The sequence below is a fragment of the Pseudomonas sp. Tn43 genome (assembly GCF_014192635.1).
Taxonomy (GTDB): Bacteria; Pseudomonadota; Gammaproteobacteria; order Pseudomonadales; family Pseudomonadaceae; genus Aquipseudomonas.
Genome location: NZ_JACHYG010000004.1, coordinates 569556 through 616096, shown reverse-complemented (window position 1 = coordinate 616096; position 46541 = coordinate 569556). Strand labels below are relative to the sequence as shown.

General features: G+C 59.2%; 37 protein-coding genes and 1 pseudogene (1 of these 38 only partly in view). 23 read left to right on the top strand and 15 right to left on the bottom strand.

Annotation, left to right across the window (positions count from 1 at the left end; translation table 11 throughout):
* Positions 1-261 precede the first annotated feature (261 nt).
* Positions 262-1209 carry a GlxA family transcriptional regulator gene (locus tag FHW68_RS14520; protein ID WP_183680971.1) on the bottom strand — a complete coding sequence of 316 codons (948 nt, stop codon included), beginning with the start codon at positions 1207-1209 and terminating at the stop codon, positions 262-264.
* A 224-nt stretch (positions 1210-1433) separates the two neighbouring features.
* Between FHW68_RS14520 and FHW68_RS14515 the strand changes: the two genes are divergently transcribed.
* The 6 genes from FHW68_RS14515 (at position 1434) to FHW68_RS14490 (ending at position 7003) form a co-directional block, all read left to right on the top strand.
* Entirely contained in the window at positions 1434-2378 is a 945-nt protein-coding gene (locus FHW68_RS14515) for a choline ABC transporter substrate-binding protein (RefSeq protein WP_183680969.1), read from the top strand.
* Between the two features lie 100 nt (positions 2379-2478).
* Complete coding sequence (locus tag FHW68_RS14510; protein WP_183680967.1) at positions 2479-3366, top strand: 3-keto-5-aminohexanoate cleavage protein; 888 nt, start codon at positions 2479-2481, stop codon at positions 3364-3366.
* A 209-nt stretch (positions 3367-3575) separates the two neighbouring features.
* Positions 3576-4541: an L-carnitine dehydrogenase gene (locus tag FHW68_RS14505; protein WP_183680965.1), complete on the top strand. Its 966-nt coding sequence runs from the start codon at positions 3576-3578 to the stop codon at positions 4539-4541.
* A gap of 161 nt (positions 4542-4702) precedes the next feature.
* Positions 4703-5191, top strand: a complete 489-nt coding sequence (locus FHW68_RS14500; protein ID WP_183680963.1) for a thioesterase family protein — start codon at positions 4703-4705, stop codon at positions 5189-5191.
* An 11-nt stretch (positions 5192-5202) separates the two neighbouring features.
* The gene (locus FHW68_RS14495) at positions 5203-6366 is read left to right on the top strand and encodes a gamma-butyrobetaine dioxygenase (protein WP_183680961.1); all 1164 of its coding nucleotides are present in this window, start codon (positions 5203-5205) and stop codon (positions 6364-6366) included.
* 373 nt (positions 6367-6739) lie between these two features.
* On the top strand, positions 6740-7003 hold the full coding sequence (locus FHW68_RS14490) for a hypothetical protein (protein ID WP_095633693.1): 264 nt from the start codon (positions 6740-6742) through the stop codon (positions 7001-7003).
* Between the two features lie 129 nt (positions 7004-7132).
* On the opposite strand, the gene FHW68_RS14485 is transcribed toward FHW68_RS14490, so the two are convergent.
* Together FHW68_RS14485 and FHW68_RS14480 are read right to left on the bottom strand one after the other, a co-directional pair.
* Complete coding sequence (locus tag FHW68_RS14485; protein ID WP_095633694.1) at positions 7133-8236, bottom strand: GlxA family transcriptional regulator; 1104 nt, start codon at positions 8234-8236, stop codon at positions 7133-7135.
* 568 nt (positions 8237-8804) lie between these two features.
* A complete protein-coding gene (locus FHW68_RS14480; RefSeq protein WP_183680959.1) occupies positions 8805-10181 on the bottom strand; it encodes an L-serine ammonia-lyase in 1377 nt (458 codons plus the stop codon).
* A gap of 437 nt (positions 10182-10618) precedes the next feature.
* Between FHW68_RS14480 and FHW68_RS14475 the strand changes: the two genes are divergently transcribed.
* From FHW68_RS14475 to choV, 3 genes are all read left to right on the top strand, one after another.
* Positions 10619-11569: a choline ABC transporter substrate-binding protein gene (locus tag FHW68_RS14475; RefSeq protein WP_095633696.1), complete on the top strand. Its 951-nt coding sequence runs from the start codon at positions 10619-10621 to the stop codon at positions 11567-11569.
* A 77-nt stretch (positions 11570-11646) separates the two neighbouring features.
* Positions 11647-12492 carry a choline ABC transporter permease subunit gene (choW, locus tag FHW68_RS14470; RefSeq protein WP_095633697.1) on the top strand — a complete coding sequence of 282 codons (846 nt, stop codon included), beginning with the start codon at positions 11647-11649 and terminating at the stop codon, positions 12490-12492.
* Positions 12489-13667: a choline ABC transporter ATP-binding protein gene (gene choV, locus FHW68_RS14465; RefSeq protein WP_095633698.1), complete on the top strand. Its 1179-nt coding sequence runs from the start codon at positions 12489-12491 to the stop codon at positions 13665-13667. Before choW ends, choV begins: the two co-directional genes overlap by 4 nt.
* Positions 13668-13919: 252 nt before the next feature.
* Here choV and FHW68_RS14460 read toward each other — a convergent pair whose 3' ends face one another.
* Positions 13920-15869 (bottom strand): BCCT family transporter, encoded by a 1950-nt coding sequence (locus FHW68_RS14460; protein ID WP_256582881.1) that lies wholly within the window; start codon positions 15867-15869, stop codon positions 13920-13922.
* A 380-nt stretch (positions 15870-16249) separates the two neighbouring features.
* Here FHW68_RS14460 and betI point away from each other — a divergent pair, with 380 nt between their 5' ends.
* From betI to yccS, 9 genes are all read left to right on the top strand, one after another.
* A complete protein-coding gene (betI, locus tag FHW68_RS14455) occupies positions 16250-16843 on the top strand; it encodes a transcriptional regulator BetI (RefSeq protein ID WP_095633700.1) in 594 nt (197 codons plus the stop codon).
* Positions 16844-16949: 106 nt separating this feature from the next.
* Positions 16950-18422: a betaine-aldehyde dehydrogenase gene (gene betB, locus FHW68_RS14450; protein ID WP_095633701.1), complete on the top strand. Its 1473-nt coding sequence runs from the start codon at positions 16950-16952 to the stop codon at positions 18420-18422.
* A gap of 145 nt (positions 18423-18567) precedes the next feature.
* A complete protein-coding gene (gene betA, locus FHW68_RS14445) occupies positions 18568-20271 on the top strand; it encodes a choline dehydrogenase (protein WP_095633702.1) in 1704 nt (567 codons plus the stop codon).
* A 280-nt stretch (positions 20272-20551) separates the two neighbouring features.
* Positions 20552-21994, top strand: coding sequence for a TldD/PmbA family protein (locus tag FHW68_RS14440; protein WP_183680957.1), 1443 nt, complete (start codon positions 20552-20554; stop codon positions 21992-21994).
* Positions 21994-23343 (top strand): TldD/PmbA family protein, encoded by a 1350-nt coding sequence (locus FHW68_RS14435; protein ID WP_095633704.1) that lies wholly within the window; start codon positions 21994-21996, stop codon positions 23341-23343. The genes FHW68_RS14440 and FHW68_RS14435 overlap by 1 nt, the downstream gene beginning before the upstream one ends.
* 57 nt (positions 23344-23400) lie before the next feature.
* Positions 23401-24828 (top strand): multidrug transporter subunit MdtD, encoded by a 1428-nt coding sequence (gene mdtD / locus FHW68_RS14430; RefSeq protein ID WP_183680955.1) that lies wholly within the window; start codon positions 23401-23403, stop codon positions 24826-24828.
* A 232-nt stretch (positions 24829-25060) separates the two neighbouring features.
* The gene (dbpA, locus tag FHW68_RS14425) at positions 25061-26398 is read left to right on the top strand and encodes an ATP-dependent RNA helicase DbpA (protein ID WP_256582882.1); all 1338 of its coding nucleotides are present in this window, start codon (positions 25061-25063) and stop codon (positions 26396-26398) included.
* A 131-nt stretch (positions 26399-26529) separates the two neighbouring features.
* Positions 26530-27708, top strand: a complete 1179-nt coding sequence (locus tag FHW68_RS14420; protein WP_183680953.1) for an NAD(P)/FAD-dependent oxidoreductase — start codon at positions 26530-26532, stop codon at positions 27706-27708.
* Positions 27709-27927: 219 nt separating this feature from the next.
* Positions 27928-30111, top strand: a complete 2184-nt coding sequence (gene yccS, locus FHW68_RS14415; RefSeq protein ID WP_183680951.1) for a YccS family putative transporter — start codon at positions 27928-27930, stop codon at positions 30109-30111.
* Positions 30112-30259: 148 nt separating this feature from the next.
* Here yccS and FHW68_RS14410 read toward each other — a convergent pair whose 3' ends face one another.
* Entirely contained in the window at positions 30260-30997 is a 738-nt protein-coding gene (locus FHW68_RS14410; RefSeq protein WP_183680949.1) for an ABC transporter substrate-binding protein, read from the bottom strand.
* A gap of 255 nt (positions 30998-31252) precedes the next feature.
* On the opposite strand from FHW68_RS14410, the gene FHW68_RS14405 reads away from it, so the two are divergent.
* A complete protein-coding gene (locus tag FHW68_RS14405; protein WP_183680947.1) occupies positions 31253-31705 on the top strand; it encodes a GNAT family N-acetyltransferase in 453 nt (150 codons plus the stop codon).
* A gap of 109 nt (positions 31706-31814) precedes the next feature.
* Here FHW68_RS14405 and FHW68_RS14400 read toward each other — a convergent pair whose 3' ends face one another.
* Genes FHW68_RS14400 through FHW68_RS14390 form a run of 3 tightly spaced genes read right to left on the bottom strand, consistent with a single transcriptional unit; the run spans position 31815 to position 34811 of the window.
* Positions 31815-32111: a helix-turn-helix domain-containing protein gene (locus FHW68_RS14400; protein WP_007894945.1), complete on the bottom strand. Its 297-nt coding sequence runs from the start codon at positions 32109-32111 to the stop codon at positions 31815-31817.
* Positions 32112-32150: 39 nt separating this feature from the next.
* Positions 32151-32642, bottom strand: coding sequence for a M48 family metallopeptidase (locus tag FHW68_RS14395; protein ID WP_095633710.1), 492 nt, complete (start codon positions 32640-32642; stop codon positions 32151-32153).
* A 45-nt stretch (positions 32643-32687) separates the two neighbouring features.
* On the bottom strand, positions 32688-34811 hold the full coding sequence (locus tag FHW68_RS14390) for a bifunctional diguanylate cyclase/phosphodiesterase (protein WP_183680945.1): 2124 nt from the start codon (positions 34809-34811) through the stop codon (positions 32688-32690).
* A gap of 316 nt (positions 34812-35127) precedes the next feature.
* Here FHW68_RS14390 and FHW68_RS14385 point away from each other — a divergent pair, with 316 nt between their 5' ends.
* Both FHW68_RS14385 and FHW68_RS14380 read left to right on the top strand, forming a co-directional pair.
* A complete protein-coding gene (locus tag FHW68_RS14385) occupies positions 35128-35796 on the top strand; it encodes a polysaccharide lyase family 7 protein (RefSeq protein ID WP_183680943.1) in 669 nt (222 codons plus the stop codon).
* A gap of 597 nt (positions 35797-36393) precedes the next feature.
* The gene (locus FHW68_RS14380) at positions 36394-36999 is read left to right on the top strand and encodes a hypothetical protein (protein ID WP_183680940.1); all 606 of its coding nucleotides are present in this window, start codon (positions 36394-36396) and stop codon (positions 36997-36999) included.
* Between the two features lie 160 nt (positions 37000-37159).
* On the opposite strand, the pseudogene FHW68_RS14375 reads toward FHW68_RS14380, so the two are convergent.
* The 7 genes and pseudogenes from FHW68_RS14375 to tkt all read right to left on the bottom strand — a co-directional run.
* Positions 37160-38226, bottom strand: a pseudogene (locus FHW68_RS14375) (IS3 family transposase); the annotation flags it as partial.
* A 544-nt stretch (positions 38227-38770) separates the two neighbouring features.
* On the bottom strand, positions 38771-39835 hold the full coding sequence (gene fba, locus FHW68_RS14370; protein WP_052965043.1) for a class II fructose-bisphosphate aldolase: 1065 nt from the start codon (positions 39833-39835) through the stop codon (positions 38771-38773).
* Between the two features lie 297 nt (positions 39836-40132).
* Positions 40133-40465 (bottom strand): MliC family protein, encoded by a 333-nt coding sequence (locus tag FHW68_RS14365; protein WP_183680938.1) that lies wholly within the window; start codon positions 40463-40465, stop codon positions 40133-40135.
* A gap of 56 nt (positions 40466-40521) precedes the next feature.
* Positions 40522-40743 carry a hypothetical protein gene (locus FHW68_RS14360; protein ID WP_095633715.1) on the bottom strand — a complete coding sequence of 74 codons (222 nt, stop codon included), beginning with the start codon at positions 40741-40743 and terminating at the stop codon, positions 40522-40524.
* A 34-nt stretch (positions 40744-40777) separates the two neighbouring features.
* Positions 40778-41941 carry a phosphoglycerate kinase gene (locus tag FHW68_RS14355; protein ID WP_095633716.1) on the bottom strand — a complete coding sequence of 388 codons (1164 nt, stop codon included), beginning with the start codon at positions 41939-41941 and terminating at the stop codon, positions 40778-40780.
* A gap of 25 nt (positions 41942-41966) precedes the next feature.
* Positions 41967-43028 (bottom strand): erythrose-4-phosphate dehydrogenase, encoded by a 1062-nt coding sequence (gene epd / locus FHW68_RS14350; protein WP_183680936.1) that lies wholly within the window; start codon positions 43026-43028, stop codon positions 41967-41969.
* A gap of 152 nt (positions 43029-43180) precedes the next feature.
* Entirely contained in the window at positions 43181-45178 is a 1998-nt protein-coding gene (gene tkt / locus FHW68_RS14345) for a transketolase (RefSeq protein ID WP_095633718.1), read from the bottom strand.
* A gap of 266 nt (positions 45179-45444) precedes the next feature.
* On the opposite strand from tkt, the gene FHW68_RS14340 reads away from it, so the two are divergent.
* Positions 45445-46440, top strand: a complete 996-nt coding sequence (locus tag FHW68_RS14340) for a metalloregulator ArsR/SmtB family transcription factor (protein WP_183680934.1) — start codon at positions 45445-45447, stop codon at positions 46438-46440.
* Between the two features lie 18 nt (positions 46441-46458).
* Positions 46459-46541 carry the 5' end (the start) of a methionine adenosyltransferase gene (gene metK, locus FHW68_RS14335; RefSeq protein ID WP_183680931.1) on the top strand. The gene runs 1108 nt beyond the window's last position, so only the first 83 of its 1191 coding nucleotides appear in the window; it begins with the start codon at positions 46459-46461; its stop codon lies off the right edge, out of view.

The following is a 46541-nucleotide window of genomic DNA, read 5'->3' as shown; positions in this document are numbered from 1 at the left end:
CACAAACCCCACTTAGACGCCGGATAGATGAAAGCAAGCCAAACACGCATCAAAAACAGTATTGCAGAAAAGGGGGTAACCATAGATGTAGGAGCGAGGCTTGTGTGGCGAGGGGGCTTGCCCCCGTTCGGCTGCGAAGCAGTCGTAAAACATTGCCTGGGGTGCGGCTGACACATCGCAGCTGCAGGTTTTTGGGCCGCTTCGCGACCCAACGGGGGCAAGCCCCCTCGCCACACAGCCTCGCGCCTACAGTGGGCGGTTTCAGGCCTTCTGGCTTTGCCGCCTATCTTCCCGCGGGCACCGCTCAAACTTCGCCCGATAGCTTCGGGTGAAATACGACGGTGATTCAAACCCGCACGCGATACTCACTTCCAGCACGCTCATATCGGTCTGGCGCAGCAATTGCCGGGCTTTCTCAAGCCGCAAGCGCAGGTAGAAATTGCTCGGCGTGTCGTTCAGGTGCAGGCGAAACAGGCGTTCCAGCTGGCGCCGGGTCACTTTGATCGATTCGGCCAACTCCAGCGTACTCAGCGGCGGTTCGCTGTGCTGCTCCATCTCTCCGATCACGTGAACAAGTTTCTTGTTGCTGATGCCATAACGCGTGGCGACTTCCATGCGCTGGTGGTCTTTGCGCGGGCGAATGCGCCCGAGCACGAATTGTTCGCTGACCTGGATCGCCAGCTCCGGGCCGTGGGCCTGACCGATGAGGTCGAGCATCAGGTCGATGGAAGCCGTGCCGCCGGCAGAAGTGATGCGCCGACGGTCGATCTCGAACAATTCCTGGGTAACGCTCAGCTGTGGATAAGACTCCTTGAAGGCGTCGATGGCTTCCCAGTGCAGGGTCAGGCGATGGCCGTCGAGCAGGCCGGCTTCAGCGAGGATGAAGCTGCCGGTGTCGATGGCGCCGAGGGTCACGCCTTCGTTGTCCAAGCGGCGCAACCAATGCTCCAGTGCCGGGCTGGTGAACTTCAGCGGCTCGAAACCGGCGACTACCAGCAAGGTAGCGCCTTTCTTCAGGGGTTCCAGCGCCGCATCGGCGTTGACCGACATGCCGTTACTGGCCAAAACCGCCCCACCATCCGCGCTCAATACATGCCAGCGGTACAGCTCGCCGCGAAAGCGATTGGCGACCCGCAGCGGCTCGATGGCCGAGATAAAACCGATCGCCGAAAAACCCGGCATCAACAAGAGGTAGAAATCCTGGGGCATGGAGCGCACTCGCTTAGCAGGTAAAAAGAGGCCAGGTAACGAGAGGGCGGCTAGCGTGTGGACGTTGATACGCCACTTGCAAGCGGCATTCAAGGGCTCAGGTCGCCGCAGTGCAAGAGCTGGTCGCCGCAGTGCGTTTTCACGGGCCTTGAGCTGCGTAACTTGGCACCACCGGCGCACAAAGATGACCGGACCCACAATAACGACCTGCCGAGGAACCCGACATGAAACGACTGATCAGCAGCTGTGTTCTTGCACTCAGCGGTACCGCTTTCTTGAGCGCCAGTGTCATGGCGGCCGAACCCGCATCGTGCCAGAACGTGCGCATGGGCGTAGTGAACTGGACCGACGTGATCGCCACCAGCGCCATGACCCAGGTCTTGCTCGACGGTCTCGGCTACAACACCAAACAGACCAGCGCCTCCCAGCAAATCATCTTCGCCGGGATTCGCGACCAGCGCCTGGACTTGTTCCTGGGCTACTGGAACCCGCTGATGACGCAGACCATCACCCCGTTCGTCGATGCCAGGCAGGTCAAAGTGCTCGAAGCACCCAACCTCAAGGATGCCCGCGCCACCCTCGCCGTCCCGACCTACCTCGCCGATAAAGGCCTGAAAACCTTCGCCGACATCGCCAGATTCGAAAAAGAACTGGGCGGCAAGATTTATGGCATCGAGCCTGGCTCGGGCGCCAATACGCAGATCAAGGCGATGATCGCCAAGAACCAGTTTGGCTTGGGCAAGTTCCAGCTGGTCGAGTCCAGCGAAGCCGGCATGCTGGCAGCGGTGGATCGCGCCGTGCGGCGCAAGGAAGCCGTGGTGTTTTTCGGCTGGGCGCCACACCCGATGAACGTCAACGTGCAGATGACCTACCTCACCGGCAGCGAAGACGCTCTCGGCCCGAACGAAGGCATGGCCACCGTGTGGACGGTCACCGCGCCCGATTACTTGCAGCAATGCCCGAATGTCGGGCGCCTGCTGAGCAACCTGACGTTCACCGCCGAAGACGAGAGCCGGATGATGCAGCCGTTGCTCGATCACAAGGACGCTTTCGAATCGGCGAAGCAATGGCTCAAGGATCACCCGCAAGACAAGCAACGCTGGCTCGAAGGCGTGACCACCTTCGACGGCAAACCGGCGGCTGATAACCTCAAACTGACCAGTCAATAAACCCGAAATGAACCACCTATTCGCAGCCCGATGCGGGCTGCGAACGGAATCGTCACGCCCAGAGCCACACCCATAATCACGCCTGTAAGGAACCTGCCCCATGAACCACGACGTCATCATCACCTGCGCACTCACCGGTGCTGGCGACACGACCGCCAGAAGCCCACATGTGCCGGTCACCCCGAAACAGATCGCCGCAGCCGCCGTGGAGGCCGCCAAGGCTGGCGCCACCGTGGTCCACTGCCATGTTCGCGACCCGCAAACCGGCAAGTTCAGCCGTGACGTGGCGCTGTACCGCGAACTGATGGAGCGTATCCGCGAGGCCGACGTCGACATCATCGTCAACCTCACCGCCGGCATGGGCGGCGACCTGGAAATCGGTGCGGGCGAGCACCCGATGGAGTTCGGCCCGAACACCGACCTGGTCGGCCCGCTGACCCGTCTGGCCCACGTCGAAGAATTGCTGCCGGAAATCTGCACCCTGGATTGCGGGACCCTGAATTTCGGCGATGGCGACACCATTTACGTGTCCACCCCGGCGCAACTGCGTGCGGGCGCCAAACGCATTCAAGCGCTGGGTGTGAAGGCCGAGCTGGAAATCTTCGACACCGGTCACTTGTGGTTTGCCAAGCAAATGATCAAGGAAGGTTTGCTCGACAACCCGCTGTTCCAGCTGTGCCTGGGCATCCCGTGGGGCGCGCCGGCGGACACCACCACCATGAAAGCCATGGTCGACAACTTGCCGGCCGATGCGGTCTGGGCCGGGTTCGGCATCGGACGCATGCAAATGCCCATGGCGGCGCAAGCGGTGTTGCTGGGAGGCAACGTGCGGGTGGGCCTGGAAGACAACCTGTGGCTGGACAAGGGTGTTTTGGCGACCAACGGCCAACTGGTCGAACGCGCCGGCGAAATCCTCAGCCGCCTCGGCGCCCGCGTTCTGACCCCGGCTGAAGGCCGCAAGAAAATGGGCCTGACCCAGCGCGGTTAACCCACACACAAAACCTGTAGGAGCGAGGCTTGTGTGGCGAGGGGGCTTGCCCCCGTTGGGTCGCGAAGCGGCCCCAAAACCTGTAGCCGCGGAGTGTCAGCCACACCGCATGCAATGTTTTACGACTGCTACGCAGCCGAACGGGGGCAAGCCCCCTCGCCACACAAGCCCGCTCCTGCAAAGATCACCGAACTCTTTAGGACGTCGCCATGAGCTTTATCACTGATATCAAAACCTTCGCCGCCCTGGGCAGCGGTGTCATCGGCAGCGGCTGGGTGTCTCGCGCCCTCGCCCACGGCCTCGACGTGGTGGCCTGGGACCCGGCGCCCGGTGCCGAAGCGGCCCTGCGCAAACGCGTCGCCAATGCCTGGGGCGCACTGGAGAAACAAGGCCTGGCACCCGGCGCGTCACAGGATCGTCTGCGCTTTGTCGACACCATCGAAGAATGCGTTCGTGACGCGGATTTCATCCAGGAAAGCGCTCCGGAGCGACTGGAGCTGAAACTGGAACTGCACAGCAAAATCAGCGCGGCGGCCAAGCCCAATGCCTTGATCGGTTCCAGTACATCGGGGCTGTTGCCGAGCGAATTCTACGAGAGCTCGACCCACCCGGAACGCTGCGTGGTCGGGCACCCGTTCAACCCGGTTTACCTGCTGCCATTGGTGGAAGTGGTCGGTGGCAAGAATACCGCGCCGCAAGCGGTTCAGGCGGCAATGAAAGTCTATGAATCCTTAGGGATGCGCCCCTTGCATGTGCGCAAGGAAGTACCTGGTTTTATCGCCGACCGCTTGCTCGAAGCGCTATGGCGGGAGGCGTTGCATCTGGTCAACGACGGCGTGGCGACCACGGGTGAAATCGACGATGCGATTCGTTTTGGCGCGGGCCTGCGCTGGTCGTTCATGGGCACCTTCCTGACTTATACCCTGGCGGGTGGCGATGCGGGCATGCGGCACTTCATGGCGCAATTCGGGCCAGCGTTGCAGTTGCCCTGGACCTATCTGCCGGCACCGGAACTGACCGACCAATTGATCGATGACGTGGTGGATGGCACCCGCGAGCAGTTGGGCCAACACAGCATCTCGGCGCTGGAGCGCTATCGTGATGATTGCTTGCTGGCGGTGCTGGAGGCGGTGAAGACCACCAAGGCCAAACATGGCATGACGTTCAGCGAGTAACCCAAGTCAGGGGCCAGCAGGTCTGGCCCCATCGCGGGCAAGCCCGCTCCCACAGGGATTTACCGGGTGGCATAAATTGCATTTACACTTCAAATCACTGTGGGAGCGGGCTTGCCCGCGATAGCGGCAGCACAGTCAACACATATTCTGGATCACTCACTATGCCCACCCTCACCACCTACCAAACCAGAATCATCCCCGACTGGGTCGACTACAACGGCCATCTGCGCGATGCCTTCTACCTGCTGATTTTCAGCTACGCCACCGACGCGCTGATGGATCGACTGGGCATGGACAGCAACAGTCGCGAGGCCAGCGGCAATTCGCTGTTCACCCTCGAACTGCACCTCAATTATCTGCACGAAGTGAAGCTCGACGCCGACGTCGAAGTGCACACCCAGATCATTGGCCATGACAGCAAGCGCCTGCATCTGTATCACAGCCTGCATCTGGCAGGCACTGACAAGGAGCTGGCGGGTAACGAACAAATGCTGCTGCACGTCGACCTCGCCGGACCTCGATCCGCCCCGTTCAGCGAAGAAACCTTGAGCAAGTTGCAAGCCATTGTCGCCGAGCAAACCGACTTGCCCGCCCCCGCCTTCATTGGCCGAGTGATCGCTTTGAGAACGCCCCCTACGCCCGAAAAATAAAGGAGCTCGTCATGAACACCGCCGCCGCTGTTGCCGATTTCCGCACCTACCCGTTAATCAGCGCGTTGACCGCCGTGCACACCCTGGCGGACCGCATTCACGTGCAGTGGGCGGACGGTCGGGTCAGCCCTTTTCATCATCAATGGCTACGGGACAACTGCCCATGCCCGCAGTGCGTTTACACGGTGACCCGCGAGCAAGTGCTGGAAATCGTTGATGTCGCGGAAGATCTGATCGCCAACAGTGCACAGATCGATGCCGAGGGTTGTCTGTGTGTCGCTTGGCAGGACGGCCACCTCAGCCGCTTCGACCCGGGCTGGCTGCGAGCCCACGCCTATGACGATGAATCCCGCGCCGAACGCCGGGCCGCCAAACCGAAAAGCAAGTTGTGGGACAGCCACCTGAAGCTTGCAGTGTTTGACTATCAGGCGTTGATGGATGACGACGACGCTTTGCTGCAATGGCTATTGGCGGTGCGCGACATCGGCCTGACCCAGGTTCGCGGCGTACCCACGCAGCCAGGCTCGCTGAAGCTGATTGCCCAACGGATTTCGTTCATCCGCCAGAGCAATTTCGGCGTGCTGTTCAACGTGCAGTCCAGGGCCGATGCCGACAGCAATGCCTACACCGCCTTCAACCTGCCTCTGCACAGCGACCTGCCCACACGAGAGCTGCAACCGGGACTGCAATTTCTGCATTGCCTGGTCAATGACGCCGACGGTGGCGAGAGCATTTTCGTCGACGGTTTTGCCATCGCCCAAGCCTTGCGCCAGGAAGATCCCGAGGCATTTCGGGCCTTGTGTGAAATCCCCGTGGAGTTCCGCAACAAGGACCGCCACAGCGACTACCGCTGCCTGGCGCCGATCATCGCCCTGGACGCTTTCGGGCAGGTGTCGGAAATCCGCATGGCGAACTTTCTGCGCGGGCCGTTCGATGCTTGCGTCGAGCAAATGCCCGGGTTCTATCGCGCGTACCGACGCTTCATGGCGATGACCCGCGAGGCGCGCTTCCGGGTGATGACGCGGCTCAACCCCGGCGAGCTGTGGTGCTTCGACAACCGCCGCACCCTGCACGCCCGCAACGCTTTCGACCCCGCGACCGGCGCCCGGCATTTCCAGGGGTGTTATGTCGACCGGGATGAGTTGTTGTCGCGAATTCTGGTGTTGCAACGCTAGACCGCGTCATCGTTCATCGCGGGCAAGCCTGCTCCCACAGGCATCACGCAAAACTCTATAGGAGCGAGGCTTGCCCGCGAAAGCGTCAGCCCAATCAACACTTTTCATCACTGATTCACAGGCAAAAAAAACCCCGATCAAGCCGTGACAGGATCGGGGCAGAGGTGGGTACTGTTGAGGAGCTGTTGCGCGAGGGTGACCAAACCTTCGTGAAGCCAGCTGAATCCAGTGTGCCCACTCTCCTTGTTTGCAAGTTAGCCGAAAACGACATGTTCATAGCCAATGCGGCCATTGCGACAAATCGTCCTTGCCGCCACCCCCAGCCCCTACCAGAATCGAGCCACGACACCGTTCCCAGAAGAAGGATTGCGTCATGATGCACGCCGATTTGATTGACCAGGAAGACCTGTTGGGCCAGCTGAAATCGTTGGGCTTTCAAGTGCCGAATGGCTCTACAGCCGAGCAGGCTTGCGAGTGTGCGGTACGTGGCTTGAACGATGAGCGGGCGATGACGCTACGCACGATGGTGAAGCAGATGTACACCAGCAGCGCGACCATCCTGCCGGCCGTGCGCCAGGCGATCGACAAACAATTGCTGCCGGCGTTGGCGGCGTACCAGCAAAGCCGTAGCGCCTGATTTCTGGGGTGTTAACACTTTGTGGCGAGGGGGCTTGCCCCCGTTGGGTCGCGAAGCGGCCCTGAAATCTTTGCGACTGCTACGCAGCCGAACGGGGGCAAGCCCCCTCGCCACAATAGCCCGCGCGGTCTACAGCCTTACGCTCGCAAACGTCGACTCATTGCGCGCCTGACTCAATGCCGACAGCGGCCCGGACAATGGCGACAGCACCAACGCTTGCGGCAGCGGCATCATCGCCACTTGTTGCGTGGTGTTGGACCCCACACGCTCGTCGCGCGGCGGAATGCCGAAGTATTCGCGGTAGCACTTGGAGAAGTGCGGCGTAGACACGAAACCGCACACAGACGCCACTTCGATGATCGACATCGGCGTTTGCTTGAGCAACTGCCGGGCACGGATCAGGCGCAGTTTCAGGTAGTAACGCGACGGCGAACAGTGCAGATATTTCTGGAACAACCGCTCCAGCTGACGACGCGACACGGCGACGTACACCGCCAGTTCGTCGAGGTCGATCGGCTCTTCAAGGTTGGCTTCCATCAATGCCACGATTTCCTGCAGCTTCGGCTGGTTGGTGCCGAGCATGTGCTTGAGCGGCACGCGCTGGTGATCCTGCTCGTTGCGGATGCGTTCGTAGACGAACATTTCCGAGATCGCGGCCGACAGTTCACGACCGTGATCGCGGCTGATCAAGTGCAGCATCATGTCCAGCGGCGCAGTGCCGCCGGAGCTGGTGAAACGGTTACGGTCGAGGGTGAACAACCGGGTGCTCATGGCCACTCGAGGGAAAGCTTCCTGCATCGACGCCAGGCATTCCCAGTGCACGCTGCAATCGAAACCGTCCAGCAGACCGGCGCACGCCAGAGCCCAGCTGCCGGTGCAGACTGCGCCCAGACGACGGGACTGACGCGCCTGGCTTTGCAGCCACGACACATGCTCGCGGGTTACGGTGCGCTGAATGCCGATACCGCCGCATACGATGACGGTGTCCATGGGAGGCGCTTTGTGCATGGAGGCGTCGGGGGTGATCTGCAGACCGTCACTGGCCCAGACCTGACCGCCATCGACGGTGAGTGTGCTCCAGCGATACAGCTCGCGGCCGGACAATTGGTTGGCCATGCGCAGAGGTTCTACTGCGGAGGCCAGAGAAATAAGCGTGAAATTGTCCAGCAGCAAAAAGCCGATGGATTGAGGCGCACGGTTCTGGGGTTGAGCCCCGGAGTTGAACGTCGTCATCGCGGTATCTCCTCACACAAAGCGGGTGATGGCCTCAGGCGGAGGCTCTTTTTATTGCCATCGTTCTCGCGTGGGAGACGGGCTTTGTAATGACAGAGCAATTGCCATGCCTAAAATTGAATACGTGTTCAATAACTCCTGAAAACGACGTCGCGATGCGTCTAGATATGGCGCGCAGAGATAAGAGGTCATAAGTGCCATTAGAGGCCGCAAACCCGCTACCCCGTTGCCTGTGAGCAAATCGGTAGCACTTGTGGGAACAGGGCTGCGAGGCTCCAGGGGAGAGTGTCACCGCAAGCACGGCGACGGACGGTCAGGCGTGAATTGGATCCCTGGCGGGGGCAGACAGGCTTACCTGTTTGCGACGCGCCAAAACGTGGCGCGTTTTGGTGCGAGTGTTCACTTGGTGCGCAGTTTTGACTGTTTTGATGGGAATGAGATCGCGGTGGCGAGGGGGCTTGTCGGAACGCCGCATCGCCCCGTTCGGCTGCGCAGCAGTCGTAAAGATTTCAGGGGGCGCTGCGCGACCCAACGGGGGCAAGCCCCCTCGCCACAGGCCAACCCGGTCTCAACACTCAACGGCGCTAACCGCTAACCCACCGCGCGATGTCTCTTTATATTTGTCGTGCATGTCGGCACCGGTATCACGCATGGTGCGGATCACCCGGTCCAGCGAGATAAAGTGCTGACCGTCGCCGCGTAGCGCCATCTGAGCCGCGTTGATCGCTTTCACCGCGGCAATCGCATTGCGCTCGATGCACGGCACTTGCACCAGCCCACCCACGGGATCGCAGGTCAGGCCGAGGTTGTGTTCCAGGCCGATTTCCGCCGCGTTGCACAATTGCTCCGGTGTGGCCCCGAGAATTTCCGCCAACCCGGCCGCCGCCATCGCGCAAGCCGAACCGACTTCACCCTGGCAACCGACCTCGGCACCGGAAATCGAGGCGTTCTTCTTGCACAGAATCCCCACCGCCGCGGCACTGAGGAAGTAATCGACCACGTTGGCGTCTGTCACTGCCTCGCTGAACTTCATGAAGTAGTGCAACACCGCCGGAATGATCCCAGCCGCGCCGTTGGTCGGCGCCGTCACCATGCGCCCGCCAGCAGCGTTTTCTTCGTTGACCGCCAGGGCGAACAAGTTCACCCACTCCATGGCGCTCAGGGTCGAGCCGATCACGTTGGGCTTGTTCAGTTCTTGCAGGCTGCGGTGCAATTTGGCTGCGCGACGACGCACATTCAGGCCACCGGGCAAGATGCCTTCGTGCTTGAGGCCTTGCTCCACGCAATCTTGCATCGCGCGCCAGAGTTTCATCAGGCCGGCGCGAATTTCCTCTTCGCTGCGCCAGACTTTCTCGTTGGCCATCATCAACTCTGCAACGCGCAGGTTGTGCTGCTTGCAGAGACTGAGCAGCTCGACGGCACTGGAGAAATCGTAAGGCAGCACGGTGCGGTCCAGATCCACCACGCCGCTGGAAGCCTGTGCCTCATCGACGACAAAACCGCCACCGATGGAATAGTAGGTGTCGCGATGCAGTTCACCGTGATCGCCTTCGGCAACCAGGGTCATGGCGTTGGGATGGAACGGCAGGTTCTCGTCGATCAGGCGCATGTCCCGGGCCCAGATGAACGGGACCGACAAGCGACCGTCGAGCAATAACGTGTCGGTTTCACGCAGGGTCTCGATGCGGATGCCGATTTGCGACGGATCGATCGCGTCCGGCCACTCGCCCATCAGGCCCATGATCACTGCGTTGTCGCTGCCGTGACCGATACCGGTGGCCGAAAGCGAACCATAAAGCTGAACCTCAACGCGCCGTATCTGCTCCAAAAGTCCCTGTTCACGCAAACCTTGCACGAACAGCGCCGCGGCGCGCATAGGCCCCACGGTGTGCGAACTGGAAGGGCCGATGCCGATTTTGAACAAGTCGAAAACGCTGATAGCCATTACTGCTGAACTCCTGGATGTGCCTGCTCCAGGCGCAAAAGCGCCCAGTGGCGGAGCTGCTACGCTCAAGCTGCAATCCGCCGAGATGGCCGCATCATCAGGCTTTTGTCATGTCGCTCAACGTCTCACACCGACGCACTCATGCCCGCTAGCGCCGCAAGCCGCTTACGCAATGTTTTCGCCGTTTTTTTGCGGATCAGCGGGGCTGAACCGGCTGAAAAAAGCTGTAAACGACGTTACCGACACTGGATGCGACCATCCCTGTACTGGTTACGACGCACCCTGTAGGCGTCAGATTTTCACTGGTACATGATCGTATCGACTCGATTGCAAGGCGCCGTGGTAGAGATGTCTCCAAAACGCCATCCAACCGCAACAGATAAGTGCGGTGGTCCAGTCGGAACACTGCCAAAAAAAACACCAAGGAGTCGCCCCTTATGAAAGGTTCCCCGTCGTTGTTGTTGGCCGCCATGCTGAGTATGCCGTTCCTGGCTCAAGCCGCAGAACCGGCCCAATGCAACACCGTAAACTTCTCCGATGTCGGCTGGACGGACATTACCGTCACTACCGCCACCACCAGCGTCGTTCTCGACGCCTTGGGCTACAAGACCAAGACCACGATGATTTCCGTGCCGGTGACCTACAAGTCGCTGGCCGACGGCAAGAACATGGACGTGTTCCTCGGTAACTGGATGCCGACCATGGAAAACGACATCAAGGCCTACCGCGATGCCGGCACCGTCGAGACGGTGCGCGCTAATCTGGAAAACGCAAAATACACACTCGCCGTCCCCGAAGAGTTGTATAACAAAGGTCTGAAAGATTTCGCCGACATCGCCAAGTTCAAGAAAGAACTCGACGGCAAGATCTATGGCATCGAACCGGGTAACGACGGCAACCGCCTGATCCAGAGCATGATCGACAAGAACGCCTTCGGCCTCAAGGACGCCGGCTTCAAGGTGGTCGAGTCCAGCGAGGCAGGCATGCTCTCGCAAGTCGATCGCGCCGAGCGCCGCAACACCGCCGTGGTGTTCCTGGGCTGGGAACCGCACCCGATGAACACTCGATTCAAGATGAAGTACCTGACCGGCGGCGACGAATACTTCGGCCCGAATTTCGGCCAGGCGACCATCTACACCAACACCCGCAAGGGTTACACGCAGGAATGCAGCAACGTGGGTCAGTTGCTGAAGAACCTGGTGTTCACCCTCGACATGGAAAGCACACTGATGGGCAATGTCCTGGACGACAAAATGAAGCCTGACGCGGCCGCCAAGGCCTGGCTGAAAAAGAATCCACAGGTGCTCGATACCTGGCTCGCTGGCGTGACCACCATTGACGGTAAACCAGGCCTGGAGGCCGTGAAAGCCAAGCTCGCGCAGCCTTGATTTAGGGAGCATCGCTTACGCCGGACGGCTTCGGCTGTCCGGGCTGTTTATTTCCTTGCATGCGGACGTTCACTACCATGCTGATTGATCAGAAAATACCTTTAGGCCAGTACATCGCGGGCTTCGTTGAATGGTTGACGCAACACGGCGCCAACACCTTCGACGCAATCGCCGTGTCTCTGGAAACGATGATCCACGGCGTGACTTTTGCGCTGACCTGGTTCAACCCGCTGGCATTGATCGGCCTCATCGCGCTACTGGCGCACTTCATTCAACGCAAATGGGGCCTGACCGCTTTCGTCGTCGCCTCTTTTCTGCTGATCCTCAATCTGGGGTATTGGCAGGAAACCATGGAAACCCTCGCCCAGGTGTTGTTCGCGACCATGGTGTGCGTGCTGATCGGCGTGCCGTTGGGCATCGTCGCCGCGCACAAACCGATGTTCTATACAATGATGCGGCCGGTGCTCGATCTGATGCAGACCGTGCCGACTTTCGTGTACCTCATTCCTACCCTGACCCTCTTCGGTCTGGGTGTGGTCCCGGGTCTGATTTCGACGGTGGTGTTCGCGATTGCCGCGCCCATCCGCCTGACCTACCTGGGCATCCGCGATGTGCCGCAAGAACTGATGGACGCCGGCAAGGCCTTTGGCTGCTCGCGCCGTCAGCTGCTCTCGCGAATCGAACTGCCCCACGCCATGCCAAGCATCGCGGCCGGTATCACCCAGTGCATCATGCTGTCGTTGTCGATGGTGGTGATTGCGGCACTGGTGGGCGCCGACGGCCTGGGCAAACCCGTGGTCAACGCACTGAACACTGCTGATATCGCACTGGGCTTCGAAGCAGGCCTGGCGATCGTACTGCTGGCGATCATGCTCGACCGTATCTGCAAACAACCCGAAGCCAAAGTAGGGGGTGACGCATGAGCATTATTCGCTTTGAAGACGTGGACGTGATCTTCTCCAAAGACCCGCGCGCCGCGCTCAAGCTCCTCGACGAGGGCATGACGCGCAATGAGATCCTGAAAAAGACCGGGCAAATCGTCGGTGTCGAAAAGGCCAGCCTGGACATCGAAAAAGGCGAAATCTGCGTGCTGATGGGCCTGTCTGGCTCAGGTAAATCCAGCCTGTTGCGCTGCATCAACGGCCTCAACACCGTCAGCCGTGGCAAATTGTTCGTCGAGCATGAAGGCAAGCAGATCGACATTGCCTCCTGCACGCCGGCGGAACTGAAAATGATGCGCACCAAACGCATCGCGATGGTGTTCCAGAAGTTCGCCCTGATGCCTTGGCTGACGGTGCGCGAGAACATCAGCTTCGGCCTGGAAATGCAGGGTCGCCCCGAGAAAGAACGTCGCAAACTGGTGGACGAGAAGCTTGAGCTGGTGGGCCTGACCCAGTGGCGCAACAAAAAACCCGATGAGCTTTCCGGCGGTATGCAACAGCGTGTCGGCCTGGCCCGAGCGCTGGCGATGGACGCCGACATTCTGCTGATGGACGAACCGTTCTCGGCCCTCGACCCGCTGATTCGCCAAGGCCTGCAAGACGAACTGCTGGAACTGCAACGCAAACTGAGCAAGACCATCGTTTTCGTGAGCCACGACCTCGATGAAGCCCTGAAGCTGGGCAGCCGTATCGCCATCATGAAAGACGGCCGGATCATCCAGTACAGCAAGCCGGAAGAAATCGTCCTCAACCCTGCGGACGATTACGTGCGTACCTTCGTCGCCCACACCAATCCGTTGAACGTATTGTGCGGTCGCAGCCTGATGCGCACCCTGGACAACTGCAAACGCATCAACGGTTCGGTGTGCCTGGATCCGGGCGGCGATTCGTGGCTGGACCTGGCCGAAGGCAACACCATCAAAGGCGCACGCCAGAACGGTTCGAGCCTGGACCTGCAGAACTGGATACCGGGGCAAGCGGTTGAAGGTCTGGGGCGTCGCCCAACGTTGGTGGATTCCAGCATCGGTATGCGCGATGCGCTGCAGATTCGTTACCAGACTGGTAACAAGCTGGTGCTGCACGACAACAACAAGGTTGTCGGGATTCTCGGCGACAGCGAGCTGTACCACGCGCTGCTCGGCAAGAACCTGGGGTAAAAAGCAACAGACACAAAAACGCCGCGAGAGATCGCGGCGTTTTTGTTTGTGCAGATATTTGGTTGTAAACGCCCCCCCTGTGGCGAGGGGGCTTGCCCCCGTTGGGTCGCGCAGCGGCCCCAAAACCAGACACCGAGGTATTCAGAAAGATCGCGCTGGCCGGGTTTACGACTGCTTCGCAGCCGAACGGGGGCAAGCCCCCTCGCCACAATGGAGCTGCGGCGCATTCACTGCACCGCATCTCCTCAAACCTCAGCTATAAACCCGGCCAAGCAGTTGCCGATGGCTTTCAAACTGATCGAGCACATCACGGGTGATCTGATCCTGAGTGAAGCCCATCAGGTCGTAATCCTGGCTGCCGTTGTGCAGGTACACCTCGGCGCGGTAGTAACGTGCGCGCGGTTCATCGGCGCTTTCAGCAGACACCGTGTCACTCGCTGCCGCCAGGTAACCGTCCAGGCTCACTTCGTAGACAAAAGGGTTACCCTCTTCCATCTCGATCCGCACGCCCATGCAGCGCTTGGCCTTGCCCAGCAACGTCTGCACATCCAGGCCCTGAGCACGCAATTGCACAGCCGCGTCTTCCAGCGCCGGGCTGACGCGCTTGTCCATGAAACGCTGAACGATCGACTGGTTCGGTTGCAGGTCCAGCTGGGTCAGACGCTCGCTGAAACCACGACGACCACGCGCCGCCAGTTGCGCTTGCTCCTGTTCGATTTGCACGTCCTGGCGCATGGCCTTGTGCAAGCCGAACATGAAGAACACCAGCACTACGGAGAACGGCAGACCGGCCAGCACCACCATGGTTTGCATGGCTTCGAAGTTACCGGCGAACAACAGACCGATGGTCACCAGGGTAATCACCGCCGACCAGAAAATCCGTAGCCAGTGCGGCGCGTCTTCATCAACGTTACCGCCCTTGCAGGAAAGGTTGGCCATCATCACCGCGCCGGAATCCGCCGGGGTCAGGAACAGCACGAAGCCGACAAAAATCGACACGCCGATCACGATCTTCGACGCCGGGTAATGCTCAAGTAACTGGTAGATCGCCATTGACGGCTGTTCCAGTGCCGTCTTCCCAAGCTCCACCGCCCCATGGTTCATCACCAGGTCCAGGGCCGAGTTACCGAAGATCGACAGCCATGCCAGGGTGAAACCCAGCGGAATCAGCAACACGCCGGCCACCAGTTCACGCACCGTGCGACCACGGGAAATACGCGCGATGAACATGCCTACGAACGGTGCCCAGGAAATCCACCAGGCCCAGTAGAACAGAGTCCACAGGCCCAACCAGCGGTCGGACTTCTCACTGTCGCCTTCATACACATAGAGGTCGAACGTCTTGAGCACCACACCGTTCAGGTAGTCGCCGATGTTCTGCACGAAGCCGTTGAGCAGGTGCAAGGTCGGGCCGAACAGCAGCACGAAAATCAGCAGACCGCTGAACAGCACGATGTTCAGGTTGGACAGGCGGCGAATACCGTTTTCCACGCCAGACACCGCGGCGATGGTCGCCACGGTGCTCATCACGATAATCACGATCAGCAGGTTGGTGTTGCTGTGTTCCATGCCGAACAGGTTTTCCAGCCCCGACGACACTTGCAGCGAACCAATCCCCAGGTTCGTCACCAGCCCCAGCAGGGTCACGAACATGCCGAAACCGTCCACCGCATGACCGGCCGCACCTTTGACCCAACGCTCGCCGACCAGCGGATACAGCGCCGACCGCAACGCCAGCGGCTGGTTATGACGGTAAGCGAAGTACGCCACGGCCAGGCCGACCAGTGCGTAGATTGCCCAGCCATGCAGGCCCCAATGCAGGAACGTCAATTGCACCGCCTGACGAGCCGCGAGATTGCTGCCGGCCACGCCTTCCGGCGGATTGAAGTAGTGGTCCAGCGGCTCGGATGCACCGAAGTACAACAACGAGATGCCGATACCCGACGAGAACAACATCCCCGCCCAGGCGCCGTAGCTGAAATCCGGGGTATCGTCCTTGCTGCCCAGTTTGAGTTTGCCGTAGGACGAAAACGCCAGGCCCACCACAAAAACCAGATAAGCGGCGATCACCACCATGTAGTACCAGCCGAAGCTGCGGGACAACCAGGCCTGGGCAATGCCGAGCATTCTGCCGGCCTCTTGCGGGGCGATGATCAGAATGGCGGTCAACAGCAGAATCAACACGGTAGAGGTGTAAAACACCCAACCGTTGACCGTCACCTTCTCGGGTGGGGTCTTTATTAGAGAGGCAGAACTCATGGCACAGATGCTCCAGGCAGTGCGAGAGAAGGACACAAGGCAACGCGTTACCCGACCAATCGGTTAGTTGGCAGCCGACCGGCGGGTGATATAAAGACACCCCGAAAAAAGCCCGAAACCCTTGGAACGCCTGCGCGTGTGGGTTTCGAGCATTTTGGGATGTCGTTTTTCCGCCAACTACACGTAGGAAAAACCTGTAGGTAGCGACGATTTGTCGCAGATCTTATTCTTTGTTGATTGAACGTTCAATCAAAACAAAATAGACTGGCCCACAACCCGGTAGCCGTTTTTCGTCTACGGGAAGGCCTAAGGAGATGTGCAAGATGCCCAAGGTCGGTATGCAACCCATCCGCCGCCAGCAATTGATCGAAGCCACGTTACAGGCGGTCGATCAGGTCGGCATGGGGGACGCCAGCATTGCGCTGATCGCCCGTTTGGCCGGTGTCTCGAATGGCATCATCAGTCACTACTTTCAGGACAAAAACGGCCTGATCGCCGCCACGGCGCAGTATCTGATGAGCGTCCTCAGCGAGAACGTCACCGCGCGCCGTCAGGCGCTGGAGGACAACAGCCCACGGGCGCACCTCCAAGTGATCATCGAAGGCAACTTCGACGCCAGCCAGGTCAGTGGGCCGGCAATGAAAACCTGGCTGGCCTTCTGGGCCACCAGCATGCACCACCCGTCATTGCACAGGTTGCAGCGGATCAACGATCACCGTCTGTATTCAAACCTGTGCTGCCAGTTCCGCCGTGTATTGCCGCTCGATGATGCGCGCAGTGCAGCTCGAGGTCTGGCAGCTCTCATCGACGGTTTGTGGTTGCGCGGCGCGTTGTCGGGAGATGCTTTCGACACCGGGCAGGCGCACCAGATCGCTTACGAATACATGGATTTCCAACTGGCCAAACAGGTGAGTTAGAGCACACAGAACCGCTCAGCACCTGAACCGCTACCGACCGCGACGCCACTGCTACACGGCTCGCCCGGTGGCCAACGCCAACCACTTATGCACTTGCGAGGACTTTATGGCCCGTTTCGAACTGCAAAAACTCTACATCGATGGCGGCTACAGTGACGCCAGCAGCGACGCCACCTTCGAAGCCATTAACCCGGCTAACGGTGAAGTCCTCGCAACCGTACAGCGTGCAACCCAGTCAGACGTTGAGCGCGCTGTGGTCAGCGCCGAAAAGGGTCAGAAAATCTGGGCTGCAATGACCGCCATGGAGCGTTCGCGCATCCTGCGTCGTGCCGTCGACATCCTGCGCGAGCGCAACGATGAACTGGCCGCCCTGGAAACCCTGGACACCGGCAAGGCGTACTCCGAAACCCGTTACGTCGACATCGTCACCGGCGCTGACGTGCTGGAGTACTACGCAGGCCTGGTGCCAGCCATCGAAGGCGAGCAGATTCCGCTGCGCACCACCTCTTTCGTCTACACCCGTCGCGAGCCACTGGGCGTCGTGGCCGGTATCGGCGCATGGAACTACCCGATCCAGATCGCTTTGTGGAAATCCGCACCGGCCCTGGCGGCGGGTAACGCGATGATCTTCAAGCCGAGCGAAGTCACTTCCCTGACTACCCTGAAACTGGCCGAGATCTATACCGAAGCTGGCCTGCCAGCCGGTGTGTTCAACGTTCTGACCGGCAGCGGTCGTGAAGTCGGCACCTGGCTGACCGAACACCCACGCATCGAAAAAATCTCCTTCACCGGCGGCACCGACACCGGCAAGAAGGTCATGGCCAGCGCTTCCGCTTCGTCGCTCAAAGACGTGACCATGGAACTGGGTGGCAAATCCCCGCTGATCATCTTCGACGACGCCGACCTCGATCGCGCCGCCGACACCGCGATGATGGCCAACTTCTACAGCTCCGGTCAGGTCTGCACCAACGGCACTCGCGTGTTCGTGCCGAGCCACCTGAAAGCCGCGTTCGAAGCCAAGATCGTTGAGCGCGTTGCGCGCATTCGAGTCGGCAACCCGGAAGACGAGAGCACCAACTTCGGTCCGCTGGTCAGCTTCGCCCACATGGAAAGCGTGCTGGGCTACATCGCCAAAGGTAAGGAAGAAGGCGCCCGCGTGTTGTGCGGCGGCAGCCGTCTGACCGACGGCGAATTCGCCAAAGGCGCGTTCGTGGCTCCGACCGTGTTCACCGATTGCACCGACGAGATGACCATCGTTCGCGAAGAAATCTTCGGCCCGGTGATGAGCATCCTGACCTACGAAACCGAAGAAGAAGTGATCCGTCGCGCCAACGACACCGAGTTCGGCCTGGCCGCTGGCGTCGTCACCAAAGACTTGAACCGCGCTCACCGTGTGATCCATCAACTGGAAGCCGGTATCTGCTGGATCAACGCCTGGGGCGAGTCCGACGCCAAGATGCCGGTCGGCGGCTACAAGCAGTCGGGCGTGGGCCGTGAGAACGGGATCAGCTCTCTCAATAACTTCACGCGCATCAAGTCCGTGCAAGTCGAACTGGGTGAGTACGTTTCGGTATTTTGATTAGCTGATCCAGCTACAAGCGGCAAGCTTCAAGCTGCAAGTAAAAGCAGTTTGCGTTTGCCGCACCACCCGATTTCAGAGACACCGCTCGCTGCTTTTCCTTGCAGCTTGAAGCTTGTGGCTTGCAGCTCCCCCAGGAGAACACATGACTACAGAATACGACTACATCATCATAGGGGCCGGTTCCGCAGGTAACACACTTGCCACCCGTCTGACTGAAGACGAAGGCGTCACCGTCCTGCTGCTCGAAGCGGGCGGCCCGGATTACCGTCTGGATTTCCGCACGCAAATGCCGGCCGCCCTGGCGTTCCCGCTGCAAGGTCGTCGCTACAACTGGGCCTATGAAACCGATCCAGAGCCACACATGGACGGTCGCCGGATGGAATGCGGTCGCGGCAAGGGCTTGGGCGGTTCTTCGCTGATCAACGGCATGTGCTACATCCGCGGCAACGCGATGGACTACGACAACTGGTCGAAGCTGCCCGGCCTGGAAGACTGGACCTACCTCGACTGCCTGCCGTATTTCCGCAAGGCGGAAACCCGCGACATCGGCCCGAACGACTACCACGGTGGTGACGGTCCGGTTAGCGTGACCACGCCAAAAGCCGGCAACAATCCGCTGTTCGCCGCGATGGTTGAAGCAGGCGTGCAAGCCGGTTATCCGCGCACCGAAGACTTGAACGGCTACCAGCAAGAAGGTTTCGGCCCGATGGATCGCACCGTGACGCCGAACGGCCGTCGCTCTAGTACCGCGCGCGGTTACCTGGACATCGCCAAGAAGCGTTCGACCCTGACCATCGTCACCCACGCCCTGACCGACAAGATTCTGTTCGAAGGCAAGCGTGCGGTCGGCGTGCGTTACCTGATCGGCGCCGCTGAAGAGCGCATTGAAGCCCGCGCGCGCAAGGAAGTGCTGCTGTGCTCCGGCGCCATCGCTTCGCCGCAGATCCTGCAACGCTCCGGCGTCGGCCCGGCCGAACTGCTGAAGAAACTCGACATCCCGGTGGTCCATGACCTGCCAGGCGTCGGTGAAAACCTGCAGGATCACCTTGAGCTGTACCTGCAATATGCCTGCACCCAACCGGTCTCGCTGTACCCCTCGCTGCTGCTGCACAACCAGCCGGCCATCGGTGCCGAGTGGCTGTTCAACGGCACTGGCATCGGCGCCAGCAACCAGTTCGAAGCCGGCGGCTTCATCCGCACCCGTCCGGAATTCGAGTGGCCGAACATTCAGTACCACTTCCTGCCGGTGGCGATTAACTACAACGGCAGCAACGGTGTGAAAGAGCACGGTTTCCAGGCGCACATGGGCTCCATGCGTTCGCCAAGCCGTGGTCGCATCCAGGCCAAGTCCAAGGATCCGCGCGAGTACCCGAGCATCCTGTTCAACTACATGGCCACCGAGCAGGACTGGCAGGAATTTCGCGATGGCATCCGCCTGACCCGCGAGATCATGCAGCAACCAGCGCTGGACGCCTTCCGTGGCCGCGAAATCAGCCCGGGCATCGAGGTGCAAACCGACGAGCAGCTGGACAAGTTCATTCGCGAACACGCCGAAACCGCGTTCCACCCGTCCTGCTCCTGCAAGATGGGCACCGACGAGATGGCCGTGGTCGATGGCGAAGGTCGTGTGCATGGCATGCAGGCCCTGCGCGTGGTCGATGCCTCGATCATGCCGATCATCACCACCGGCAACCTGAACGCGCCAACGATCATGATGGCCGAGAAAATCGCCGACAAGATCCGCGGTCGCAAGCCATTGCCGCGCAGCAAGGCTGCTTACTACGTGGCCGGTGATGCACCGGTGCGTGGCAAACCGTTGCGGGATGTGAGCCCTACCGCGCAGTAATCGCTGCACCGTGGTGCAGCCATCGCGAGCAGGCTCGCTCCCACAAGTTTTCGGGTTGGATTGCAAATGTGTGATCTACCTGGATCCCTGTGGGAGCGGGCTTGCCCGCGATGGGGCCCGACCAGTCAACACCTCTCGACCTGACACATCCTTGCAATCCCTCCCCACACCGCAACGCCCTTGATCCTACCCCCCACCCAGGCCTAATCTAGCGCCACGCAAACGTTTCATCCCCTCGCAATACCGATGCATCGCAACTCCATGCCAAGGAGGTCCCCGAATGTTCGATTTCCACCCCCAGCTCAAGCAGCGTTTTGCTGCCTTGCGCACGGGCGCTGAATTCTTTTCGCTACGTTATGTGCGCGAGTCCGGCCAGTACCTGTCGGTGCGCAAGAACGTCGCCGAACCGCCAAGCCTGAGCCGTGATGAAGGCGCGATGCTGACCGTTCGGGTCAACGGCATCGAAGCCTATGCCGCGACCAACGACCTGAGCCAATCCGGCCTGCAAGCCGCGCTGGATAAAGCCGAGCAACAAGCCCGTCGACTCAAGCCTCATGCCCTGCTCGACCTGCGCGAGCAAGCCGTCTCCAGCGACCGCGCCGACTATTTCTCGCCCAACTTCGACCAGCCCTTTCCGTCCCTGAGCGATTGCTACCAACTGCTCGGCGCCGAATCTGCCGCTGTGCCCAAAGACGAGCGACTGGTCAACTGGCAGGCGAGCATCGGCATCACCAACGTCGAGCAAATCTACCTCAACAGCGCCGGTGCCGAGTTGCGTCAGGCCCAGCGTTTCGTCTACCCCAGCCTGGACGTCACCGCCTACGACGGCAGCGACAGCCAGACCCGTAGCCTGGGCCGCGAGAACTTCGGCCAGCAGGGCGGCTTTGATGTGATCAGCCGTTGCGGCCTGATCGGTGCCGGCCCGAAAGTCGCCGATCAGGCGCTGCAATTGCTGCTGGCGCCGAACACCCCGCAAGGCCCGCGCGATTTGTTGCTGATGCCCGATCAAATGATGCTGCAGATCCACGAGTCCATCGGTCACCCGCTGGAACTGGACCGCATCCTGGGCGATGAGCGCAACTATGCCGGCACCAGTTTCGTCAAGGCAGAAGACTTCGGCAGCCTGCAATACGGCTCCGAACTGCTCAACGTGACGTTCGACCCGGACATCCCCGAGCAACTCGCCAGCTACGGCCATGACGACGACGGCAGCGCCGCCAGCAAGCAATTTCTGATCAAGGAAGGTTTGCTGCTGCGGCCATTGGGCGGTGCGTTGTCGCAATTTCGTGCCGGCATGGATGGCGTTGCCAACAGTCGTGCGTGTGGCTGGAACCGTCCGCCGATCGACCGCATGGCCAACCTCAACATCGAGCCCGGCGATCAACCGTTGGAACAGCTGATCGGCAACATCGAGCATGGCATTTTGATGAGCACCAACCGTTCATGGTCCATTGATGATGCGCGCAACAAATTCCAGTTCGGCTGCGAATGGGGCCAGTTGATCGAAAACGGCGAGCTCAAGGGTGTGGTGAAGAACCCGAACTACCGGGCGATTTCCGCCCAATTCTGGAAAAGCCTCAGCGCCGTCGGCGATGCCGACACCGTCAAAGTGTTGGGCACGCCGAATTGCGGCAAGGGCGAACCGAACCAGGTGATCCGCGTCGGCCATGCGTCACCGGCCTGTGTGTTCAGCCATGTTGATGTGTTTGGGGGAGATGCCTGATGAGTACATCCACGCGCCCTGTAAATAGCCAGGCCGAGTCATTCAAGGAGCTGGTCAACTGGCTGCGCGATGCGCTGCGCACGCCGGAGCAATTCACCCTCAGCTACGCCGCCGAGTCCTCGGCTTTCGTGCGCTTCAACCACGCCAAGGTCCGTCAGGCCGGGCAGGTACAACAGGCGAGTGTCGGGTTCAAACTGATTAACGATGGTCGTCATGCCGACTTGAATATCACGTTGTCGGGAAACCACGAAGTCGATCTTCAGCGTCTGGCCGAAGGCCTGCAACAGTTGCGCGAAACCCTGCCACTGTTGCCTCAGGATCCGTACCTGCTGCTTAACCAGAACGTTTGGCAGAGCAACAACGTGCAAGAGCATCCGCTGCCGGACACCGAGCAAGTGGTCGCTGAAATCAACCAGGCTGCCGAGGGGCTGGATCTGGTGGGCTTTTATGCCGCCGGGCCGATCAGTCGCGGTTTCGCCAGCTCTTCGGGCGCGTTCGGCTGGCATCAGGCCAACAGCTTCAACTTCGATTTCAGCCTGTTCCATGAAAACGGTCAGGCGGTGAAAGCCAGTTATGCCGGGCACGACTGGAACAGTGAAGGCTTTGCCAGACGCTTCCAGCAGGCCCGCGAGCAATTGGCGTTTCTGGGGCGTCCGTTGCGCACGCTGCCGCCCGGCGAATACCGCGCCTACCTGGCGCCGGCAGCGCTGGAAGAAATCATGGGCATGTTGAGCTGGGGCGGGTTTTCGGCACAGGCGATTGCCAGCAAGCAGAGCCCGTTGCAGAAGTTCTACGCCAACGAAGCCTGTTTCAGCCCTGACATAGGGTTGAGCGAGCAAGTCAGCGGTTCATTGAGCCCGGCGTTTTCCGACGAAGGTTATCCCCGCGATGATCTGGGATTGATCGCCAAAGGCATGGCCAATGCCCGACTGATCAGTTCCCGCAGCGCCGCCGAATACGACCTGATTGCCAACGGCGCCAGCAGCCATGAATACCCGACGGCGCTGGTCATGCAAGCCGGCAATCTTGCGCAGGCGGACATCCTCAAGCGCCTCGGCACCGGGCTTTACATCAGCAACCTGTGGTACCTCAACTACTCGGACCAACCGGCGGCGCGCCTGACCGGCATGACCCGGTTTGCGACCTTCTGGGTCGAGAACGGCGAGATTCAGGCGCCGGTGAGCACCATGCGGTTTGACGACAGCGTCTACAGCCTGCTCGGTTCGCAGCTGGAAGCGTTGACCAAGGAGCGTGAATTGCTGCTTTCGGCCAGCACCTACAGTCAGCGGGCGACTGCCTCGGCGTTATTGCCCGGTGCGCTCGTCAGCCGACTGACGTTGACGCTGTAACACAGATCGTTCCCACGCTCTGCGTGGGAACGATCATCTCCGCCCACAAGAGGTCCCATGCCCAACCGCCCACCTCTCGATGCCGTCACCGCCCGCTGGGTACCCTGGGTTGTGGCCATTGCCTTCTTCATGCAGTCCCTCGACGGGACGATCCTCAACACCGCCCTCCCCGCGATGGCCGGGGACCTGGCCGAAGACCCGCTGCGCATGCAGGGCGTCATCATCGCCTACATGCTTACCGTCGCCTTACTGATCCCCGCCTCCGGCTGGATCGCCGATCGCTTCGGCACCCGGAAAATCTTCTTCGGCGCGATTCTCCTGTTCAGCTTCGGCTCATTGCTCTGCGCCTTGTCCAATACGTTGAGCCTGCTCATCGGCGCCCGGGTGATTCAGGGCCTCGGTGGTGCGTTGATGCTGCCGGTCGGTCGATTGGTGGTGCTGCGCGCGTATCCGCGCTCGGAGCTGGTGCGGATCATGGGGTTCATCACCATTCCCGGCCTGCTCGGCCCGCTGATCGGCCCGACCATGGGCGGCTGGATGGTGCAATACCTGACCTGGCACTGGATCTTCCTGATCAACCTGCCGGTAGGCGTCGTCGGTTGCTACGCGGTGTGGAAATACATTCCTGACCTGCGCGGCAACGAACGCACACGCTTCGACAGCCTGGGCTTTTTGCTGTTCGGCGCGGCGATGGTGCTGATTACCATCGCCATGGAAGGCCTCGGCGAACTGCACCTGCCGCACTTGCGGGTCATGTTGCTGCTGTTTGGCGGCATGGCCTGTCTGGCGGCGTATTGGCTGCGGGCCGGGCACATCGACAATCCGCTGTTTGCGCCCTCGCTGTTCAAGACCCGGACCTTCGCCGTGGGCATCCTGGGCAACCTGTTCGCTCGGCTGGGTAGCGGCGCACTGCCGTTTCTGGTGCCGTTGCTGCTGCAAGTGGCGCTGGGTTATTCGCCGTCACAAGCCGGGATGAGCATGCTGCCCCTGGCAGCGGCGGCGATGGTCGCCAAGTCGGTGGCGCGGCCGCTGATCGAACGCTTCGGCTATCGCAGTGTGCTGACTGGCAACACACTGGCGTTGGGGATCATGCTGGCCAGCATGGGCCTGGTCACTGCGCAGACGCCGTATTGGTTGCTGCTGGCTCAGTTGGCGGTGCTGGGGGCGATCAACTCCTTGCAGTTCACCGCGATGAACACCGTCACCCTGATCGACCTCGACGACGCCAGCGCCAGCAGCGGCAACAGTTTGCTGTCGGTGGTCGCGCAATTGTCCCTGAGCCTCGGTGTGGCGTGCGCCGGCGCCCTGCTCGGTGGCTTCACGGCAGAGATCGGCAATGACGGCGTGGACACGGTTCTGGGCGCGTTCCAGCTGACATTTGTGACGGTCGGAATCATGGCGATGCTGGCCGCAACGATCTTCTCGCAGCTTTCACCCAAGGATGGCCGACGAAGGGTCAGCCGCGAGCACGATATAGAACACTGATCCGTAGCAGCTGCCGAGGCACGAGGCTGCGTTGCGTGTCCGCAGGACCGCCGTCGGGGGGCCGCTTCGCAGCCCGACGCAGCCTCGTGCCTCGGCAGCTGCTACGACTTCTCGTCCGGAAACTTCGGGCGAATGGCCATGAGACTGGTACACTGCGCGACATTTTGTTTTGCAGGCCAGTCCCGTGACCACCATCGCCACCGCTTTTAATACTTTGCCGCTGTCCGACGCCATGCTGGCTAACCTCGACTCCCTCGGTTATGCCCAGATGACGCCGATCCAGGCGCAAAGCTTGCCGGTGATCCTCAAGGGGATGGACCTGATCGCCCAGGCCAAGACTGGCAGCGGCAAGACTGCCGCCTTCGGTATCGGCCTGCTGAACCCGATCAATCCGCGCTTCTTCGGTTGCCAGGCGCTGGTCATTTGCCCGACTCGCGAACTGGCTGACCAGGTCGCCAAGGAAATCCGGCGTCTGGCCCGTGCCGAAGACAACATCAAGGTCCTGACCCTGTGTGGCGGCGTGTCCTTCGGCCCGCAGATCGGCTCGTTGGAGCACGGTGCGCACATCATCGTCGGCACCCCGGGGCGTATCCAGCAGCATCTGCGCAAGGGTTCGCTGGTGCTCCATGGCCTGAACACGCTGATCCTCGACGAAGCCGACCGCATGCTCGACATGGGTTTCTACGATTCCATCGAAGAAATCATTGCCCAGACCCCGGAACGCCGCCAGACCCTGCTGTTCTCCGCCACATACCCGGTGGGCATCAAGCAACTGGCGTCGAAATTCATGCGCACCCCTCAGATCGTGAAGGCCGAGGCGTTCCACGACGATACGCAGATCGAGCAGCGCTTCTACGAGATCTCCCCGGAAGAGCGTATGGACGCGGTGGTCAAGGTCCTCGCGCATTTCCGTCCGGCGTCCTGCGTGGCCTTCTGCTTCACCAAGCAGCAGGTTCAGGAAACCGTTGATCACTTGACCTCCAAAGGCATCTCCGCCGTCGGTCTGCAGGGTGATCTGGAACAGCGTGACCGCGATCAGGTATTGGCCATGTTTGCCAACCGCAGCACGTCGGTTCTGGTTGCCACCGACGTCGCCGCGCGCGGTCTGGACATCGATATGCTGGACATGGTGATCAACGTCGAACTGGCCCGTGACTCGGAAATCCACATTCACCGTGTCGGCCGTACCGGCCGTGCGGGCGAGAAAGGCATCGCGATCAGCCTGGTCGCCCCCTCCGAAGCGCACCGCGCCCAGGCCATCGAGCAACTGCAGAAATCGCCGTTGAACTGGGATCAACTGAGCAACCTCAAATCCCAGGGTGGCGCGCCGCTGCTGCCGGTGATGAGCACGCTGTGCATTGGCGCAGGCCGCAAAGACAAAGTACGTCCGGGCGATATTCTCGGCGCACTGACGGGCGATGCCGGCATCCCGGGTGCCCAGGTCGGCAAGATTGCGATTTTCGACTTCCAGGCTTATGTAGCCGTAGAGCGCGGGATCGCCAAGCAAGCCTTGCAGCGCCTGAACGACGGCAAAATCAAAGGCCGCTCGTTGCGCGTGCGTATTCTCTAACCTGATCGTTCCCACGCTCTGCGCGGGAATGCATCCCGTGACGCTCCGCGTCACACAACGGCGGACGCAGAGCGTCCATGGCGGCGTTCCCACGCAGAGCGTGGGAACGATCATTGTGTGAGGACACCGTTTTGCGCTCTACCGAAGTCGTGATCATTGGCGCTGGCGCCGCAGGGTTGATGTGTGCGCTGACCGCCGCCGGGCGCGGGCGCCAGGTGATGTTGCTCGATCATGCGAACAAGGCCGGCAAGAAAATCCTCATGTCGGGCGGTGGCCGCTGCAATTTCACCAATATGTACACCGAACCGGGCAATTTTCTCTCGCAGAACGAGCACTTCTGCAAATCTGCCCTGGCGCGCTACACCCAGTGGGATTTCATCGGCATGGTCGCCAAACATGGCGTGCCGTATCACGAGAAGAAGCTCGGCCAGTTGTTCTGCGATAACAAATCCAGCGACATCCTCGAAATGCTGCTCGCCGAGTGCGATCAGGTCGGCGTCAGCCTGCACCTGGACACCTCGATTCAGACCATCGAGAAGCTGGAAAGCGGTTATCTGCTGGATACCACGCTGGGCCAGATCACCTGTGAATCCCTGGTGATCGCCACGGGCGGCTTGTCGATTCCGACCCTGGGCGCCACCGGTTTCGGTTATCAAGTGGCCAAACAGTTCGGTCACGACTTGCTGCCGACCCGCGCCGGCCTCGTGCCATTCACCATCACCGATCAGCTCAAGGAGCTTTGCACCGAGCTGTCCGGTACGTCGGTGGATTGCCTGGTGAGCTGCAACGACCAGAGTTTTCGCGAAAACATTCTGTTCACCCACCGCGGTCTCAGCGGACCGGCGATCTTGCAAATTTCGTCGTTCTGGGAGTCCGGGGACACGGTGGACATCAATCTGATGCCGGATCACGACGTGCCGACCTGGCTGCAACAGCAGCAGGCCGAACGTCCCAATAGCGAGTTGAAAACCCTGCTCGGGGAAATCTTCACCAAGAAGATGGCTAACCTGTTGGCGGACAACTGGTTCGTCTCCAAACCAATGAAGCAGTACACCCACGCCGAACTGGCGGGCATTGCCGACAAACTGGCGAACTGGAAAGTCGTGCCAGCCGGCACTGAAGGCTACCGCACCGCCGAAGTGACCTTGGGTGGCGTCGACACGCGCCAAGTGTCGTCCAAGACCATGGAATCGCTGAAAAGCCCGGGCCTGTATTTCATCGGTGAAGTGCTCGACGTCACCGGGCATTTGGGAGGTTTCAACTTCCAGTGGGCCTGGGCTTCCGGATACGCCGCCGCGCAGTACGTCTGATGGACCGCGTTATCTTTCTTCGCGGGCAAGCCTCGCTCCTACGGGATTTTTGAGGCGACACACAATCTGTAGGAGCGAGGCTTGCCCGCGAAGGCGTCCCGACAGGCAACATAGAGTGCGCAAGGAACAGATTTTGCTGTCAGATGTGATCGGCGCCATTGCGTCGACGTCATTAGTGGCTCAGTTTAGCGTCATTGCCTCGGAAGGCCTTCGCACTTCATGTCATCGACCACATTTCGGCAGTCTCTGCGTCGCCTCTGGGCGCTGGATAAATTCAGCTACAGCGTGCGGGTTTTCATCGCCCTGACCGGCACCATGGCGCTGTGTTGGTATCAGGATGAAATGGGGCTGTTGATCCCGTTGTTCCTGGGGATCATCGCCAGCGCCCTGGCCGAGACCGACGACAGTTGGCAAGGTCGCCTCAATGCGCTCGCAGTGACGCTAGTGTGTTTCATGGTCGCGGCCCTGTCCGTCGAACTGCTCTTCCCTTACCCCGTCCTTTTTATCATCGCCTTTGCCCTGGCCAGCTTCTGCCTGACCATGCTCGGCGCGCTGGGCGAACGGTATGGCGCGATTGCTTCGGCAACGTTGATTCTGTCGGTCTACACCATGATTGGCGTGGATCAACGCGGCGGCGCGGTCACTGATTTCTGGCACGAGCCGGTGCTGCTGGTGGCCGGCGCGGCCTGGTATGGCTTGCTCTCGGTGTTGTGGCAGGCGCTGTTTTCCAACCAGCCGGTGCAGCAAAGCCTGGCGCGGTTGTTCCGTGAACTGGGTTATTACCTGAAGCTGAAATCGTCACTGTTCGAACCGATCCGGCAGATGGACGTGCAAGCGCAGCGGCTGGAACTGGCCCAGCAGAACGGTCGGGTGGTGGCAGCCCTGAACGCCGCCAAGGAAATCATTCTGCATCGGGTCGGCGATGGGCGGCCGGGCGTGAAAGTCAGCCGTTATCTGAAGCTGTACTTCCTCGCCCAGGACATTCACGAGCGCGCCAGCTCCTCGCACTACCCCTATAACGCGCTGGCCGAAGCGTTCTTCCACAGCGACGTGCTGTTCCGCTGTCAGCGCCTGCTGCGTCAGCAAGGCAAGGCTTGCCGCGCCCTGGCCGAATCGATCCAGATGCGCCAGCCGTTCACCTATGACGCAAGCTTCGCCGAGGCCCTGAACGACCTGCACGCCTCCCTCGAACACCTGCGGATCCAGAGCAACCCGGCCTGGCGCGGTCTGCTGCGTTCATTGCGAGCGCTGGCCGCCAACCTTGGCACACTCGACCGCCTGCTCAGCGATGCCAGCAACCCCGATGCGCTCGCAGACGCCACCGATAGCAGCCTGCTCGACCGTTCACCACGCAGCCTCAAGGATGTCTGGACACGCTTGCGCACGCAGTTGACGCCGACGTCCTTGTTGTTCCGCCATGCCCTGCGATTGCCCCTGGCGTTAAGCATTGGCTATGGCATGGTGCATTTGATCCACCCATCGCAAGGTTACTGGATCATCCTCACCACGCTGTTTGTCTGTCAGCCGAACTACGGCGCCACCCGCCGCAAACTCGGGCAGCGGATCATCGGCACCGCCATCGGCCTGACCGTGGCCTGGGCGTTGTTCGATCTGTTCCCGAACCCGTTGATCCAGTCGAGCTTCGCGATTGTTGCCGGGGTGGTGTTCTTTACCAATCGCACCACCCGCTACACCTTGGCGACTGCCGCGATCACGCTCATGGTGCTGTTCTGCTTCAACCAGGTGGGCGATGGTTATGGGCTGCTTCTGCCGCGACTGTTCGATACCTTACTCGGCAGCCTCATCGCCGGGCTGGCGGTTTTCCTGTTCCTGCCGGACTGGCAAGGTCGACGCCTGAATAAAGTGCTGGCCAACACCCTCACTTGCAACAGCATTTACCTGCGCCAGATCATGCAGCAATACGCCGCCGGCAAAAGCGATGACCTGGCGTATCGCCTGGCCCGGCGCAATGCGCACAACGCCGATGCTGCGTTGTCGACGACGCTGGCCAACATGCTGATGGAGCCGGGGCACTTTCGTAAGGATGCGGACGTCGGGTTTCGATTCCTGGTGCTGTCGCACACCTTGCTCAGCTATTTGTCGGGGCTGGGAGCACACCGCGAAACGCAATTACCAACGGAGGTGCGCGAGCATCTGATTGACGGCGCCGGCGCAAATCTGGCCGTCAGCCTCGACGAAATCGCTCAGGGCCTGGCGAGCAAACAGCCGATTGCGATTCAGAGCGATGAGGAAGAAGCCCTGGCCAATGAGCTGGAGCAGATGCCGGATGAGATCGATGAAGGGCAGCGGTTGGTGCAGACACAACTGGCGTTGATCTGCCGGCAGCTGGGGCCGTTGCGGACGTTGGCGGCGCATTTGATCAAGGATACGAGTGAGGCTTGAGATTCGTGGTGATTGAGCGGGCCTCTTCGCGGGCAAGCCTCGCTCCTACGGATTAGGTGTCTTGCACAATTCCCGTGGCCGACACTGATTCTGTAGGAGCGAGGCTTGCCCGCGAAAACGTCAGCTCAGACACCGCAGACCGTTCAGATCACATCCCGTGCTGCCTGAGCAACTTCTCATAACTCCCATCAGCCTTCATCGCCGCAATCTCACGGTCAAAACCGGCAACGATCTGCTCATGCTGCGGGTTCTTCAGACTGACCAGAATATGCAGGCTGTTCTCGCTCAACGGCTTGGGCAAGAACTCCACGGCGTTGCGTACTTTGGGTGACTCCCGAGCAAGGTAATACCGGGCGACGAACTCGTCTTCCAGGGTCAGCTTGACCCGGTCGGCCGCGACCATGCGCACCGCCATGGCGAAGTTATGCACCGGTACCTTCTGCAACGACACAATGTCATCGAACTCCCGGGAATAGGCATAACCGCGCACTACCGCGATCGGGAACGTGTGCAGTTGATGCAGATTATTGAATTCGATCGGCGTGTCTTTGCGCTTGAGAAAGCGCACGCGATTGAGCAAGTACTCGCCGGAAAACTGCCCCAGCTTCGTGCGCTCTTCGGTGTACCAGGCGTTGACCAGCACGTCGTAACGCCCCTCGCCCACTCCAAACAAGGCACGCGCCCAGGGCACCTGTTCGAAATTACTGGCATAACCGGCCCGGGCCAGTGCGGTGCTGACGATGTCCGTAGCCAATCCGCCATTGACCAGCGTGGCGTCGGTAAAGGGTGGCCAGGCATCGGCTACCAGACGCAGCTTTTGCGCTGCCGCAGCCTGTGCCAGCAACAGCAATCCGATCAAAGCAAACGCTTGATGCAATCGCGGCATGCCAGAAATCCTTAACGGGCGGGTTGCCCGACGTGTTTTCAGCCAAAACTCCAAGGCCCCTCTACCGGCGAAACCGGGTCCTGACAGTAGCGTATCGGCGACATTGCGCAGTGCTGCATCGCAGATTACACAAAGAAGGCAATCTGGCGAGAAATGAATGATGGCATTTTGGTCCTTGTCACAGATTTCTTTGCCATAAAGACATCCCGCCTCAGGGCGCTTAGTATCGGAGCACGTTGTTCAAGGAATCTGAAGATGACAATCCATTGGGTCTGCAAACACCACAGCGATCTGGGTAAAGAGCAGCTTTATGCCATTTTGCAGCTGCGCGCCGAGGTGTTCATCGTCGAGCAGAAATGCCTTTACCAGGACATCGACGGCCAGGACCTGGAAGGTGACACTTGCCATTTGATGGGCTGGGACGGGGATCGTCTGGTGGCTTACCTGCGCTTGCTCGACCCGGAACTACAGGGTGGCGACGTGGTGATTGGCCGTGTGATCATCGCTCCCGCCGCACGCGGCACCGGGCTTGGTCATGAGTTGCTGAGCCAGGCATTGAAACAGGCCGCCAAACGCTGGCCCGACGTGCCGATCTACCTCTCGGCCCAGGCGCATTTGCAGGGGTATTACGGGCGGTACGGGTTTGTGGTGGTGGGTGAGGAATACCTGGAGGATGACATTCCGCATATCGGGATGCGTCGTTCCTGAGGGCCCTTCGCGGGCAAGCCTCGCGCCTACAGGTTATGTGTCGGCCACCGCCGCCCCTGTAGGAGCGAGGCTTGCCCGCGATGGCCGTCAGCACCGACGCCGCAAATACTCAGGGGTACTCCAACACCGCTTTGATCTGCCGCAGATTGCGCTCGATCCACCCCCGATCAATCGCCCCCCACTCGCGAATCCGGTAGCGCCCCGCATGGTTGCGCGCGCCTTCTTCCTGTTCGAACTCACAAACGATATCCAGATCTGCCAATGCCGCAATGGTGTCCTGGGCCGTGCGCCGAGGCATGCCGGTGACTTCGGTCAACGCCGGGACGCTGCTGGCCAGCCCGCTGTCGATCAGGTACGCCACGTACAACCGGCGGTAGAAGCTGCTTTTGGTCTTGCTCACGTCCATCCATGCGCTCCTTATAGAAGATCTTTTGATCTTGATCCTTCAGTGCATCTCCCGCCACGTCAGGTACACCCGTAAATCGAACTCCACCTGGTGATAACCCGGCAACATGTGTTCGCACAGCTTGTAGAACGCCTTGTTGTGATCCGACTCTTTGAAGTGCGCCAATTCATGCACCACGATCATTTTCAGAAACTCGGAGGGCGCGTCCTTGAACAACGATGCCACGCGAATTTCTTTCTTGGCCTTGAGCTTGCCGCCTTGCACCCGCGAGATCGTGGTATGCAGGCCGAGCGCGCGGTGGGTCAGGTCCAGGCGGTTGTCGAATAACACCTTGTCGATCGCCGGGGCGTTGCGCAAGTATTCCTGCTTGAGGTCCAGGGCATAGGTGTACAGCGCCTTGTCGCTCTGCACCTCATGCTTTTGTGGATAGCGCTGGCTCAGGTAATCGCCCAGCCGACCTTCAGCGATCAGCTGGCGCACCTGGTCCTGCAATGCGGCGGGATAGGCCTGGAGGTATTTCAACGCGGTCATTGGGGCGGCAACACGAGTCTCGAAAAGGTCGCCAGTGTAACGAATTCAACTCGTCAGCGCGCTCCAGTCGAACGGCTCGACAAAGTGACAGGTATCCTCGGCCATCAACGGCCGCGCGACCAGAAACCCCTGCACGTACTGGCAACCGTTGGCTTGCAGCCATTCATATTGCGCCACGGTCTCCACCCCTTCAGCGATGACTAACAGGCCGAACTGTTTGCATAAATCGATGACTCCGCGTACCAGCGCCGCATCCCGCTCGGAGCCCGGCAACCGGGCGATCAAATGCCGGTCGAGTTTGAGCGTGTCCAGTTCAAGGTCACGCAAGTGCGCCAGCGAACAAGCCCCGGAACCGAAATCATCCAGCGCCACTCGCACGCCCAGATTGCGCAGCAAACGCAGCTGTTTGCGTGTTTCGTCGGGGTTAAGCATCAAGGCCTCTTCCGTGACCTCGACCTCCAGCTGCCGCGGTTTCAAACCATGGCGCTCCAGCACCTGGCGCAGCTCGGTAACCAGATTGGGCAAACCGAATTGCGTGCTGCTCAAACTGACGCCCAGCACCAGATCCTCGGCAAACAAGGTATCCCAGGCTTTTCGCTGTTTGGCACTGCGGTGATAAATCCAGCTGCCAAGCCGACTGATCAACCGCGCCTCTTCCAGCAACGGCAAAAACAGCCCCGGAGGTACGTCGCCGACACTCGGATGCTGCCAACGCAACAACGCCTCGAACCCGCGAATCTGCCCGTCGGCAATGGCCACCTGAGGCTGATACACCAGATTGAAATCGCGGTTCTCGATGGCCGTGCGCACGCTCTCTTCAAGCATCAGCCGTGAACGCGCCCGGCCATTCATTTCGTGATCGTAGAAGCGATATTGCTGACGCCCCGCGCGTTTGGCTTCATACATGGCGATGTCGGATGCACGCATCAACCCATCGAGATTAGCCCCACAATCGGGGTAAGTGGCGATGCCGATACTGGCGCCCAAGGCGATGTCCATGCCTTCGATTTGCTGACAGATCGATACCCGCTCGATAAGTTTCTCGGCAATCTTTGCTGCTTGCTCAGGGAGTTCAAGATCCAGCAGCGCGGTGAACTCATCGCCGCCCATCCGCGCCAGAATATCGAAGGGCCGCAAACACGCCTTCAGCTGCTCGGACACCCATCGCAGCACCCGGTCGCCCGCATCGTGGCCGAGGGAATCATTGACCCGCTTGAAGCCGTCCAGGTCCAGGTACAACAGCACCCACGTGCTGTCGGAACGTTCGCCACGCAGCAGCAAGTTTTCAGAGGTCTGATAGAAACCCCGGCGATTGAGCAGGCCGGTCAGCGGATCAGTCACCGCCTGAAACTCCAGCTGTTGATGCAGATGGCGCACCACTGACATGTCCAGCACCGTCACCACCATGGCACGTTGTTCGGTGGGCAACGGCGCGCAGGACAACGCCACCGGCACCTGCTGACCAGGCGCGGTACGCAGCAATGCGTCGTGCAGACGCAGGGTTTCACCGCGTTTATAGCCGGCAAACAATTCCGAATCGGCCCAGATCGGGATGTGCGGTTTTTGCAGGAAATCCAGAAACTCCTTGCCTTGCAGCTCATGCACCGTGGCGTTGAGCAAGCGCGACATCGCCGGATTGGCAAAGCGAATCAGCCCGTCCTCGCCCACCACCAGAATGCCTTCGGCGGCGTTATCCAGCACCGAGGCGTTGAAAGCACGAGCGACTTCCAGGTCATGGCTCAACTGCTGCAAAGCGCGGCGATTACGCTGATGCTCGAGCAGGGCCTGGACTTTGGGTTTGAGAATTTGCGGATCGAATGGTTTGAACAGGTAATCCACCGCGCCACTGGCGTAGCCCTTGATCACGGCGTCCTGGGATTGCTCGTTGGCAGTCAGAAAAATGATCGGCGTGAGGCGGGTTCGCTGGCTGCCACGCATCAAGCGCGCCACTTCGAAACCGTCCATACCCGGCATCTGCACATCCAGCAGCACCAGGTCGACATCGTATTCGAGTAGCAGGCTGAGCGCTTCAAACCCGGAAGCGGCAGTGATGACCTGCCAGTCCTGGCGCTGTAACAACGCGCGCATGCTGATCAGGTTTTCGGGGTAATCATCAACAATTAAAAGGATTGAGTTGCCTTCAGCTGGCATAGGTAGTGCGCATTCCATGCTGCATCTCTTGTTCGGGACCTCAGGCCGGTCTCTTGTGAAAACCGGACAAATAATGCGACTTCACTCTAGACCCGGATCCGCAAAAGCAGAAGCTACCGGTGCGCCATCACTTCAGTAAAGTTTCAGATAGCCGACTAACGGTCAGTCCTGCAGGCCCCGGAATCCGGGAAAGATGGCATTTCGACAGGATGTTGACGTCAACCATCTGCCAGACGGGCATTAACAAACACCTGTTCTACGCTTATAAAGACAGCCCGAAGGCGCGGGCTAGAGCTTCTGGCACGCGCGTACAGCTTAACGTGGAAGCTTGAATATGATCGATCTCGCAACCTGGAACCTCAGCGTTCCTGTCGGCAGCCCGCCGTACACCGTCGAAACAACCAAACTGGTGGACGGCTTCAAGGATCAATACTTCCATTCCGATACCGGCACCTTGTTTTTCTGGACCCCGGTGACCGGCACCCGCACAGAAAACGCGATTTACCCCCGTACCGAACTCCGCGAAACCTACAGCAATGGCACGCTGAAAAACTGGTACTACCCCGATGCGGATAACTTTTTGCGGGCGACCCTTACAGTCAACCAGGTACCCAGCACGGGCAAGATCGTCATTGGCCAGATCCACGCCTTCAAAAGCCAAAAGCCGATGGTAAAACTCGAGTATCAATATAAAGACTACAGCGCGACTGGAAACATCGTCGCCAAAGTCCGCATGCACCCCGACGACGACACCGCCCGGGTCATTACCATTGCCACTGGCATAAAGCTCGATCAGGAATTCTCCTACCTCATCCACCTCAGCCCCGGCGGCGCATTGGGCATCAGTGCCGCGGGCTATCAGTGGGACACCGACATCAGCGCGATGTGGCGTGACAAACCGCTGTACTTCAAGGCCGGCGCCTATGTACAGGACAACACTGGCTATACCACTGAAGGCGGGGAAGTGAACTTCAGCAGGCTGGATATTGATCACGATACCTGAGGCAACTCGATCCCCTGTAGCAGCTGCCGAGCCCGCGAGACTGCGTTCGGCCGCGAAGCGGTCGCCGTCCGGCACATACGTTTTACCTGAAAAAACGTCGAGCCTGATCTTGCGACTGCTGCGCAGCCGAACGCAGCCTCACAGGCTCGGCAGCTGCTACGGACATAACGATCCGGGCATCTGCAAAAGTCGTAGGGCTGCTCCGACTGTGGCGAGGGAGCTTGCTCCCGCTGGGCGGCGAAGCAGTCCCAAGCCCTGCCACCCAATTCCCCAGACACACCGCACCGCCCGGTTCACGACGGCCGCGCCGCCAAACGAGGTAAGCCCCTAGCCACAAAAAGTGGCATCCCCACCGCCCTCTGTAGGACCCGCGGAAGGCTGCGATCTTTTGATCTTGAGCTACGCAACCCGTCCTACACCTATCGAATACATAATAACAAATATAGCAAAAAGTCATGAAAAACTATCATTTTTCACAGTACCTAAGCTTGCAAAGCCCTCCTAAACTAACGACTAATTTCACACGCCACATGAAATTGATATATCAACTAAAAAATTAGCCAACAGCTAAGTAATGTTATCTTTTGGAGGTAAATCATGCCCACCACCGCAGAAGCATCCTACCCATCACTTTGTTTCTCAGCGAAACTTTCAATCCCCAATCAGGTCGGGAATGTTCCAATTCCTGGCTACGTAGGTTTTGAGACGGCAATAGACAAAGCTTACGTACATGCACACAATAGCCTTTACGATAAGGGAGCAAAAATTCCGGACTACGAGTTAAAGACAGTCGATAACTTATGTATAAACAGTTATCCGAACAGCACTGCTGTATTACTTTATTTTTATTATGCAGAAGATACCACGTACACACTAAAAAGTGCAGACAAAAAATTCAACTACTGCAAGCCTTTATACGTCAAAGACGACGCAGGAAAGGTTGTTGCCTCCCCAAATAATGTCAGCTTCTTCCAATTAAAAGTAAACGATAAAATTGTTCTATTGAACGACATAAAAGAAAATACATTCGAACTTACATTAATATTAAAAAATAGCGAATTGATAGTTGGAGAAAAGACAACATGGGAGGCTAACAAAAATTTCTACTGTGCGCCAATTTTGGCAAAACGAGGCGCCACAGGTACAAAATTTCAGTGCACAATAATCGAAAGAGGTGCCTTTTCACCCACTCTTCACGAGTAGAAATAAACAACCAACACAGAGGCTAAAATTGGGGGCATCCATTAGCCTTGACTCAAGTGCAGTGGTCTAATTTCCCCGGACACCTCTATAGGTAGAAAATGCATCTATCGAGGAGTTTTTATGACCGGCTGTCTAGTCCTGAAATAGGTTTACACCTGTTTCACCCGAACGCCCGATGCACCGCATCGGTCGTTTTGTATTTCAAAGACAGGTGCGGACGCTCGCGGTTGTAGATCGATACCGACTCACTCACCATCTTCTTCGCCTGCGTTAAATCCTGTGGTCGCTGGAGCAAAAGCTCTGTCTTTAATATCCCGTTGACCCGCTCTGCCAAGGCGTTTTGGTAGCAGTCATAGCCGTCCGTCATTGAACATCGAATGCCGTGTTTCGCATGCAGCTCCTGATACATTCCCGAGCAATACTGGCTGCCTCTGTCCGAGTGATGCACCAACGGCTGCTCCGTTCGACGGTGCTTTACTGCCCGGCGCAGTGCGTGTGCTACCGACTCGGTGTGCAGGCTTTCATGGACGTGATAGCCCACGATCTTTCGCGAAAAGGCATCCGTCACCAGGCTCAGATAGGCCACACCCTCCTGCGTTGGCAAATAGGTGATGTCAGCCACCCAGACTTGTTCCGGGCCGCTTGGAACAACTTGATCAGGATCTGGCTTGAGCAGGTTCGGGTGGCGTCGGAAGCGATGATGGCTGTCAGTCGTCTTGTGATAAGCCCGCTTGCGAGCTACCAATAAACGTCTTTCCCGCGGGATCGAAAACAGCCGATCTCGACCCACTTGCAGCTCAAGTTGAGGCTGGCAATGCAGCAAATAATGCAGCTTTCGGGTGCCCAAACGCGGCTGCCGCTGACGTTTTTGCTGAACGAAATCGGCAACTTTCTGATTCAGAACCAGACGAGCAGCGTAGGCGCGATTGCGTTTGTAGTAAGCCTGTCGGCTTATCCCCATGAACTGGCAAGCCCTGCTGATGCTCAGGTTTTTGATTCGTTTTTTCGCGAGGACTTGCCGGGACGCTTTTTTACGACAGAAAGACCATAGTCATTCTTCAAGACATCCACGACCGCCTCGAAAAACTGCGCTTTCTTATTGGACAGAGCTAACTGCTCTTCAAGCTCTTTGATGCGTTGCTCTGGCGTTAATGGTCGGTTTTTATCAGGCATAGACCCCATCCTCGGCGAGCCAATGTATGTGCCTGGGCTCCAATCTTGCCGACCCATTACACCCTCCTGAGAATAGATCAGAAGGTGTAAACCTTATTCAGGACGGGACAGGGCACATGAATGAATCCATCACCTTTTTCTGGACCCCTTTTCTGAAAACCGAACGGTAATGGAGAAAAAATGAATTCCACTATTGATCTTGACGAACTGTTTGCATCCGACATTATTCAGCTAATTGAAAACAACCATGTATCACCAATCGACTTTGGAAACTACGAACCATACAATTTCATAATAAATCGAGAAAACTTTGATTCCTATTATGGTCGCCTCGACGATAAATCAAGCTGAATGCTTGAGGAATCAATAAAAGAAAACATTAAGTTCGAATGCAACCCAGAATCTGTTAATACTTCTCCCCCACCAGCTTATATCAAGAAGCCAGATGGAGATGACACACCTGAATGGATCTGGGACCATTATAAAAATGGCGGCCGTACAAGTTAAACGCTATCGACAATCGAAAAATCTACTTAAATTTTTAACGACAAAAAACCCGCCTTTCGGCGGGTTTTTATGCAACTAAACCGCTTTTGACTTAGTTAACCTTAGCGTTCAACTCACCCTTCAGATAACGCTGGTACATCGCTTCCAACGAGATCGGCTTGATCTTCGAAGCGTTGCCCGCTGTACCAAATTGGTTATAACGGTCAATACACACATCACGCATAGCAGTCACGGTTGCGCCGAAGAACTTGCGCGGGTCGAACTCGCTTGGGTTGGTAGCCATCAGGCGACGCATGGCGCCAGTGGAGGCCAGGCGCAGGTCGGTGTCGATGTTGACCTTGCGCACGCCGTGCTTGATGCCTTCGACGATTTCTTCAACCGGTACGCCGTAGGTTTCTTTGATGTCGCCGCCGTACTGGTTAATGATCGCCAGCCACTCTTGCGGAACCGAAGACGAGCCGTGCATCACCAGGTGGGTGTTCGGGATGCGTTTGTGGATTTCCTTGATGCGGTCGATGGCCAGCACGTCGCCAGTAGGTGGCTTGGTGAACTTGTAGGCGCCGTGGCTGGTGCCGATGGCGATGGCCAGGGCATCGACCTGGGTGCGCTTGACGAAGTCAGCGGCTTCTTCCGGGTCGGTCAGCATCTGGCTGTGATCCAGAACGCCTTCGGCGCCGATGCCGTCTTCTTCACCAGCCATGCCGGTTTCCAGCGAACCCAGGCAGCCCAGCTCGCCTTCTACCGATACGCCGCAGGCGTGAGCCATGGCTACGGTTTGTTGGGTAACACGGACGTTGTAGTCGTAGTCGGTCGGGGTCTTGCCGTCTTCGCCCAGGGAACCGTCCATCATGACCGAGCTGAAGCCCAGCTGGATGGAGCGCTGGCAGACGTCAGGGCTGGTGCCGTGGTCCTGGTGCATGCACACCGGGATGTGCGGGAATTCTTCGATCGCCGCCAGGATCAGGTGACGCAGGAACGGGGCGCCTGCGTATTTGCGAGCACCGGCCGAAGCCTGGACGATCACCGGGGAGTCAGTCTTGTCAGCGGCTTCCATGATGGCGCGCATCTGCTCAAGGTTGTTGACGTTGAAGGCTGGAACGCCGTAGCCGAACTCGGCTGCGTGGTCCAGCATCTGGCGCATGCTGATAAGTGCCATTGTGTGTGTCTCTCCCGGTTGAGGGTCGTTAATCGTGCCAGCCTGCCGTAGCGGCGGCGGCTATTCAAGTTATTGCAGATCGGAACTGGCCCGGGCTGCGAATTCGGTACAACAAAAAACCTGTGTCGCTGAAACCTTGTGGCGAGGGGGCTTGCCCCCGTTCGGCTGCGCAGCAGTCGCAAATCGGACGACGCGGTCTAATTGAAGCATCGCGCCCGCTGGCTTCGGGAGCGCTTCGCACTCCAACGGAGGCAAGCCCCCTCGCCACAAAAGCCCGCTGCCATCTGTGGATCTCTGTTACTCGGCTTTACAACCGCGGCCGATCAAATCATTGGTGGCGACCCAGTACACCAGGCCTTCCTCACCTTTTACGTGAAACGCCAGCATGTCGTTGCTGTACAGAGAACCTTCGGCGCCCGGTTCAAGCTTCAAGCGGTAGACCTGATCGGCACCGCCCAGACGAACATCGACTTCCTTGCGGTTAATGTCAGTGTAGCGCCAGAGTACTTTGGCCTGACTGTCGCAGGTCCAGGTGTTCCAGCTTTGCGTGGGCTCGGCAGCGTTGAACAGGTTCAGATTGGCGCAACCTCCCAGCAATGCCAGGGCCGTAGCGGCGATAAAGCGTTTCATCCATGTTCCTCGACTGACGGCACACGCCGCCAGCCTTGAATAAAGAGTCAGACCCCTCAAGGGCAACCATGTTCCTTGGCCGGGACCTGTGTCTCGTATTTGTCCAGGCCATCGGGCCCGGAACGCTTGTTGATCACCGGGTTGGTTTCCGCTTGCCAGTCGGCCTGGTAGCAACCTTTTTCCTGTGTTTGCGGCGCGGGTTCCGGCGTGGCTTTGGGGTTACTCCCGCAAGCCGCCAGCATACCCGCGGCGATCAACAGCATTAAGGACCTGACCATGTGAACACTCCTTTGCCTGGCCAAATGCGCGGCCTCAGGCCTTGGCCCGGCTTTCCAGGACTTCGACGGCCGGCAACACTTTGCCTTCGACGAATTCGAGAAACGCGCCGCCGCCGGTAGAAATGTAGGAGATTTGTTCGGCAACGCCATATTTATCGATGGCCGCCAAAGTGTCGCCGCCGCCAGCGATGGAGAACGCCGAGCTTTCGGCGATGGCCTGGGCCAGCACTTTGGTGCCGTTACCGAACTGGTCGAATTCGAACACGCCCACCGGGCCGTTCCACAGGATGGTCTTGGACGACTTCAGCAGCTCGGCGAAATTCGCCGCGGTCTGTGGGCCGATGTCCAGGATCATGTCATCGGCGGCCACGTCAGCGATCAGTTTGACGGTCGCGGTCGCGGTTTCAGCGAATTCCTTGGCAACCACCACGTCGACCGGCAGCGGAACGCTGACCTTGGCGGCGATTTCCCGGGCGGTGTCCAGCAGGTCCGGCTCGTACAGGGACTTGCCGACCGGATGACCGGCAGCGGCCAGGAACGTGTTGGCAATGCCACCGCCGACGATCAGCTGATCGCAGATCTGACTCAGGCTGTTGAGCACGTCGAGTTTGGTCGACACTTTGGAGCCGGCAACGATAGCGGCCATCGGCTGCGCTGGGGCGCCCAGGGCTTTACCCAGCGCGTCCAGTTCGGCGGCCAGCAGCGGACCAGCGGCGGCGACTTTGGCGAACTTGGCCACGCCATGGGTCGAACCCTCGGCACGGTGAGCGGTGCCGAAGGCGTCCATCACGAACACGTCACACAGGGCCGCGTATTGCTTGGCCAGTTCGTCAGCGTTCTTTTTCTCGCCCTTGTTGAAGCGCACGTTTTCGAACAACACGATGTCGCCGGCTTTCACGTCGACGCCGCCCAGGTAATCGGACACCAGCGGCACTTCGCGGCCCAACGCCTTGCTCAGGTAATCTGCCACCGGCGCAAGGCTGTTCTCGGCCGAGAACTCGCCTTCGGTCGGACGGCCAAGGTGCGAGCAGACCATCACGGCAGCACCTTTTTCCAGGGCCAGCTTGATGGTCGGCAGCGAAGCCAGGATTCGCGCATCGCTGGTGACAACACCGTCCTTGACTGGGACGTTGAGGTCTTCGCGGATCAGTACGCGCTTACCTTGCAGATCGAGGTCGGTCATCTTCAACACGGTCATGGGTCGCATTTCCTGGATAGCTGTTTTAGAGAGCAGTTTTTGATTGTGGTGCAGCTGTTTGCAAATAGTGTTCTGCAACGTCCAGCATTCGATTGGCAAAACCCCATTCGTTGTCGAACCAGGCCAGGATGTTCACCAACCGTGGGCCGGAAACGCGGGTCTGACTGGCATCGACGATGGCCGAATGTGGGTCATGATTGAAATCACAACTGGCGTGAGGCAACTCGGTGTAGGCCAATAAGCCCTTGAGCGGGCCATGGGTGGCGGCCTCACGCAGAATCCGGTTGACCTCGGTGGCGTCGGTATCGCTTACGGTCTGCATCGTAATGTCGAGGCAGGACACGTTAACCGTCGGCACCCGCACAGCTTTGGCCTGAATTCGTCCGGCAAGTTCCGGCAGCAGGCGTTCAATGCCTCGCGCCAGACCAGTGGACACCGGAATCACTGACTGGAACGCCGAACGTGTACGGCGCAGGTCTTCGTGGTGATAAGCGTCGATCACTGGCTGATCGTTCATCGCCGAGTGGATGGTGGTGATCGACACGTATTCCAGACCAATCGCCTGGTCCAGCAAGCGCAATAAAGGCACGCCGCAATTGGTGGTGCAGGAGGCGTTGGACACCAGCAGTTCGTCGCCGGTCAGGCAATCCTGGTTCACGCCATAGACGATGGTGGCGTCGACATCCGCCTCGCTGGCCATCGGCTGGGAAAACAGCACCCGCGGCGCACCGGCGTCGAGGAACCGCTGGCCATCGGCACGCGTGTGATAAGCGCCGGAACACTCCAGCACCAGATCGACGCCCAGTGACGCCCAATCGATGCCTTCGGGGGTGGCACTGCGCAGGACCTTCACGCAGTCGCCTTTAATATGCAGACAATCGCCCTCGACCCTCACCTCACCGGGAAACCGCCCGTGTGTGGAGTCGAAGCGTGTCAGGTATTCAATGCTGGCCATGTCGGCCAGATCATTGATTGCGACAATTTCAAACCCTGCCGTCGAGCCTCGCTCAAACAACGCACGCAAGACGCAACGACCAATCCGGCCGTAGCCGTTGAGTGCAACTTTGTAAGGACGCGGTTGAGGCATGGGGTTCTCGATTACCGTGGTGAATCCGTCAGTGTTGCGTTGAATGTTCTATTGCCATCGCGGGCAAGCCCGCTCCCACATGGACGGTGTAAATCCCTGTGGGAGCGGGCTTGCCCGCGATAGCGTCAGAACAGGCAATACATCACCTGGACTTAGTCTTCCAGCAGCTCTTCAGCCTGACCCAGGATGTTTTCCAGGGTGAAGCCGAACTCTTCGAACAACGCAGGCGCAGGCGCCGACTCGCCGTAGGTGGTCATGCCGATCACACGGCCTTCCAGGCCCACGTACTTGTACCAGTAGTCCGCGTGAGCGGCCTCGATGGCGATACGCGCGCTGACCTGCAATGGCAGAACAGCTTGCTTGTAGCTGGCGTCCTGGGCTTCGAAGACGCTGGTGCACGGCATCGAAACAACACGCACCTTGCGGCCTTGCTCGGTCAGTTTGTCGAAGGCTTGAACGGCCAGGCCGACTTCCGAACCGGTGGCGATCAGGATCAGCTCAGGCTCGCCTGCGCAGTCTTTCAGCACGTAGCCACCGCGATTGATGCACTCGATCTGCACGGCATCACGGGTTTGGTGCTGCAGGTTCTGACGGGAGAAGATCAGTGCCGACGGACCCTCGTCACGCTCCAGTGCGCATTTCCAGGCCACTGCCGATTCAACGGCATCGGCTGGACGCCAAGTATCGAGGTTCGGCGTGCAACGCAGGCTGGCCAGTTGCTCGATCGGCTGGTGAGTCGGGCCGTCTTCGCCCAGACCGATGGAGTCGTGGGTGAACACATAGATGATGCGTTTCTTCATCAGCGCCGACATGCGCACCGCGTTGCGGGCGTATTCCATGAACATCAGGAAGGTCGCGCCGTACGGCACCAGGCCGCCGTGCAGGGCCACGCCGTTCATGATCGCGCTCATGCCGAACTCGCGAACGCCGTAGTACATGTAGTTACCGCTGGCGTCTTCGGCGGTGACGCCTTTGCAACCTTTCCACAAGGTCAGGTTGGAACCGGCCAGGTCAGCCGAACCGCCCAGCAGTTCCGGCAACAGCGGGCCGAACGCGTTCAAGGCGTTCTGGCTGGCTTTACGGCTGGCGATGGTTTCGCCCTTGGCCGCGACTTCAGCAATGTAAGCAGCTGCTTTTTCCGCGAAGTCTTCCGGCAGGTCACCGCTCAGACGACGAATAAGTTCGTTGGCCAGCTCCGGGAAGGCCGCGGAGTAAGCAGCGAAACGCTGATCCCACTCAGCTTCGGCAGCGCGACCGGATTCCCTGGCGTCCCACTCGGCATAAATATTGGCCGGGATTTCGAACGGGCCGTGGTTCCACTTCAGTGCTTCACGGGTCAGAGCGATTTCCGCATCACCCAACGGGGCACCGTGGCAGTCTTCCTTGCCCTGCTTGTTCGGCGAACCGAAACCGATGGTGGTCTTGCAGCAGATCAGCGTCGGCTGCTCGCTTTTGCGCGCCGTATCGATGGCGATCTTGATTTCTTCCGGATCATGACCGTCGACGTTGCGGATCACCTGCCAGTTATAGGACTCGAAACGCTTCGGCGTGTCGTCGGTGAACCAGCCTTCGACTTCGCCGTCGATGGAAATGCCGTTGTCATCGTAGAAGGCGATCAGCTTACCCAGGCCCAAGGTGCCAGCCAGGGAACTGACTTCGTGGGAAATGCCTTCCATCATGCAGCCATCACCCAGGAATACGTAGGTGTGGTGATCGACGACGTTATGGCCGGGACGGTTGAACTGCGCCGCCAGGACTTTTTCTGCCAGGGCGAAACCTACGGCGTTGGCCAGGCCTTGCCCCAGTGGACCGGTGGTGGTTTCGACGCCCGGGGTGTAGCCGTATTCCGGGTGACCCGGAGTGCGGCTGTGCAGCTGGCGGAAGTTTTTCAGGTCATCGATCGACAGGTCATAGCCGGTGAGGTGCAGCAGCGAGTAGATCAACATCGAACCGTGACCGTTGGACAGCACGAAGCGGTCACGGTCGGCGAACGATGGATTGCTCGGGTTGTGCTTGAGGTAGTCACGCCAAAGTACTTCGGCGATATCCGCCATACCCATAGGGGCACCGGGATGGCCGCTGTTGGCTTTTTGCACGGCATCCATGCTGAGGGCACGAATGGCGTTGGCACGCTCACGACGGCTGGGCATCGCTGTTCTCCTGCGGATATTGAGTTAATAAAACGAAACGGAAAAAAGGCGAGCATTTTCCCTCACCGACCGCCTTCGGGGCAATGACAGATAGTCATCCGAAGGCGTTTTTCCAATGGATAACAGCGTATTCGACTGGTGAAACCTTTCCGCTGTTCGTTTGCTGACTGAACCTAACGCGGAAAAGCGCCATCTATCGAGCAATATCAAAACTTTTTGATATTGCCCTTGCGATGATTTCTGACCCTCACTAGACTGCTGGCCTTATGAATTTACGCGTGCCTTCCATTCAACATGACGATTGCGATGAACTGGCGGCCCTGTGCAAGGCCGGTGGTGATCCTCTGCGACTGAATGTATTGCGCGCGCTGGCCAACGATTCGTTTGGCGTACTGGAACTGGCACAGATCTTCGGCATCGGTCAGTCCGGCATGAGTCATCACCTCAAAGTGTTGGCCCAGGCCGACCTGGTGGCGACCCGCCGTGAAGGCAATGCGATTTTCTATCGTCGTGCGCTGCCCCACACCGATCTGCTGGGCGGCAAGCTGCATGCCGCGTTGCTGGAAGAAGTGGACAACCTGACCCTGCCTGCCGATGTGCAGGCGCGGATCGGTCAGGTCCATGGGCAACGAGCAGCGGCCAGCCAGGATTTTTTCTCACGGGTCGCAGAGAAGTTTCGTGCCCAGCAAGACTTGATCGCCGGCCTGGCGCAATACCGCGAAAGCGTGGTGGCACTGCTCGACAAGCTGAGCTTCGACCCGGGCGCCACAGCCATCGAAGTGGGCCCCGGCGATGGCGGTTTTCTGCCGGAGCTGGCGCATCGTTTCGTTCAAGTCACAGCGCTGGACAACAGCCCGGCGATGCTCGATCTGGCTCGCCAGGTCTGCGAACGTGAAATGCTGGCTAACGTCAGCCTGCAACTGGCCGATGCATTGAACGGTGTAAGCCTCAAGGCTGATTGCGTTGTACTGAACATGGTGCTGCACCATTTTGCCGCGCCGGCCGAAGCCCTCAAGCGCATGGCCGACCTGCTGCAACCGGGCGGAAGCCTGCTCGTGACAGAGTTATGTAGCCACAACCAGAGTTGGGCCAGGGAGGCCTGCGGTGATCTGTGGTTGGGGTTTGAACAGGACGATCTGGCCCGTTGGGCCACCGCTGCGGGACTCGTTCCCGGGGAAAGCCTCTATGTAGGCTTACGTAATGGTTTCCAGATTCAGGTCCGCCATTTTCAGCGACCGACTGGCGACACTCACCATCGGTAAATTCAGGAAAAAATCGAGATGAGCGAATACTCCCTCTTCACCTCCGAGTCCGTGTCTGAAGGGCATCCGGATAAAATCGCCGACCAGATTTCCGATGCGGT

Excerpts from the sequence above, each read along its gene's own strand:
- FHW68_RS14520 (WP_183680971.1), bottom strand. The coding sequence starts at position 1,209 with ATGCCCCAGGATTTCTACCTCTTGTTGATGCCGGGTTTTTCGGCGATC.
- FHW68_RS14515 (WP_183680969.1), top strand. The coding sequence starts at position 1,434 with ATGAAACGACTGATCAGCAGCTGTGTTCTTGCACTCAGCGGTACCGCT.
- FHW68_RS14510 (WP_183680967.1), top strand. The coding sequence starts at position 2,479 with ATGAACCACGACGTCATCATCACCTGCGCACTCACCGGTGCTGGCGAC.
- FHW68_RS14505 (WP_183680965.1), top strand. The coding sequence starts at position 3,576 with ATGAGCTTTATCACTGATATCAAAACCTTCGCCGCCCTGGGCAGCGGT.
- FHW68_RS14500 (WP_183680963.1), top strand. The coding sequence starts at position 4,703 with ATGCCCACCCTCACCACCTACCAAACCAGAATCATCCCCGACTGGGTC.
- FHW68_RS14495 (WP_183680961.1), top strand. The coding sequence starts at position 5,203 with ATGAACACCGCCGCCGCTGTTGCCGATTTCCGCACCTACCCGTTAATC.
- FHW68_RS14490 (WP_095633693.1), top strand. The coding sequence starts at position 6,740 with ATGATGCACGCCGATTTGATTGACCAGGAAGACCTGTTGGGCCAGCTG.
- FHW68_RS14485 (WP_095633694.1), bottom strand. The coding sequence starts at position 8,236 with ATGACGACGTTCAACTCCGGGGCTCAACCCCAGAACCGTGCGCCTCAA.
- FHW68_RS14480 (WP_183680959.1), bottom strand. The coding sequence starts at position 10,181 with ATGGCTATCAGCGTTTTCGACTTGTTCAAAATCGGCATCGGCCCTTCC.
- FHW68_RS14475 (WP_095633696.1), top strand. The coding sequence starts at position 10,619 with ATGAAAGGTTCCCCGTCGTTGTTGTTGGCCGCCATGCTGAGTATGCCG.
- choW (WP_095633697.1), top strand. The coding sequence starts at position 11,647 with ATGCTGATTGATCAGAAAATACCTTTAGGCCAGTACATCGCGGGCTTC.
- choV (WP_095633698.1), top strand. The coding sequence starts at position 12,489 with ATGAGCATTATTCGCTTTGAAGACGTGGACGTGATCTTCTCCAAAGAC.
- betI (WP_095633700.1), top strand. The coding sequence starts at position 16,250 with ATGCCCAAGGTCGGTATGCAACCCATCCGCCGCCAGCAATTGATCGAA.
- betB (WP_095633701.1), top strand. The coding sequence starts at position 16,950 with ATGGCCCGTTTCGAACTGCAAAAACTCTACATCGATGGCGGCTACAGT.
- betA (WP_095633702.1), top strand. The coding sequence starts at position 18,568 with ATGACTACAGAATACGACTACATCATCATAGGGGCCGGTTCCGCAGGT.
- FHW68_RS14440 (WP_183680957.1), top strand. The coding sequence starts at position 20,552 with ATGTTCGATTTCCACCCCCAGCTCAAGCAGCGTTTTGCTGCCTTGCGC.
- FHW68_RS14435 (WP_095633704.1), top strand. The coding sequence starts at position 21,994 with ATGAGTACATCCACGCGCCCTGTAAATAGCCAGGCCGAGTCATTCAAG.
- mdtD (WP_183680955.1), top strand. The coding sequence starts at position 23,401 with ATGCCCAACCGCCCACCTCTCGATGCCGTCACCGCCCGCTGGGTACCC.
- dbpA (WP_256582882.1), top strand. The coding sequence starts at position 25,061 with ATGCTGGCTAACCTCGACTCCCTCGGTTATGCCCAGATGACGCCGATC.
- yccS (WP_183680951.1), top strand. The coding sequence starts at position 27,928 with ATGTCATCGACCACATTTCGGCAGTCTCTGCGTCGCCTCTGGGCGCTG.
- FHW68_RS14410 (WP_183680949.1), bottom strand. The coding sequence starts at position 30,997 with ATGCCGCGATTGCATCAAGCGTTTGCTTTGATCGGATTGCTGTTGCTG.
- FHW68_RS14405 (WP_183680947.1), top strand. The coding sequence starts at position 31,253 with ATGACAATCCATTGGGTCTGCAAACACCACAGCGATCTGGGTAAAGAG.
- FHW68_RS14400 (WP_007894945.1), bottom strand. The coding sequence starts at position 32,111 with ATGGACGTGAGCAAGACCAAAAGCAGCTTCTACCGCCGGTTGTACGTG.
- FHW68_RS14395 (WP_095633710.1), bottom strand. The coding sequence starts at position 32,642 with ATGACCGCGTTGAAATACCTCCAGGCCTATCCCGCCGCATTGCAGGAC.
- FHW68_RS14390 (WP_183680945.1), bottom strand. The coding sequence starts at position 34,811 with ATGGAATGCGCACTACCTATGCCAGCTGAAGGCAACTCAATCCTTTTA.
- FHW68_RS14385 (WP_183680943.1), top strand. The coding sequence starts at position 35,128 with ATGATCGATCTCGCAACCTGGAACCTCAGCGTTCCTGTCGGCAGCCCG.
- FHW68_RS14380 (WP_183680940.1), top strand. The coding sequence starts at position 36,394 with ATGCCCACCACCGCAGAAGCATCCTACCCATCACTTTGTTTCTCAGCG.
- fba (WP_052965043.1), bottom strand. The coding sequence starts at position 39,835 with ATGGCACTTATCAGCATGCGCCAGATGCTGGACCACGCAGCCGAGTTC.
- FHW68_RS14365 (WP_183680938.1), bottom strand. The coding sequence starts at position 40,465 with ATGAAACGCTTTATCGCCGCTACGGCCCTGGCATTGCTGGGAGGTTGC.
- FHW68_RS14360 (WP_095633715.1), bottom strand. The coding sequence starts at position 40,743 with ATGGTCAGGTCCTTAATGCTGTTGATCGCCGCGGGTATGCTGGCGGCT.
- FHW68_RS14355 (WP_095633716.1), bottom strand. The coding sequence starts at position 41,941 with ATGACCGTGTTGAAGATGACCGACCTCGATCTGCAAGGTAAGCGCGTA.
- epd (WP_183680936.1), bottom strand. The coding sequence starts at position 43,028 with ATGCCTCAACCGCGTCCTTACAAAGTTGCACTCAACGGCTACGGCCGG.
- tkt (WP_095633718.1), bottom strand. The coding sequence starts at position 45,178 with ATGCCCAGCCGTCGTGAGCGTGCCAACGCCATTCGTGCCCTCAGCATG.
- FHW68_RS14340 (WP_183680934.1), top strand. The coding sequence starts at position 45,445 with ATGAATTTACGCGTGCCTTCCATTCAACATGACGATTGCGATGAACTG.